This is a genomic window from Streptomyces sp. NPDC005483, from assembly GCF_040606035.1.
Classification (GTDB): Bacteria; Actinomycetota; Actinomycetes; order Streptomycetales; family Streptomycetaceae; genus Streptomyces.
The window spans coordinates 403,701-460,286 of the sequence record NZ_JBEXEA010000002.1 but is presented as its reverse complement, the minus strand read 5'-3'; the positions used below and the strand labels follow the sequence as shown (position 1 = coordinate 460,286).

The 56,586-nt window shown below is 71.2% G+C and carries 51 protein-coding genes and 3 pseudogenes (2 of these 54 running past the window's edge); 26 read left to right on the top strand and 28 right to left on the bottom strand.

Annotation, left to right across the window (positions count from 1 at the left end; all coding sequences use genetic code 11):
• Together ABZT06_RS05305 and ABZT06_RS05300 are read right to left on the bottom strand one after the other, a co-directional pair.
• Positions 1-455, bottom strand: the beginning of a protein-coding gene (locus tag ABZT06_RS05305) for an aminopeptidase P family protein (protein ID WP_355735076.1). The gene continues 670 nt to the left of window position 1, outside the view; 455 of the gene's 1,125 nt are visible here — the first part of the coding sequence; it begins with the start codon at positions 453-455; its stop codon lies beyond the left edge, outside the window.
• Positions 456-572: 117 nt separating this feature from the next.
• Positions 573-1,227 (bottom strand): annotated as a pseudogene (locus tag ABZT06_RS05300) (LysE family translocator).
• Between the two features lie 127 nt (positions 1,228-1,354).
• On the opposite strand from ABZT06_RS05300, the gene ABZT06_RS05295 reads away from it, so the two are divergent.
• A complete protein-coding gene (locus ABZT06_RS05295) occupies positions 1,355-2,110 on the top strand; it encodes a metallophosphoesterase (protein WP_355735073.1) in 756 nt (251 codons plus the stop codon).
• Positions 2,111-2,131: 21 nt separating this feature from the next.
• Here the strand turns inward: ABZT06_RS05295 and ABZT06_RS05290 are convergent, their stop codons facing one another.
• The 7 genes from ABZT06_RS05290 to ABZT06_RS05260 form a co-directional block, all read right to left on the bottom strand.
• Positions 2,132-2,722, bottom strand: coding sequence for a PDZ domain-containing protein (locus ABZT06_RS05290; protein WP_355735070.1), 591 nt, complete (start codon positions 2,720-2,722; stop codon positions 2,132-2,134).
• A gap of 634 nt (positions 2,723-3,356) precedes the next feature.
• Complete coding sequence (gene cyc2, locus ABZT06_RS05285; protein ID WP_355735067.1) at positions 3,357-5,516, bottom strand: germacradienol/geosmin synthase Cyc2; 2,160 nt, start codon at positions 5,514-5,516, stop codon at positions 3,357-3,359.
• 133 nt (positions 5,517-5,649) lie between these two features.
• A complete protein-coding gene (locus ABZT06_RS05280; RefSeq protein ID WP_355735549.1) occupies positions 5,650-6,414 on the bottom strand; it encodes an ABC transporter ATP-binding protein in 765 nt (254 codons plus the stop codon).
• A 62-nt stretch (positions 6,415-6,476) separates the two neighbouring features.
• Positions 6,477-7,235, bottom strand: coding sequence for an ABC transporter permease subunit (locus ABZT06_RS05275; protein ID WP_355735547.1), 759 nt, complete (start codon positions 7,233-7,235; stop codon positions 6,477-6,479).
• A 491-nt stretch (positions 7,236-7,726) separates the two neighbouring features.
• The gene (locus ABZT06_RS05270) at positions 7,727-8,533 is read right to left on the bottom strand and encodes an ABC transporter permease subunit (RefSeq protein ID WP_355735064.1); all 807 of its coding nucleotides are present in this window, start codon (positions 8,531-8,533) and stop codon (positions 7,727-7,729) included.
• Between the two features lie 37 nt (positions 8,534-8,570).
• Complete coding sequence (locus ABZT06_RS05265) at positions 8,571-9,494, bottom strand: ABC transporter substrate-binding protein (protein ID WP_355735061.1); 924 nt, start codon at positions 9,492-9,494, stop codon at positions 8,571-8,573.
• A 116-nt stretch (positions 9,495-9,610) separates the two neighbouring features.
• On the bottom strand, positions 9,611-10,480 hold the full coding sequence (locus tag ABZT06_RS05260) for a TIGR03619 family F420-dependent LLM class oxidoreductase (RefSeq protein ID WP_355735058.1): 870 nt from the start codon (positions 10,478-10,480) through the stop codon (positions 9,611-9,613).
• A 126-nt stretch (positions 10,481-10,606) separates the two neighbouring features.
• On the opposite strand from ABZT06_RS05260, the gene ABZT06_RS05255 reads away from it, so the two are divergent.
• From ABZT06_RS05255 to ABZT06_RS05245, 3 genes and pseudogenes are all read left to right on the top strand, one after another.
• Entirely contained in the window at positions 10,607-10,858 is a 252-nt protein-coding gene (locus tag ABZT06_RS05255; RefSeq protein ID WP_355735055.1) for a hypothetical protein, read from the top strand.
• 139 nt (positions 10,859-10,997) lie between these two features.
• Positions 10,998-11,261, top strand: a pseudogene (locus ABZT06_RS05250) (transposase); the annotation flags it as partial.
• 58 nt (positions 11,262-11,319) lie between these two features.
• On the top strand, positions 11,320-11,796 hold the full coding sequence (locus ABZT06_RS05245) for a hypothetical protein (protein WP_355735052.1): 477 nt from the start codon (positions 11,320-11,322) through the stop codon (positions 11,794-11,796).
• A gap of 58 nt (positions 11,797-11,854) precedes the next feature.
• On the opposite strand, the gene ABZT06_RS05240 is transcribed toward ABZT06_RS05245, so the two are convergent.
• On the bottom strand, positions 11,855-13,051 hold the full coding sequence (locus tag ABZT06_RS05240) for an IS110 family transposase (protein ID WP_355735049.1): 1,197 nt from the start codon (positions 13,049-13,051) through the stop codon (positions 11,855-11,857).
• A gap of 278 nt (positions 13,052-13,329) precedes the next feature.
• On the opposite strand from ABZT06_RS05240, the gene ABZT06_RS05235 reads away from it, so the two are divergent.
• Positions 13,330-14,112: a phosphotransferase gene (locus ABZT06_RS05235; protein WP_355735047.1), complete on the top strand. Its 783-nt coding sequence runs from the start codon at positions 13,330-13,332 to the stop codon at positions 14,110-14,112.
• A gap of 520 nt (positions 14,113-14,632) precedes the next feature.
• Here ABZT06_RS05235 and ABZT06_RS05230 read toward each other — a convergent pair.
• Positions 14,633-15,046 (bottom strand): peptidase inhibitor family I36 protein, encoded by a 414-nt coding sequence (locus ABZT06_RS05230; RefSeq protein ID WP_355735044.1) that lies wholly within the window; start codon positions 15,044-15,046, stop codon positions 14,633-14,635.
• Between the two features lie 409 nt (positions 15,047-15,455).
• Here ABZT06_RS05230 and fxsT point away from each other — a divergent pair, with 409 nt between their 5' ends.
• Positions 15,456-18,722: an FxSxx-COOH system tetratricopeptide repeat protein gene (fxsT, locus tag ABZT06_RS05225; protein ID WP_355735041.1), complete on the top strand. Its 3,267-nt coding sequence runs from the start codon at positions 15,456-15,458 to the stop codon at positions 18,720-18,722.
• Here the strand turns inward: fxsT and ABZT06_RS05220 are convergent.
• The 4 genes from ABZT06_RS05220 to ABZT06_RS05205 all read right to left on the bottom strand — a co-directional run bounded on the left by ABZT06_RS05220 (position 18,680) and on the right by ABZT06_RS05205 (position 22,327).
• Positions 18,680-19,432, bottom strand: a complete 753-nt coding sequence (locus ABZT06_RS05220) for a class I SAM-dependent methyltransferase (RefSeq protein WP_355735038.1) — start codon at positions 19,430-19,432, stop codon at positions 18,680-18,682. The two genes, fxsT and ABZT06_RS05220, sit on opposite strands and share 43 nt — an antisense overlap.
• 73 nt (positions 19,433-19,505) lie before the next feature.
• A complete protein-coding gene (locus tag ABZT06_RS05215; protein ID WP_355735035.1) occupies positions 19,506-20,657 on the bottom strand; it encodes a damage-control phosphatase ARMT1 family protein in 1,152 nt (383 codons plus the stop codon).
• A gap of 25 nt (positions 20,658-20,682) precedes the next feature.
• On the bottom strand, positions 20,683-21,333 hold the full coding sequence (locus ABZT06_RS05210) for a ScbR family autoregulator-binding transcription factor (RefSeq protein ID WP_355735032.1): 651 nt from the start codon (positions 21,331-21,333) through the stop codon (positions 20,683-20,685).
• A gap of 67 nt (positions 21,334-21,400) precedes the next feature.
• Positions 21,401-22,327: a ScbA/BarX family gamma-butyrolactone biosynthesis protein gene (locus ABZT06_RS05205; protein WP_355735029.1), complete on the bottom strand. Its 927-nt coding sequence runs from the start codon at positions 22,325-22,327 to the stop codon at positions 21,401-21,403.
• Positions 22,328-22,473: 146 nt separating this feature from the next.
• Between ABZT06_RS05205 and ABZT06_RS05200 the strand changes: the two genes are divergently transcribed.
• Positions 22,474-23,136 (top strand): ScbR family autoregulator-binding transcription factor, encoded by a 663-nt coding sequence (locus ABZT06_RS05200; RefSeq protein WP_355735026.1) that lies wholly within the window; start codon positions 22,474-22,476, stop codon positions 23,134-23,136.
• Between the two features lie 91 nt (positions 23,137-23,227).
• Here ABZT06_RS05200 and ABZT06_RS05195 read toward each other — a convergent pair whose 3' ends face one another.
• A complete protein-coding gene (locus ABZT06_RS05195) occupies positions 23,228-25,012 on the bottom strand; it encodes a S8 family serine peptidase (RefSeq protein WP_355735023.1) in 1,785 nt (594 codons plus the stop codon).
• A gap of 379 nt (positions 25,013-25,391) precedes the next feature.
• Here ABZT06_RS05195 and ABZT06_RS05190 point away from each other — a divergent pair, with 379 nt between their 5' ends.
• The gene (locus ABZT06_RS05190; RefSeq protein WP_355735020.1) at positions 25,392-26,327 is read left to right on the top strand and encodes a lytic polysaccharide monooxygenase; all 936 of its coding nucleotides are present in this window, start codon (positions 25,392-25,394) and stop codon (positions 26,325-26,327) included.
• 18 nt (positions 26,328-26,345) lie between these two features.
• Here the strand turns inward: ABZT06_RS05190 and ABZT06_RS05185 are convergent, their stop codons facing one another.
• Positions 26,346-27,008, bottom strand: coding sequence for a Tat pathway signal sequence domain protein (locus ABZT06_RS05185; protein ID WP_355735017.1), 663 nt, complete (start codon positions 27,006-27,008; stop codon positions 26,346-26,348).
• A 665-nt stretch (positions 27,009-27,673) separates the two neighbouring features.
• On the opposite strand from ABZT06_RS05185, the gene ABZT06_RS05180 reads away from it, so the two are divergent.
• The gene (locus tag ABZT06_RS05180; RefSeq protein ID WP_355735014.1) at positions 27,674-28,339 is read left to right on the top strand and encodes a DUF6230 family protein; all 666 of its coding nucleotides are present in this window, start codon (positions 27,674-27,676) and stop codon (positions 28,337-28,339) included.
• The gene (locus tag ABZT06_RS05175; RefSeq protein WP_355735011.1) at positions 28,339-28,884 is read left to right on the top strand and encodes a DUF6114 domain-containing protein; all 546 of its coding nucleotides are present in this window, start codon (positions 28,339-28,341) and stop codon (positions 28,882-28,884) included. The genes ABZT06_RS05180 and ABZT06_RS05175 overlap by 1 nt, the downstream gene beginning before the upstream one ends.
• A 346-nt stretch (positions 28,885-29,230) precedes the next feature.
• Here ABZT06_RS05175 and ABZT06_RS05170 read toward each other — a convergent pair whose 3' ends face one another.
• A complete protein-coding gene (locus ABZT06_RS05170) occupies positions 29,231-29,656 on the bottom strand; it encodes a DUF4267 domain-containing protein (protein ID WP_355735008.1) in 426 nt (141 codons plus the stop codon).
• Between the two features lie 17 nt (positions 29,657-29,673).
• Positions 29,674-30,120, bottom strand: coding sequence for a DUF1772 domain-containing protein (locus tag ABZT06_RS05165; protein WP_355735005.1), 447 nt, complete (start codon positions 30,118-30,120; stop codon positions 29,674-29,676).
• Positions 30,121-30,211: 91 nt separating this feature from the next.
• On the opposite strand from ABZT06_RS05165, the gene ABZT06_RS05160 reads away from it, so the two are divergent.
• The 7 genes and pseudogenes from ABZT06_RS05160 to ABZT06_RS05130 form a co-directional block, all read left to right on the top strand.
• Entirely contained in the window at positions 30,212-30,790 is a 579-nt protein-coding gene (locus ABZT06_RS05160) for a TetR/AcrR family transcriptional regulator (RefSeq protein ID WP_355735003.1), read from the top strand.
• Between the two features lie 663 nt (positions 30,791-31,453).
• Entirely contained in the window at positions 31,454-32,470 is a 1,017-nt protein-coding gene (locus ABZT06_RS05155) for a substrate-binding domain-containing protein (RefSeq protein WP_355735000.1), read from the top strand.
• A gap of 69 nt (positions 32,471-32,539) precedes the next feature.
• Positions 32,540-35,383, top strand: a complete 2,844-nt coding sequence (locus ABZT06_RS05150) for a nitrate- and nitrite sensing domain-containing protein (protein ID WP_355734997.1) — start codon at positions 32,540-32,542, stop codon at positions 35,381-35,383.
• A 10-nt stretch (positions 35,384-35,393) separates the two neighbouring features.
• Positions 35,394-35,816, top strand: coding sequence for a roadblock/LC7 domain-containing protein (locus ABZT06_RS05145; RefSeq protein WP_030313681.1), 423 nt, complete (start codon positions 35,394-35,396; stop codon positions 35,814-35,816).
• A 1-nt stretch (position 35,817) separates the two neighbouring features.
• A complete protein-coding gene (locus ABZT06_RS05140; RefSeq protein WP_355734993.1) occupies positions 35,818-36,177 on the top strand; it encodes a DUF742 domain-containing protein in 360 nt (119 codons plus the stop codon).
• Positions 36,164-36,757 carry an ATP/GTP-binding protein gene (locus ABZT06_RS05135; RefSeq protein ID WP_355734991.1) on the top strand — a complete coding sequence of 198 codons (594 nt, stop codon included), beginning with the start codon at positions 36,164-36,166 and terminating at the stop codon, positions 36,755-36,757. Before ABZT06_RS05140 ends, ABZT06_RS05135 begins: the two co-directional genes overlap by 14 nt.
• Positions 36,758-36,889: 132 nt before the next feature.
• Positions 36,890-37,558 (top strand): annotated as a pseudogene (locus ABZT06_RS05130) (ROK family protein); the annotation flags it as partial.
• Between the two features lie 76 nt (positions 37,559-37,634).
• Here ABZT06_RS05130 and ABZT06_RS05125 read toward each other — a convergent pair.
• Positions 37,635-38,600: an ABC transporter substrate-binding protein gene (locus ABZT06_RS05125; protein WP_355734988.1), complete on the bottom strand. Its 966-nt coding sequence runs from the start codon at positions 38,598-38,600 to the stop codon at positions 37,635-37,637.
• Positions 38,601-38,968: 368 nt separating this feature from the next.
• Between ABZT06_RS05125 and ABZT06_RS05120 the strand changes: the two genes are divergently transcribed.
• The 4 genes from ABZT06_RS05120 to ABZT06_RS05105 are packed head-to-tail and all read left to right on the top strand — an operon-like array spanning position 38,969 to position 43,127.
• Complete coding sequence (locus ABZT06_RS05120) at positions 38,969-41,629, top strand: ATP-binding protein (RefSeq protein ID WP_355734985.1); 2,661 nt, start codon at positions 38,969-38,971, stop codon at positions 41,627-41,629.
• Positions 41,626-42,102: a roadblock/LC7 domain-containing protein gene (locus ABZT06_RS05115; protein ID WP_123992249.1), complete on the top strand. Its 477-nt coding sequence runs from the start codon at positions 41,626-41,628 to the stop codon at positions 42,100-42,102. Before ABZT06_RS05120 ends, ABZT06_RS05115 begins: the two co-directional genes overlap by 4 nt.
• A gap of 19 nt (positions 42,103-42,121) precedes the next feature.
• Entirely contained in the window at positions 42,122-42,538 is a 417-nt protein-coding gene (locus ABZT06_RS05110) for a DUF742 domain-containing protein (RefSeq protein WP_355734981.1), read from the top strand.
• Complete coding sequence (locus tag ABZT06_RS05105) at positions 42,525-43,127, top strand: ATP/GTP-binding protein (RefSeq protein WP_355734978.1); 603 nt, start codon at positions 42,525-42,527, stop codon at positions 43,125-43,127. Before ABZT06_RS05110 ends, ABZT06_RS05105 begins: the two co-directional genes overlap by 14 nt.
• Before the next feature lie 35 nt (positions 43,128-43,162).
• Here ABZT06_RS05105 and ABZT06_RS05100 read toward each other — a convergent pair whose 3' ends face one another.
• From ABZT06_RS05100 to ABZT06_RS05090, 3 genes are read right to left on the bottom strand one after another with little or no spacing between them, the layout of a single operon-like run.
• Positions 43,163-43,831, bottom strand: a complete 669-nt coding sequence (locus ABZT06_RS05100) for an ABC transporter permease (protein WP_355734975.1) — start codon at positions 43,829-43,831, stop codon at positions 43,163-43,165.
• The gene (locus ABZT06_RS05095; protein ID WP_355734972.1) at positions 43,828-44,517 is read right to left on the bottom strand and encodes an ABC transporter permease subunit; all 690 of its coding nucleotides are present in this window, start codon (positions 44,515-44,517) and stop codon (positions 43,828-43,830) included. The genes ABZT06_RS05100 and ABZT06_RS05095 overlap by 4 nt, the downstream gene beginning before the upstream one ends.
• Entirely contained in the window at positions 44,514-45,644 is a 1,131-nt protein-coding gene (locus tag ABZT06_RS05090) for an ABC transporter ATP-binding protein (RefSeq protein ID WP_355734969.1), read from the bottom strand. The genes ABZT06_RS05095 and ABZT06_RS05090 overlap by 4 nt, the downstream gene beginning before the upstream one ends.
• 262 nt (positions 45,645-45,906) lie before the next feature.
• Between ABZT06_RS05090 and ABZT06_RS05085 the strand changes: the two genes are divergently transcribed.
• On the top strand, positions 45,907-47,940 hold the full coding sequence (locus ABZT06_RS05085) for a glycosyltransferase family 39 protein (protein WP_355734966.1): 2,034 nt from the start codon (positions 45,907-45,909) through the stop codon (positions 47,938-47,940).
• A 66-nt stretch (positions 47,941-48,006) separates the two neighbouring features.
• Here the strand turns inward: ABZT06_RS05085 and ABZT06_RS05080 are convergent, their stop codons facing one another.
• The 3 genes from ABZT06_RS05080 to ABZT06_RS05070 are packed head-to-tail and all read right to left on the bottom strand — an operon-like array spanning position 48,007 to position 50,798.
• Complete coding sequence (locus ABZT06_RS05080) at positions 48,007-48,729, bottom strand: FAD:protein FMN transferase (protein WP_355734963.1); 723 nt, start codon at positions 48,727-48,729, stop codon at positions 48,007-48,009.
• Positions 48,730-48,736: 7 nt separating this feature from the next.
• Positions 48,737-49,447 (bottom strand): FMN-binding protein, encoded by a 711-nt coding sequence (locus ABZT06_RS05075; protein ID WP_355734960.1) that lies wholly within the window; start codon positions 49,445-49,447, stop codon positions 48,737-48,739.
• 10 nt (positions 49,448-49,457) lie between these two features.
• Entirely contained in the window at positions 49,458-50,798 is a 1,341-nt protein-coding gene (locus ABZT06_RS05070; RefSeq protein WP_355734958.1) for a ferredoxin reductase family protein, read from the bottom strand.
• A 165-nt stretch (positions 50,799-50,963) separates the two neighbouring features.
• Here ABZT06_RS05070 and ABZT06_RS05065 point away from each other — a divergent pair, with 165 nt between their 5' ends.
• From ABZT06_RS05065 to ABZT06_RS05055, 3 genes are read left to right on the top strand one after another with little or no spacing between them, the layout of a single operon-like run.
• A complete protein-coding gene (locus ABZT06_RS05065; RefSeq protein WP_355734955.1) occupies positions 50,964-51,653 on the top strand; it encodes a response regulator transcription factor in 690 nt (229 codons plus the stop codon).
• Positions 51,650-53,107 (top strand): HAMP domain-containing sensor histidine kinase, encoded by a 1,458-nt coding sequence (locus ABZT06_RS05060; protein WP_355734952.1) that lies wholly within the window; start codon positions 51,650-51,652, stop codon positions 53,105-53,107. Before ABZT06_RS05065 ends, ABZT06_RS05060 begins: the two co-directional genes overlap by 4 nt.
• Positions 53,108-53,159: 52 nt before the next feature.
• Positions 53,160-54,161 (top strand): NAD-dependent epimerase/dehydratase family protein, encoded by a 1,002-nt coding sequence (locus tag ABZT06_RS05055; RefSeq protein WP_355734949.1) that lies wholly within the window; start codon positions 53,160-53,162, stop codon positions 54,159-54,161.
• Positions 54,162-54,239: 78 nt separating this feature from the next.
• Here ABZT06_RS05055 and ABZT06_RS05050 read toward each other — a convergent pair whose 3' ends face one another.
• Together ABZT06_RS05050 and ABZT06_RS05045 are read right to left on the bottom strand one after the other, a co-directional pair.
• On the bottom strand, positions 54,240-55,352 hold the full coding sequence (locus ABZT06_RS05050; RefSeq protein WP_355734946.1) for a HAMP domain-containing sensor histidine kinase: 1,113 nt from the start codon (positions 55,350-55,352) through the stop codon (positions 54,240-54,242).
• A gap of 3 nt (positions 55,353-55,355) precedes the next feature.
• Positions 55,356-56,069 (bottom strand): response regulator transcription factor, encoded by a 714-nt coding sequence (locus ABZT06_RS05045; RefSeq protein WP_355734943.1) that lies wholly within the window; start codon positions 56,067-56,069, stop codon positions 55,356-55,358.
• A gap of 103 nt (positions 56,070-56,172) precedes the next feature.
• Here ABZT06_RS05045 and ABZT06_RS05040 point away from each other — a divergent pair, with 103 nt between their 5' ends.
• Positions 56,173-56,586: the 5' portion of a glycosyltransferase family 2 protein gene (locus ABZT06_RS05040; protein WP_355734940.1), read on the top strand. It continues 291 nt past the right edge of the window; only the first 414 of its 705 coding nucleotides appear in the window; it begins with the start codon at positions 56,173-56,175; the stop codon falls past the right edge of the window.

The window sequence follows — 56,586 nt, the reverse complement described above, 5'->3', positions numbered from 1 at the left end:
GCCGCGTCCTTGACGGCGCGGAGCATCGGCAGGGCCTCGGTGAGGGAGGCGTACGACGTGCCGGGCAGGGCCCTCTGCAGGCCCAGGAGGTGCATGGCCCAGGTGTTGTCGCTGATGCCGAACCGGCCGTCGGCGTCCAGGAGGGCGGCGGTGGCGACGTAGGGGTCCTTGCCGTCGGTCCAGTCCCGCAGGGACAGGGCGCTCGCGCCGGTGGCCTTGGCGGCGTCCGGGGCCTCCAGGGCGGGCACGACGAGGACGGGGTCCTGTCCGGGGGCGAGGACCAGCAGGGTGAGCCGTTCGGTGACGGCGGTGGGCGCGTAGCCGGTGAGCCACACCAGGTCAGGGCCCGGGGACACGAGGAGTCCGGCGAGCCCGGCCTCGGCGGCCGACCGTGCCGCGCGCTCCATGCGGGCCCTGTAGTCGTCGGCGGCGAAGGGTGCTGCGGTGCCGGTCATTCCGGGCCTCCCTGGGCGGGTGATGGTCTTTGGGCAGCATCCTGCCCGGACGGCGAGGGGCGCGCGAGCCGGTCGACACGCTTTTCGGTCGGCCCGGACGCGGCGCCGGGCGGTACGTCAGCTCTCCAGGGCCATGCGGGCCCCGAGGAGCAGCAGGACGCCCCCAGAGACCTGTTCCAGCCGTCGGCGCACTCCCGCGCGGGACAGCACGGCCCGCAACCGGCCGACGAACCACACATAGAGGCCGTAGTAGCCGATCTCGTAGACCGCCCAGAGCGCGGCGAGCCCGGTCTCCCCCACTGCCTCAAGGGCGTGGGAGGTGCCCCCAGGGCAGGTGCGGGGCGCCCTCGGGCACGAACTGCGGCAGGAAGGACATGGCGAAGACGGCCGCCTTGGGGTTGGCGAGGTTGAGGAACAGTCCCGCACGGTAGGCGGCCCAGCCGGTCCTGCCGGTGCTCTCCCAGCCGCCCTCGCCGGCGGTCGCCTTGGTGCGGCGCGCCTGCCGCAGCGCCTGGACACCGAGGGCGACGAGCACGACGGCACCGACGATCCGCGTCACGTCGTAGGCGATCTCGGAGGCCGTCAGCAGTGCGGTCAGGCCGAGCGCGGCGACGACGCCCCAGAGGAACACGCCGGTCTCGTTGCCGAGCACGGTCAGGAAGCCGGAGCGTCTGCTGTGCAGCGACTGCTTGATGATCAGCACGGTGCTCGGGCCGGGGGACGCGGCGATGAGGGTGCAGGCCCCCAGGAAGGCGAGGAGCGTGGTCGGCATGGGCTCATCGTGACGCCGGTGGCCGGATCCGGACCAGCGGTTTTCCACCCTGGCCGACGGGAGTGACTTGATCGAGGTCTCCTCTAATGCTTGGATCAATTCAAACCATTAGAGGAGGGGGTACGCCGTGCTTGTGCTCGCACACATCAGCGATCTGCATCTCGACGGGACCGCGCGGGCGATGGAGCGTGCCGAGCGGGTGCGTGACCGCCTGTGGCAGTTGCCGGGACGGGTGGACGCCCTGCTGGTGACCGGCGACATAGCGGATCACGGCGCCGAGGCGGAGTACGAGGAGGCCGCACGGATCCTGGGACTGCACGAGGGCGAACCGCCGTTCCCGGTGCTCACCTGCCCCGGCAACCACGACAGCCGCGCCCCGTACCGCAAGGCCCTGCTGCGCCGGCCGGCGGCCGACGGGCCGGTGAACGGCGTGCGGGTCTTCGGCGGCGGTGCGGTACTGATGTGCGACTCCAGCATCCCCGGCAGCGACGAGGGAGCCCTGGACGACGAGACGTACGACTGGATCGAGGCGACGCTCGACGAACTGGGCGGAAGTGTTCCGGCGCTGCTGGCCTTCCATCACCCGCCGGTGGCACTGCACCACCCGCTGCCCGACAGCTACCAGCTGGACGGGCCCGGACGGCTTGCCGCGCTGCTGGAACGGCGGCCCCAGATCGCCGGCCTGATCACCGGTCACGCGCACACGCCCGCCGCGACCGTGTTCGCCGGGCGGCCCCTGGTCGTCGGGCCCGGGGTGACCTGGACGCTGCGGCTGCCCTGGGAGGGCGAACAGATCGCGGACCGGGACGCGCCGGTCGGTCTGGCCTTTCATGTGCTGGACGACGAGGGGCGGCTCACCACGCACTTCCGGGTGGTCACCTGAGCACGCGCACGCGCCGACGGTTCAGGTGACGACTCCCGGTACGGCCGTCAGCTGCTGGTAACCGCCGCTGCGATGGCGAACCGTCAGCACCACCTCGCGGCCGGCTCGCGTCTTTGCGACGGCGCGCGCGAGGTCGTCGGCCGTGTCGATGCGGGTCCGGCCGAAGGCGAGCAGTACGTCGCCGCGCACCAGGCCCGCGCTGTACCCCGGGCCGGGGACGTGGACCCCGACCACCAGCGCGCCCGCCTTCTCGGCGTCCACGGCCTCCAGGCCGAGGGTCGCGACGGCGGGCGCGGGCGAGGGGGCGGCCGTCGGTGCCGTGGACGACGCGGAGTGGCCCTGATGCGCCGAGGCGGACGGGTCGCCCTGGTGAGGCCCTGCCTGCCGCTGGAGTTCGGCCAGTCTGCTCATGCCGATCACCGTGGCGCCGACCGTCCCGAGACCCACCCCCGACAGCACCAGGACGGCCGCGGCGAACAGGCCGAACAGCAGGGTCGTGAACCGGCGTCCACGCCGGCGCGCGGCGTGCGGGCGCCGGGCGGGCCCGGGTCTCCTGCCACCACCGGGCTCCTGACCGGGCATCGGCTTGGGGCGCAACGCAGTCTGTTCCATGGATCGCCTCCGGCTGGATCACCACCGGCTGGTGTCTACCCGGCGCACGGGCGCGCGACGAGCCACGAACGAGTGAGACTGACGGGAGGTCAGGAGCGGAAGTCGGCTGTGGAGCACGCGGACGCGGGGCGCGAGCGCCTTCGGGGGCATGACCACGCCCCGCCGAACCTGCCCATGATGCGCAGCATCTGGTTCCCCGGAACCCGGTGAACGTCTTTGTAGCCGGGCTCGTTGGGCGCCAGCGGGATCGTCCCCCGTTGTCAGTGGGGGCTGTTACGTTCTGTGACATGACCGATCACGCCCTGGGACTGCTCCGACAGGGCCCGCGAGCGGACCGGGCACCGGCGGGCTATCGCGCACGGTCGCCCAGAACGGACCGCCCTGCAGGGACGAGCGCGCGGCCACGCACAGCCGACCACCACCGCAGAACCAACCGTGGCCGCATATCAGCGCACCCGCCCCGCCTGGCCACCGGACGGTCGCGCAGAACAGACCGCCCTACGCGGGCGCACAGAGCCAACCGCCCTGCGCAAGTACCCCGCAGCCGCGAAGGCGCGCGCCCACCCCGGTACCCGGCGGAGCGGACGCGCAGAACGCGTCCGCTCCGCCGGGTACCGCTTCCGTGGTCGTCGGGTCAGATGGCCAGGGGGATCGCCGGTGGCCGGTCCGGGAGGAAGTTGTGGGCGCGGCCGGCCAGGTGCTCGGCCTTGTAGCGGTCGACCGTGCGGTGCCAGTGCAGGATGCCCGCCATCCAGTGCTCGAGGTCGCTCACATAGCCCCGCATGACCTCGCGCGCCTCCTCGGAGAGCTCGAAGTCGTCGTAGACGACGGGTAGTTCGTGCGCGGCGACATGCTGGAACTGCTGCATGCGCTGGGTCATCAGGTCGTGGACGACTCGCAGCGCGGTCGGGTAGTCGATGCCGAAGAAGTTCTGCACGACAAGGATCGCGTTGTGGACCTCGCCCTCGTACTCGATCTCCTTCTGGTAGGAGAAGACGTCGTTGAGCAGGCACGCGTAGTCGACGGCGGCGTTCTCCAGGGAGCGCACGGGTCCGCTGCGGTAGACCTCCGGCGGGACGGCGGGGCCGTGGCCCATCCGGCACATGCTCATGGTGAGGTCGGAGCCGAAGGTGGCGCGCCGCATCTCCAGGTAGTCGACCGGGTCGGGGACGCGGTGCTGGATCTGGTTGGCCAGCTCCCAGATCCAGCTCTCCGTCATCACGTTCACGGCGTCCTTGAGAGTGCGCCGCTGGTCGGGGGTCATCTCGGCGGTGGTGCGGGCCCAGAGGTCGATCAGGCCGCGTTCCATGGCGTTGACGGGGACGAGGGTCTGTTCGCCGTCCAGGGGCATGCAGTCCGACAGACGCTGTGTGGTGAGCCGGGCGGCGGCCAGGTCCCGGCGGCCGCCGTAGACGAGGGGGTAGTAGTCGTCGCCGTATGTCCCCCACGCCAGCCAGTCCGAGCTCAGGTCCAGCGCCTCGGGGCTCGCGTCCGGGTCGATGCCCGCCGAGCACAGGGGCAGGTCGGCCGCGGCGAGCTTGTCCTCGTCCCAGACGCCCTCCTGGAGCATGCCCATGCGGTGCGCCCACTCGGCGAGGCGGGGGCGGGCGCCGGGCAGGTGCGGGCTGTGCTCGACCTGGAACGGCATGTAGAAGTCGGGCAGCAGGGACGGGCCGACCTTCTGGAACGGCACGTGTGTGTGGGCGCGCAGCCGCTCGGCGCCGGCCGCGGCGAGCAGGGCGCCGACGTCGGCGGCCGAGGTGCCGGGGCCGGTCAGGGCCTGCCAGGGCGAGGTGGTGTCCGCGCGGGCGTTCATATAGCGGCTTGAGCGCATGTGCCATTCGTGGCCGCCCGACTGCCAGTCCTGCAGGCCCTGCGTGTACCGGGCGACGGCGGTCACCTCGGCCGGGGAGAGGCCGTTCTCCAGGGCGACCGCGGGGACCTCGGTGAGGGCGGTGTGCTCGAACTGGTGGAGGCGGGAGGTGAGGACGTCGTTGACGGTGTCGGCGGCCTCCTGGGTGGTGCAGCCGAAGAAGGTCTCCAGGACGAGGACGCCGTTGCTGAGTTCGCCCTCGTCCTCGACCTCGCGCTGGTAGGAGAACAGGTCGTTGCGCAGGTGGACCGCGTCGGAGAAGGTCTCCATCAGCACCCGCAGGGGTCGCGTTCCGGCGACGGACGCCGGCACTTCGGCCGTCGCGTACTCCACCAGACCGGCCGACCAGGGGGCGCCGCCGACCTTGCGGCGCATCTCGATGTACTCGACGGGGTTGGCGATCCGCCCCTCGTTGATGTTCGACAGCTCCCACAGTGACTCGTTGAGCAGGTGCTCGGTGGCGACGGCGAAGCGGCGGCGCCAGTCGGCGGACATCGACGGCACGGTCCGCGTCCACAGGTCGGCCAGGCCCGCCTCGACCGGGTTCTGCGGCTCGGGCATCGGGGTCGACACATCCATCGGCATGAACAGGGGCAGCCGGTCGAGGTAGGCCTTGCCGCCGGCGCGGTCCTGGGTGCGCTTGAAGGTCTCCAGGAAGTGGTCGTCGAAGAAGAACACCCACACGTACCAGTCGGTGATGAGCGAAAGGGCGGGGCCGTCGCAGTCGGGGTGTGTGTAGGCGCAGAGCAGGCCGTAGTCGTGCGCGTCGAGGTCGGACTGCTCCCAGATCCCGGACCCCTCCAGCATGCCCATCTCGCGCGCCCACACGGTCGAGTGGGCGCGGGCCTCGTCGACGTGCGGGTTCAGCCGCGCGGGGTACGGCATGTAGAAGTGCGGGAGTTCGAAGGGCTGCTGCGTCATGAGCCGGGCCCTACCCAAGGCCCTCCGCGTGCATCCGTCCGGGCACACATGATCACACCATCGCGTGAATCCGGACAGAACTCGGGAGTTCCCGGCGGCACTTGTGGCGTCCGGAGGGTGTGGGGGGGGGCGTTCAGGTGCCCTGAACGCCCTGGTTGCGGACCGCCCGTCCGACCTCCGCCCTCAGTGCGACGAACTCCGGCAGTCCCCGGGTGGCGATCTGCTCCCGCAGTCCGGGGAGCCGGACCGGCAGGTCCAGGATGATCCTGGAGCCGGGTCCCGGGGAGAGGACTACGACGCGGTCGCCGACGTAGACGCTTTCGTCGATGTCGTGGGTGACGAACACGATGGTCGTGCCGTCGGTGCGGTGGACCTCCAGGAGCAGGTCCTCCAGGTCTTCGCGGGTCTGGGCGTCGAGGGAGCCGAAGGGTTCGTCCATGAGGAGGAGGGTGGGACGGCAGACCAGGGCGCGGGCGATGGCGACGCGCTGCTGCATACCGCCGGAGAGCTGCCAGGGGTGACGGCGGGCGGCACCGGACAGACCGACGCGGTCGAGGATGCGGTCGGCCTCGGCACGCCGTTCGGTGCGGGCGAGGCCGCGGCGGCGCAGTGGCAGGGCGACGTTGTCGCGGACCGTGAGCCAAGGGAAGAGGGAGCGGCCGTAGTCCTGGAAGACGACGGCCATGCTGTCGGGGACGCCGGTGACGGGGGCGCCGTCGACGGTGATCGTGCCCTCGCGGGCGGGAAGCAGACCGGCGATGGTGCGCAGCAGGGTGGACTTGCCGCAGCCGGACGGGCCGACGACGCACAGGAGTTGGCCCGCGGGGACGGTGAGGGTCACGTCGTGCAGGACCTGGTGGTCGCCGTAGCGCTGGCCGACAGCGGAGAGCTGGAGCATGCGGTCGGTCCCCTGTTCCTGGGTGCGGGTCGCGTGGTTCAGGTGGCTGGGGCTCATGTCACTTACGTGGCCCTCCCCCTGCCGATCAGCCGTTTCTCGACTGCCAGCAGGCCGGTGTTGAGCAGGTGGCCGAGGACGCCGAGAAGGACCAGCGCCGCCCATACGGTGAGCAGGTCGGACCGGGTCTGGGCCTCGGTGAGCGTGAAACCGATGCCGTTCGCGGTGCCCGGCAGCAGTTCCGAGAACACCATGAGGATGAGGGAGAGCGAGAGGCTCAGACGCAGCCCGGCGAAGATGCGGGGCAGGGCGGAGGGCAGGACGAGGAACCACAGGCGTTCGGCGGTGTTCAGGCGCAGGACGGCGGCGACGTCGAGGCGCAGCGGGTCGGTGTTGCGGACGCCCGCCGCGGTGTTGATCAGCACCGGCCAGACGGCGCTGAAGGCGATCGAGGCGATCTGCATCGGGGTGCCGAAGGCGAAGATCACGACGAAGACGGGGACGAGCGCCGGGGGCGGGACGGCCCGGGCGAACTGCAGGACAGGGTTGGCCAGCGCGTACGCCCGCCGCGACCGGCCCACCGCGACACCGAGCACGATCCCGGCGACTGCCGCCAGCGCGAACCCGGCGGCCATCCGGCCGAGGCTGGGCAGGATGTCGTCCACGGCGGCCGGGCTGAGGAAGAGATGGCGGGCGGACCCGTCGAACCACAGGTCGTGGACCTGGCGCGCGATGCGGCCCGGGGGCGGGAAGTAGACGCTGCCGCGGGCCCGGGCACCCACCTCCCATACACCGACGGCGAGAACGAGAACGAGCCGGCGCAGGAGGACGGGGTGGGCGGCGACGGTACGGAACCGGGGCGCGGTTGCCTTCGGCGATGGGGGCGGGTGAGGGCGGGGGGATTGATCCGTCAACTGCGAGAGCGGGTGCGGGCTGGCCGCGGGCGCTTTCGGCGAAGGAGGTGGCTGAGGGCCAGGTGACTGGTCCGCCGGCGGCGAAGGCGGAAGGGCACTGGACGCGGGCACCTTCGGCGAAGGAGGTTCCTGAGGACCAGGTGACGGGTCCGCCGACGGCGAAGGCGGCAGGGAACCGGACGCGGACACCTTCGGCGACGGAGGTGGCTGAGGGCCAGGTGACTGGTGTGTGCGCGACGTGGGCGGCCGGGATCGAGACGCCTGCCCCTCCGACGGCGACGGCAGGCACGTCCCAGACGCCTCCCCCTCCGACTCCGACGGCGAGCACACTCGGGGCATCTCCCCCTCCGACGACGAAGGCGGGCACGCCCCCACCTCGCCCCCGGCGTCGTCCGTCGCGCTCATCGGGTCGCCCCTCGCCCGGCGGCGGCCTCCCGGTGTTCCGGTGTCCAGGGAAACAGCCGTCGCTCTCCCCACACCAGCACCGTATTGATGACGAGCCCCAGGGCCCCCGCCCACACCACGCCCGCCAGGACGTCCCTCGTTCCGTCCGTCGCCAGACCCGCCTGGGCGATGAAGATGCCGAGGCCCTCGCCGAAGCCGGAGAGGATCTCCGTGGCGACGGCGAGGACGAGTGCGACGGCGGCGGAGATGCGGACGCCCGCGGCGATGAACGGGGCGGTGGCGGGGAGCTCGGCGCGCAGCAGGACCGTGAGGCGGCCGAAGCCGAAGGCGCGCAGGGTGTCCTTGGTGAGGGGGTCGGTCTCGCCCAGGCCGTAGACGGTGTTGAAGAGGATCGGCCACACCGAGGCGTAGGTGATCAGCGCGACCTCGGTCGCGGCGCCGGAGCCGAGGAGCAGCGAGACCAGGGGGATCAGGGCGACGGACGGCAGGGGCCGCAGCAGCTCCACGATCGCCCGGGCGGCCGCGTCGACGAGCGGCACGCTGCCGAGCAGCAGCCCGAGCGGTACGGCCATCGCGCAGGCGAGGCCGAGGCCCAGCGCCCAGGCGCGCAGGGTGACGCCGAGGCCGTCGAGGAAGACGGGGTCGCCTGCCAACTCGACTGCACGGGCGAGGACTTCGGACGCGGGCGGCAGATAGCTGCGACGGACCAGCCCGGCCCGGCTCACCGCCTCGCACACGCCGAACGCGAGCAGCACACCGAAGATCCCGAGCCACAGTTCCTGACGCACCCTCAGCCGGTGCACGGCAACCGCCCCTTCGCCCTCGCCCCGCAGACCTCGCTCACTTCACCAGCAACCCCGGAACGTCGATCGGCTTCTTCAACATCCGCTGTTTCTCCATCAGCGCGGACAGCCGAGCGATCTGCGTCCCGTCCATCGTCGCCGGATACACCGGCAGGTCGATCTTCGCCGCCTGCTCCTTCGTGACCTTGGTGTACGACGGCAGCACGTCACGCACGAGGGACGGATCCGCGTCGGCGAGCTTTACGGCCGCCTTCAGGGCCCGTTGGAACCGGGCGAGCGCGTCGGCGTTCTTCCCGGCGAACTTCTCTGTCGTGATGTACCCGCTGAGCGGGATCGACCGGACGGGCGCGGACGACCCGTCCACCAGGATCCGCGCCCCCGACTCGTCCTGGATGGAGCTGTCGTAGGGCTCGACCGCGTGCACGGCGTCGACCTGCCCCTTGTCCAGGGCGGCGCCCATCTGCGGGAAGGGGATCTGCCGGTAGACGGGTCGGCCGAGGCCCTGTTTCGCCAGGATCTCGTTGAAGGTCAGTGACTGGACGTTGTTGAGGACGTTGACGGCGAGTTTTCTGCCCGCGAGGTCGGCGAGGGTCTTGATGTCCGAGTCCTTCGGCACCAGCACGTCCATCATGCGCGGCGCCGCCCTGATCGCCTCGGCGACGATGCGGATGTCGAGGGTGCCCTGGTCCTGGGCCTGGAAGTAGGTCACGTAGTTCGCGCTCGCGACCATGTCGATCTGCCCCTTGGACAGGGCGGGCAGCGCCTGGAGGCTCTGCTGGATCTGCTGGATGCGGACGTCGAGGCCTTCCTTCTCGAACAGTCCGCGGTTCTGCGCGATGTACAGCATGGCGGAGTCACTCAGGGGCAGCGCGGCCACCCTGACGGTCGTGCGCCCGCCGTCCGAGGACGAGGAGTCCCCGTCGCCGCCGCAGGCGGTGAGTACCAGTGCGAGGGCGGCCACCGCGGCGGCCGCCTTCCCGCTTCCCGATCGCCAAGGTCGTAACGCCAGTCCCCACGTCATCCGGGCATGATGGCCGATCGATTGACATGATCACTACACCAAGGTCAGCCGAATCGTCACGCCTTGGAGAAATGCGCGAGGATCTCCTCCGCGACCCAGCCGAGCGCGTCCGGCAGCGCCTCGGTGGCGACCGGCAGCCACAGCGAGCAGGCGGTGAGCCCGGCGTCGGCCAGTTGCCCGAGTTCCTCGCGCACCCGCTCGGCGGACGCCTCCGCGCCGCCCAACGGGCGCCGCCCGGGCAGCCGTACGGCCGCCTCGAAGCCCGGAGGTACGAGCACCTGCCCCGCCGTCAGCTCCAACGGCGTGGCCGGATCCCGACCCGACTCCTCCCCGAGCACCGCCAACCGCCCCCGCACCTCGGCGAGTCCGGCCGCGTCGAGTCCGGAGCCGTGCCACGCGTCGCCGTACCGCAGCGCCCGGCGCAGAGCCGCGTCGCTGTGGCCGCCGACCCACACGGGCGGCCCTTGAGGCGTACGCGGCCGCACCCCGAGCCGTACCTCGTCGTCCTCTCCGCGCCACAACTTCCGTACGACGTCCAGCTGTTCGTCGGCGCGGCGGCCCCGGCGGGCGAACGGCACCCCGGCCGCGTCGAACTCCGCGATGTCCCAGCCGGTGCCGACTCCGAGCGTGAACCGGCCGCCGGACAGCCGGTCGAGCGTGGCGGCCTGGTGGGCGACGACGACCGGGTTGTACAGGGGCAGGATCAAGACGCTGGTCACCAACCCGATCCGGGTGGTCGCCCCGGCCACGGCGGACAGCAGGACCAGCGGGTCCGGGGTCACGCCCACCGCCCCCGCCAGCAGATGGCTGCTCGCGATGAGGTGGTCGAAGCCCAACTCCTCGGCGGTACGGGCGGTTTCGAGGACGCCGTCGAGTTCGGCCTCGTGAGCGGGCCACAGACGGTGCGGTGCGACTCCCAGACGCATGCGGTGCGGCTCCCTTGAGGTGAGGAAACAGAGGGTGGTGCACCTGGGCCAACAAGGCGACAGCCGCCGCTCATCCCTCGCCACACGAACGAGACCGCACCCGAGCGGACGCTCAGCTATCTGCGGATGCTCCAGGACACGCCGTCACTGCGCGCCCGGCACTTCGACAAGCAGCTGCTCTGGCAGGAGCTGATGGTCCCGGAGATCGCACGGCGACTCGGTGTCAGTCCCGACTGGCCGGAGGATCCCAGGCCGAGTGCCCTGGTCGCAGCCGCCGTCGCCTGTCTCGACGTGGCTTCGACGGGGTGGGTGACCTGCGCGGGAGCAGTTCCACTGACCGTGCTGCTCGACCGCGCGATGGGCGCATTCACGGACTAGCCCCCGCGGGTACCGCAACGTTCGTCTACGGCGACTCCGCAACCTGGGACACCGAGCAGGCCGCGACGGTCGCGGACACCCGGCTCTACGGAAAGGCGACCGCGCAAGCGTGGGATCGGCTGAACCCCTGACCACCGCCCTCCGCAAGCCCTGGGAGAAGCCGACCGAGCCGAACAAACTGTCACCCGCCCGCGTCCGCAGCGGGTTCAGGAACCTGCACGCGAAGACCGGCTCTCCGGCCAGCGCACCGAAAGCATCCCGCCCCGGCCCAGGCAGGCCGCCAGGCTCGAAGAACCGCCACCCGGCCATCCGCCACGACGTGGGCAGAGTCCTCACCGCCGGCGAGGCGTATGCCCGCCCCGCCCACCACAAGGTGGGCACTAAAACGCGACGCGCAGCATGAACTGCCAGCTCAAGACCTCTGAGCACTGATATGCCTCGCACCAGGCAGAATGAGCGGCATGGTCAACGAGGGGAACGACGGCTTCACGCTGCCGCGGGGGGCGACAGGTTTCTACCGGCCGGTGGACGGCCCGTTTCCCGAGACTGAACTGAAGGCGTTCCGCGCCGCTCTGTATGCCGCTGCCCGCGTCGCTGGAGGCGAGGTAGGTGAGGTGGAGGAACGGGTGTACCCCCGGACCTTCCACACCGCAACGGTCGTTGGACGCGAAGGCGAGACCGTTGTCCTATGCCACGCTCACTACCCCTGGGTAGCCTTCGCCAACGAACGGCGGGACTGGTACGGAGAGGACTTCCTCGCGCCGCCGGCGTGGGCTCACGTCTTCGCCAACGTGGGCTTCACGGTCCTGAGCAGCGAACGGCTCGCCACACCGCTCTCCGGCGTGGACACCTCAGTGCTCACGCAGGGTGAATGGCGTGAGGTCCGCTTCTACGGCATCACCACGTTGGGCGGAGTCCTCTTCAACGCCTGGGACTGACATACCGGCAGGAGGGGCGGTTCGACGCCGACCGTTAAATGACTTCCCAATCAGGAAGTCAAGCGGCCAGCGTGACTGGTGGTGCAGCTTGGTAGCACGCTCCGTCGCGCATCATGGCCCACAAGACATTGGCTCTGCGGCGGGCGAGCGACAGCACGGCCTGCTTATGCCCTTTCCCCTCGGCGCGCTTGCGTTCGTAGTACGCCCGTGACGCGGGGCACGAGCGCAGGCTGGCCATGGAGGAGAGATAGAAGGCCCGCAGGAGTCCGCGGTGGTAGCGGCGTGGTCGGCGCATGTTGCCGCTCACGCGGCCCGAGTCGCGAGGTACCGGTGACAGGCCGGCGAACGCCGCCAGACGGTCGGCAGTGCCGAAGGCTTCCATGTCGCCGCCGGTTGCGGCGATGAAGGTGGCTCCGAGCATGGCGCCCATGCCGGGCAGGCTGCGGATCACCCTGGCGTGCGGGTGATCGTGGAACCGGGCCTCGATGAGTGCGTCCAGCTCGGCGATCTCTTCTTCGAGGGCCATCACCCCCTTCGCAAGACGGGCCACCATTGACGCGGCCAGCGTCTCGCCAGGCAGCGAAGTGTGCTGGGCCTCGGCCGCCTCGACGACGGCCTGGGCGAGCGTGGTGGCACCTTTGACCTTGCGGTTCTTCAGCCAGGTTTCTATGCGCCTGACGCCGCTGCGACGGATCGCTGCCGGCGTCTGGTAGCCGGTCAACAGCAGGACGGGCCCTTTGTTCGTCAGGCTGAGGGCCCGCTCCAAAGCCGGGCAGATCTCCAGGAGTTGCTCTCGGAGCCGGTTGATCTGGCGGGTGCGGTCGTTGACGAGGTCCGTGCGGCGGCGGACCAGAATCTTGAGGTCGACGGCTATCTCGTCGCCTGGCCGGAGCACGCCGAGGTCATTGCGCATGCGGGCCTGGTCGGCAATGACGAAGGCGTCCTTGGCGTCCGTCTTGCTCTGGCCGCGGTAAGCAGTTGATGCCTGGTGAACAGCGAGGCCGGTGAGGTAGACCATCGGCTGGTCGTGGCCCAGCAGCAAGCCGATGAGAAGTGCGGCACCGCCGTGGTTGATGTCCACCGCCCACAACGCGTCCTCGGAAAGCGCGAGGACGTCGCCGATCAGCTCCAGGAGCGCGGACTCATCGTTCAGCACCCGCCGCGACAGCAGGCGCTCACCTTGCGCGTCGATCACCACGCAGTGGTGATGTTCCTTGCCGATGTCCACGCCAGCCCAGATCTCGGGCACGGTCACCTCCGCCAGCTCGTCGTCGCAACAGGCCCGCAGACGACCTCGCCGACGTTGTCCTACACAGCGATCGAGTCGCGTATCCCAATTAGCGGTCGGGTCGTCGCGGGGCCCCGGGCGGCCAAGTCATTTGAGCCATCCAACGGCGACAAGCTCACAGCCATACCCGGAACCCCCGGGCCCGACGATCTTACGAATGACCGCCTCAGACCCACGCTTGGAAGGTAGGACAAGCTCAGCCTTAATAGGGTGATCATGATGAGCTGATCCGACAGACTGGTTCGATGCGGCACGATGATGAACAGCCTTTGTCCGGTGGCAACGTCAGTGATGGTGTCGTTCGCGTCGGAGACACCGTTCGCCGTCCGGCCGGACCATGGACTCCCGCTGTGCATGCCCTGCTTGCCCACCTGCAGGAGGTGGGATTCGGCGCGGCGCCTCGTCCACTCGGCATTGACGATCAGGGGCGCGAGGTCCTGACCTTCATGCCGGGAGATGTGGTCTGGCCCGACCGGTTCTCGCTGATGGAACCCGCTCGACAACTGGCTCGCGTGGCACGGTTGATCCGGGACTTCCACGACGCCGTGCAGGACTTCACGCCACCCTCCGACGCGCGGTGGCAGACGCTGATCCCCGCTGAGGGCAGTGACATCATCGCCCACAACGACCTGGCCCCCTCGAACCTCGTGGTCGCAGACGAGGCGCGGTGGGCCTTCATCGACTGGGACACTGCAGGTCCCGGCTCGCGCCTGTGGGATGTCGCATACGCCGTTCACGGGTTCATCCCGCTGTCCGCGCATCCGGACTGGCAGAGCCCGGACGCGGCGGACCGACTGCGAGTCTTCGCCGACGCCTACGGTCTGGCTGAGTCCGAACGCCGTCGGTTGGTCCCGCTACTGGGGCGCCGTACGCGTTCCATGCACGACTTCCTGCGCGACCAAGCAGCCCAAGGAGCCCAGCCCTGGGCAAGGCTATGGGCTGAAGGCCACGGCGACGCCTGGCGCAACGACGCCGAATACATCGAACAACGCGAAGACCAGTGGATGCAGGCCCTGCTCACTGGCTGAGGCATAAGTGCCCGTGCCTGGCTCCTGGCATCGCACCCCTCGATGATGGGCAACGGCCTGTCGTGGTCTAGCCATGCGGCCCGGCGGGCCAGCCGCGGGTGCAGCAGATCCCACGCCTGCGCGGTCGCCTTCCCACAGAGCCGGGTGTCCATGACCGTCGCGGCCTGCTCGGTGGCCCAGCTTGCGGAGTAGCCGTAGACGAACTCGCCGCCGTGCTTGGGCGGCCGGCCGCCCTCGGGGTTCGACCGGCAGGTCATCCAACAGGTAGGCGATGCGCGGGGCGAACGCATCCCGCAGGGCGCCCTGATGCACCAAACTCACGACTACGGCCTTCGCAACTGATCCACTCTGTGACAGAGCACAGGATCAGACGAAGGCCGCCTACACGTCCGCCCAACTGCGAAAACGCTGATCAAGTTCGAGCCGCGTTCGACACCGGACGTTGAAACTCATGATGGCCACGGGCACCCTGCCGACGGTGGGGCCGCTCCCCCTCGGCGGCCCCACCCGGTGTCCGGACTCAGCAGCTGGCGAGCCACTTGTGGGACAGCACCTTGAGGCCGGGGCCGCCGCTGACGCCAGGGCCCTTCACGCCCTGTCCTATGCAGCCGAGATACCCCGAGTAGCCCGCTCCGGAATAGAGGCCGACTCCCTCGTACGAGGAAGAAGTCCCGTGGTTGTAGACCGACTTGACGTTGCGGTCGTCAGCCCATGAACACTTCACGGTCCCGCTGGTCCAGTCGCTGTCGGCATTGCTCCAAGTGCAGCGGTTTCCCGTGTAGTTGATCTGGTCCCAGACGCACAGGCTGCCGGAAGGGCAGTCACTCGCGGCGGCTTCGGCCGTACTCGGTGCCAGCAGGCCAAGAGCCGCCACCGTGGTGGCGACGACGGTCGCGCTCAGAGTCCTGCGGACTGTGCGTGTTGTGACGTTCATTCATGGTCCTTTCCCGTGTGTGATCCTTCCGGCGGAGAACACGTCTCGGGCCGGCCCCCTCGGCGGTGCGTGCACCGAATGTGGAATGCCGACCTTGTCGCGACCTTGTCGAAACCTTGTCCGACCGGACTTTCGACCGCTGGGCCCGCCGGAGTCGCGCGTGGCCGGACGCTCCGTGGAACCCGGTTGGCCTCCCCCGGAGGACCCCCATCGCACGGCTCCAGCTGCGGATCCCGCACCGGGCGGCACGGCGTGTGCTGCCCGCGCCGCGGATCGCCGAGCCGCCCGGACGTCTCGTTTCGGACCTCATCGGCGGGATCAATTCCCTTCGCCACCACATGACATGAGAACCTGGCGGGAGAGGGGTTCGGACGTAGCCGTCGAGGTGTGTGCCGACAGGGGGTCCTCGATGTTCGGGGCAGAGTTGTTCACCCAGACCGCCGCTGCCGCCGCGGGCACGATGGTCGGGCTGATGACCACGGATGCCTGGCAGGCGGCCCGGCAGCGGATGGCGAGGTTCCTGCGGCGGGAGGACGTCGAGCGGCTGGACCGGGTCCGGGCGGCGCTCGACGCGGCGCCGCCGGCCCGGCAGGAGATCATGCTGCGGGAGCAACGGCAGGAGTGGGACACCACCCTGCGCGGTCTGCTGGCCCACAATCCCGATCTGTCCGGTCTGCTGGCCGAGTTCGTGCAGGAGTTCTCCGGTTTCGCGCGCCCGGTGTTCATCCAGGTCCAGCAGGCCCAGGTCCCGCTGGAGCCCGTCCGCGCCCCCGGCGCGCTGACCGTGGCCCCTCCCCTGGGCCGGCTGGACCGCCGGGTGCGTGGCCGTGAGCCGCTCCTGGACACGCTCAAACAGCTGGTGGGCAAGCCGACTTCGGGTGTGCAGGTGCTGCACGGCATGGGCGGGAGCGGGAAGACGACGGTCGCGCTGGAGATCGCCGCCTACGCCGCCGCGCTGAACGTCGACGTGTGGTGGGTGACGGCGAAGAATCCCGCCACGCTGAGCGCCGGGATGCGCGAGGTGGTGGCCGCCCTCGGCACGCCCGCGGATCTCATCGACCGTGCCTGGTCTGGGCGTTCGAGCGCGACCGACCTGCTGTGGCGGCGGCTGTGCGACACCGCGAGCCCGTGGCTGCTGGTGGTGGACAACGCCGACGAGCCCGAACACCTGGCGCCCTACGGCCGGTTGGCGGAGGGCACGGGCTGGGTCCGGCCCGCCGCGGAGCTGCCCGGCCTGGTGCTGATCACCAGCCGGGACAGCAGCCCGAGGACCTGGGGGCCCTGGGCCACACTGCACTCGGTCGACGCCCTGGAGGAGGACGACGCCACCGAGGTGCTGTGGGACCTCGCCGGGGAGCGGGCCGGTTCACGTGAGGACGCCCGGCTGCTGACCCGGCGCCTCGGCGGGCTGCCGCTGGCGCTGCGCATCGCGGGCTCGCATCTCGCGGCGGCCTCGGCGTTCCCCGCCTGGCCGGGCACGACGACCGTGCGGACGTACGCCGACTACCGCGTGGCCCTCGACGAGCGCTTCACCGAACTCCTCGACGAGCGCCCGCCCGGGAGACAGGGCAGCAACTACTCCGTCCCGGTGACCGGTACCTGGGAGCTGTCGCTGGACCTCCTGGAGCGGCGGGGCATCGCCCAGGCCCGGCCGCTGATGCGGCTGCTGTGCTGTCTGGGCGAGGCACCGGTGCCGCTGGTCGGCCTGCTGCGCCCCGACCGGCTCGCGGACTCGTCGCTGCTGCCCGGTGTCACACCCCAGGAGCTGTACACCGCGCTCACCTCGCTGGCCGACTTCGGTCTGATCGAGCTGCACACCCCGCCCGGCGGCGACGACCACACGCGCACCCTGCTGATGCACCCGCTCGTCCGGGACGCTGGCCGGCTCCAGCGGGACCTCGCCGAGCACATGAGGGAGTACGCGGCCGTCGTCGCCGACCTGGTGGTGTGCGCCACCGCCGAGCTCAGCGAGGACGACCCGCGCGACTGGCCGCGCTGGCGGCTGCTGCTCCCGCACTGCGACGCCCCGCTGCCCCTGATCGGCGACCCGTACGAGGCGGACGACCAGCTGGTCTCGAAGGCGCTGCGCGCGGCGGCGGCCGGGGCCAGGCATCTGATCCGGCGGGGCTGGCTGGACCGGGCGGAGGAGGTGCTCGGGGCGTGTGAGCCGGTGGTGCTCGCCTGCGGTCCGCGCGACCCCGACGCGCTCGAAGTACGGTCCGCGGCAGCCCACTTGCTGCACCTGCGGGGCCGGCTGCCGGCGGCGGAGTCGCTGCTCCGGACGGTGCTGGAGGACACCCGGGCCCTGTTCGGAGACTCGGCCGGCGAGACCGCGGACGTCCGGTACGCACTCGCGAACCTGCTGGGCGGCCGGGGCCGGCCGGTGGAGGCGGAGACCGAGTACCGCGCGGTCCACGCCACCCGCCGGGCTCTGCTGGGCGAGCGCGACTCCCGGACCCTCGCGGCCCGCAAGGGCGTGGCCTGGATGGCCCGGTACCGGGGGTTGCTCGCGGAGGCCGAGGAGGAGTACCGCCTGCTGTTGGACGCCTACCGGGAGACACTCGGCCCGAACCACCCCGACACCCTGGTCACCCGGCACGAGATGGCGCAGGTGCTGCACGAACGCGGCATGTTCCGGCAGGCCGAGCAGGAGCTGCGGGAGACGCTGCAGGTGTGCGCGGACGTACTGGGCGAACGCCACCCGAGCACCCTCGCCGTGCGCCACGACCTCGCGGACGTCCTGCGCGACCGCGGCCTGCTGGTGGAAGCGGAGCACGAGTTCCGTGCGGTGCTCGGGCTGCGCGCGGACGCGTACGGCGAGGACCACCCGGAGACCGTGGCCGCCCGGCACGGCCTGGCCACCGTGCTGCGCGACCGGGGCTGGCCCACCGACGCGGAGAGCGAGTTCCGGGAGGTCTTCGAGGTCCAGCGCAGACTGCTCGGCGACATGCATCCGCACACCCTGGTGGTCCGCCACAACCTGGCCGACCTGCTGATGGAGCGGGGTCAACTGGAGGCGGCGGAAGCGGAGTTCAGGGAGGTGTACGCGGCACGCCGGGTGGTTCTCGGCGAGCAGCACCTGCTCACCCTCTCGGTACGGCACGGCGCCGCGCACGTCCTGCACCTGCGGGGCCGTACCGAGCGGGCCGAGACCGAGTACCGCACGGTCCTCGCGGACTGCGTGGAGACCCTGGGCCCTCGTCACCCGGGCACGCTCGCGGTCCGCCACAACCTCGCCGACCTGCTCAAGGACCAGGGCCGACTCGCCGCTGCGGAACAGGAGTTCAGGGAGGTCTACGAGGCCCGTCGGACCGTACTGGGCGAACAGCACCTGCTCACCCTCTCGGTACGGCACGGCGCCGCGCACGTCCTGCATCTGCGCGGGCATGTCGAGCAGGCGGAGGCGGAGTACCGGACGGTGCTCGCGGACTGTGTGGAGACGCTGGGGCCTCGGCACCCGGGGACTCTGTCGGTACGGTACAACCTGGCGGGGCTGCTGTGCCTCAAGGGTGAACTCGCCGCCGCTGAGGCGGAGTTCACGGAGGTGCGGGAGGCCTGCGAGGAGGTGCTGGGGTCACGGCATCCACGGACCCTGGCCGCTCAGGAGGCCCTCGCCCGCCTGCGGTCCGAGGATCAGGCGCCCAGGGACCCGGACTCGGCGACGGCGGGCTCGTAGCCCGGGAAGCGTGCCGGGATCTGCGCGAGGTCCCACAGGGCGAGGATCTTGTCGTCGTAGAAGTCGTCGGACTCGTCGTCGCCGATGACCTGGAGCGGTTCGGGCAGTCCGAAGGGGGCCAGCCGGAGGTTGATCGGCCGCCACCAGCCCGTGACGATGTCGGTGTTGGCGGCCGTCCGGGAGAAGGTCGTGGTGAGCAGATAGCGCGAGCCGCTCTCCCGGAAACGGGTCAGCGCCTCCACCACATGCTGATAGGAGAAGTGCACGAGGGCGTCCCGGCAGACGATGAGATCGACGCGCGGCACGGGCTGGGCGGTGAAGTCCAGGAGCTGGAAATCCCGCCCCGGGCCGGGGTGGTGGGCTCGGTTGGCCGCGACGAGTTCCGCGACGACGTCCCCGCCGAGGTAGGAGGCCCCGTGCAGTTCCACGTGCTGCATCCAGTTCAGGTCGCCGCACGGCGCGTCCAGCACCGAGCGGACCCCCAAGTCCCCGATGAGGGCGCCGAGTCGGGCGACGACCCGCTTCATGCGCTGCAGCTCGGAGCCCGGTCCGGAGCGGGTCTCGTCGGAGCCCCAGCGGTTGGTGCGGTAGATGTCCGTGAACACGTCGTGCAGGTCGGCCTCGTCACGGGCGTCCGTGGCGTCGAGGTAGCGCCTGGCCTCCACGTCGTAGACGGGCTCCCCAGGATTGCTCAGGTACCGCGGGGTCAATGACGTCCTCTTTCGCTGCCCGTCGGCGGGACGTACGGCAGCCCACCGGTACAACTCGGCAGCATAACGCTCCTCAGGGCCGGACCTGGATGAGCGCATGCGTCCCGCCGGTCCGCCAGCGCCGCCCCTCCGCCTCGGTCAGCGCGGCCTCCGTACGCCCGTCGAGCCCGGTGATCACATCGGACTTCAGGGTGCGCAGGGCGGCGACCGGTCCCGGGAAGTACGCGGTCACGTCGGCGAAGGGAGTGGTCGGCGTCCACCACCGGTCGCCCACCAGACGCCGGTAGTTGAGGTCTCCCTTCAGGACGGTGAGCGCGGCCCCGCCGATCTCCGTACGAAGGTCGTCCGGCATGTCCGCGTAGGGCAGCGGAGCGCAGGAGTACGCGTGCGCGCGCACGTCGAGCCGGCCGTCGGCCATGGCGTCCCACAGTCGGCGCCCGTACGCCGCGGCCTCGCCCGGCGCCCGGGTGAGCCGGCGCAGTGCGTCGACCACGTCGGCGGTGGTCGCGTCGGAGACGTAGTAGGGGTACGGCTTCACGTGCAGCACGGCCCGTTCGATTCGCCCGTGTTCGAGGAGGTGGGCGAGGAGGAGCAGATCGGGGATGAGTTCACGCCCGGCGTTGTCGGCGATGAGGCAGAGGGTGCCGGCGCCGCTCAGCAGCGACCAGAACCGCTCGCTGTCGTCGGCGACCAGTTCGGGCACGGCGTCCCGCCCTTCGGCGTCCCCGTCGGAGAGCCGGAATCCGAGGTCGGCCCGGTTCCCCCACAACGACCCGTGCAGCAGGGCCGTCCCCCGCTCCTCGACCGACAGGCCGGCGAGCCCGTCGAGCGCCGCCAGCTCTTCGTCGGTCTCGCGGGAGTCGAGCTCGGCGAGCTTGGAGGGCCGGAACGGGTCGATGCCGCGCCAGGGCCCGTCCCCGAAGTACCCCACGGCGTCGAGAAGCCGCCGGTAGAAGTAGCTCTCGGACCAGAGCCACGGCACGTCGAACCAGGACTGCCCCACGTGGGCGTCGATGCCCCACTCGCCCCACGCCCCGCCCGGAAGCGGCTCGATCACCCCCTTGGTGCAGCTGTCGAGCAGCGCGTCGAGCGCGCGGTGCTGCGGGGGACCGTAAGGAGAGGCCTCCCGCACCTGCCCGATGATCGCGGGATGCCGCTCGGCGAGCACGCCGTACGGAAAGGAACCGGGTTCATTGCCGAGGATGACGGCGGCACCGATGGACATGCACCGACTGTAGCCACGAACCGGCTCACCCGGCGCTCCGAGCCTCCTGCTCCAGCTGACTCACCAGCGCCAGATACCGCGCCCGCCTCGGCACTGGCACCAGCCCCCGGATCATCACGTGCCACATCTCCGCGAGCCGCCGCGGCTGCCGCCCGACGGGCTCCAGATGCCGCCCCACCACCCGCGTCCCGACGAAGAAGCAGACGAGCGAGTGGGCCATCGCGTCCACATCGGTGTCCGGATGGAGGTCGGATTCCTTGACCGCCCCCATCAGCTTCCCCGTGGCCAGCTCCAGCCACTCCGTGAACGGGTGCCGCAGCGGCGGCCGCACCTCGACTCCCCCGGTGGCGAGCCGGAGCCCGGCCCGGAGCACCGGCCCCTCGACCGACAAGCGCGCTATCCCGAAGGTGATGCGGACCAGCGCTTCCAGCGCGGTGCACCCCCGGGCGTCCACGTCCCCCGCCAGCTGCCGCGAGGCCCGCGACTGGATCTCCAGGATCGCGTGCGCGAGATCGTCCTTGGCCGCGAAGTGGAAGTACAGGGCGCCTTTGGTGACTTGGGCGTGCGCGACGATGTCGCTGAGACTGGTCGATTCATAGCCTCGACGGTCGAACAGATCGGCGGCGGCGCTGATGATCGTCGCTCGGGTCTGTTCAGCGCGTAACTGCCTCGGCATCGACTGCACACTCCTACGGAAAAGAACGGGTCATGCCGTTTGTTTCTTACTCCCTGTACACGATAACTCACCCTGCGGCGACACCCACCCGGCACTCGAAGACCACCGACTCCCCTTGCAACGCGACGACTTGTACGTCGGCGCCGGCCTCCTCGCTCACTTCCATCCAGACCGGCCGGTCGAGCTCCGCGTACTGGTGGAACGCGGTGCGGAACGACACGGCCGCCCGGCGCTCCTCCCCTCCGTGTGCCTGAACGGCCTGGCGGGCGGCCTCCAGGAGGAGCATGCCGGGGATGTGGTCCAGGGGGTGGTCGAAGAAAACAGGATGTGCGGTATCGACCCGGAGGCGCCAGCGGCCGGGGCGGGCACCGGGCGAGAGGAGGACGTCGGCGCGCAGGGCCCGCCCCACCGTTCCGGCGGCCAGTGGCGGTGGCAGCGGCCGCGGCAGCCGCAGGGCGCCGACGTCCGCGGTACGCCCTCCGCGCAGTCGGCGGTAGACGGACTCGTTCGTCCAGGTCACAGCGATACCGCCGGTCGCGACCCGCTCACCGCCCAGACGTACGACGGCCTCGTAGCGGAGTGCGGCCGGGCGGCCGGCGCGGCGGCGGAGCTCCGCGACGGTGATGTCGATGACGGGTTCGGCGGGGGCGGTGCCCACGGCCAGGTGCTCCGGATGCGTGTCGACCTGCAGTTCCTGGAGGACGAACTGATGGCCGAGGGGGACCTCGTACGCCGCATGAGCGAGCAGCGCACCGCACTGGCGGACCGTTTCTGCAACCAACAGCGGCTCGTACGCCGAGCGGTCCGGGGACACGTGTAACTGATGGGCGCGCGGCCACTGCGCGGTGATGGTGAACCGGTCGGCGTCCGTCCTGGTCCAGCCCGTGAGGAGGATCTCCGCGACGGCCACGCGGTGCACGAACTCACGGGGTACGGTCGCCGTCAGGAGCCCGGACCCGGGCCGGGCCTGCGTGAACTGCCGTAACTCTGGCATGTCTCCCCCTCGTTCCTCCGAAGCGATGACGGACGGTGAGGTGCCCGTGCCGGTGAGCGATAGAGTACGAGGGATTCCGGTCTGTTTTCAATGTGACCTGATCGAGACCGGACAAGATCCGAACTCGGCGCATGGGAGGGGTTCTTATGGCGAGACAGGAGCGCGCCATCAGGACACGCAGGACGATCGTGGAGGCCGCGGGCGCCGTCTTCGACGAGCACGGGTACGCCGCGAGCACCATCGCGATGGTGCTGGAGCGGGCCGAAGTCACCAAAGGCGCCCTGTACTTCCACTTCTCCTCCAAGGAGTCGCTGGCCCAGGCGGTGCTCGACGAGCAGCTGTCGCTGGGGGCCGTACCGCCGCATCCGTGCAAGGTGCAGGAGATCGTCGACATGACGTTCGTCTTCGGACAGCGGCTGCGGACCAACTCCCTGCTGAGGGGAAGTGTGCGGCTGACGGTGGACCAGTGCGCACCGCCCGGCGTCGATCACACGGGGCCGTTCCGGCAGTGGAGCGAGAATCTGGCGGCGATGCTGCAACAGGCCCGGGAACAGGGCGAGTTGCTGCCGACCGTAGAGACGCGGGACACAGCGGACCTGCTGGTCGGGGCGTTCGCCGGGGTGCAGTTGATGTCTCGGGCGCTGCACGGGCGGGAGGATCTCGGGCACCGGATCTCCGTGATGTGGGCCCATCTGCTGCCGAGTATCGCGGTGCCGGGGCTGCTGATCGGCCTCGACAGCCGGCCCGACCGCGGGGCCCGGGTGCTGGCGTCCGTCGCGAGCGGTGAACTGGTGGGCGCCGAGGCGTGATCGGGCGTGGCCGTTTCAGGGGCCGCTCACGAGAGGGGCCGGCCAGTGCCCCATCCACACCGGCCGGCCCACCCGTTCGGGGGACGTTCGCTCAGAAGGTGAGCTTCCAGCCGTTGAGCGTGCCCGTGTCCTGCGCGGCCGTGTCCTGGACGCGGAGCTTCCAGGTGCCGTTGGCCGTCTCGGAGGAGGCGTTCACGGTGTAGGTGGTGTTGACGTTGTCGGCGGAGTCCGAGGAACTCGCCGCCTTCAGGCTGTACACCGTGCCGTCCGGGGCGACGAGGCCGATCACCAGGTCTCCGCGGTAGGTGTGGGTGATGTCCACGCCGACCTGGAGGGCCGAGGGGGCGTTGCCGCTACGGCCGCTGACGGCGATGGGGGACTCGATCGCGGAGCCGTTGTCCGGGATGGCGACGGCGGTGGTGCTGGAGAAGGTCGTCCCCGTCGTCGTACCGCCGCCGCTCACGGCCGCCACCGTCTTCGCCGCGTCCGCGAGGCCCGCGCCGCAACCGCCGGAGCAGGCGCCCGGCAGCGGACGGGCGTTGTTCTTGATGGCGGTCTCGATCTGCGCCGGGGTCAGCGCGGGGTTCGCCGACTTGACCAGCGCGACCAGGCCCGCGATGTGCGGGGTGGCCATGCTGGTGCCCTGGTAGTAGGCGTACGACTCCGAAGACGGCGTCGAGGCACCGGAGTTGAGCGTGGAGAGGATGCCGTTGGCGGTGCCGGTGCTGGTCTGGCCGCCGGGCGCCGAGATGTCCACGAGGGAACCGTAGTTGGAGTAGGAGGCCTTGGCGCCGGAGCGGTTGGTCGCGGCGACCGAGATGATGTTGTTGCAGTTGCCCGGCGAGTGGCCGGAGACGTTCTCGTTGTCGTTGCCGGCGGCCACGACGACGGTCGTACCGCGGCCGACGGCGTTGTTGATGGCGGTCTGGGTCGCCGAGGTGCAGGCGCCGTCGCCGCCGAGGCTCATGTTGATGACCTTGGCGACGTTGGTGTTGGCGGGCACGCCGGAGACGGTGCCGCCGGACGCCCAGGTGATGGCGTCGATGATGTCGGAGTCGTAGCCGCCGCACTTGCCGAGGACGCGCACCGGGGAGATCTTCGCGCCGTACGCGATGCCCGCGACCCCCTTGCCGTTGTTCGTGACCGCGGCGATCGTGCCGGCGACGTGCGTGCCGTGCCACGAGGAGCTGGAGGCCGGGATGCCGGAGCCGCACTCGTTGGCCGCGTAGTAGTCGCCGGGGTCGGCGGGGTTGCTGTCGCGGCCGTCGCCGTCGACGGAGACCGCGGTGTCGGAGATGAAGTCGTAGCCGCCGACGATGTTCGCGGCGAGGTCGGAGTGGGTGACGTACCCGGTGTCGATGACGGCGACGGTGACGCCACTGCCGGTCGAGGTCGCCCAGGCGCCCGGCACGTTCATGCCGGCGGTGGACTCGAACAGGTCCCACTGCTTGGCGTACTCGGTGTCGTTCGGGTCGGCCTGCGGCTTGTTGAGGCGGTCCGGTACGACGTAGGCGACCTGCGGGTCGGCCTTGAACTCGGCGACGGCGTCGGCGACTTCGGCCTTGCTGGGGTCCGCGCCCAGGTCGACGAGGGCGGCTCCGGTGCCGAGTCTGCGCTGGAAGTCGGCGTCCTTGGCGGCGGCGTCGGCCTCGGCGGCCTTGTTCGACGTGGCCTCGGCGGCGCCGGACCTGTAGCCGACGATGAGGCGCTCGGCCTGGACGCCGGGGGCGGCCTCGGTGAGCGCGGCCGGGACGGCGGCCCGCTGGGCGGGGGTGTCCTGGGCGGCGGCGACGGAGGCCGTACCTACGGAGAGCAGGGCCGCGGAGACGGCGGCGGCGGATATCAGCTTCCGCCGGAGGGAAGGGGAGGTACGCAAGGGCTTGCCTTTCGTGGCCGTGCTCCGGGCAGCGCGGAGCAGCAGTCGAAGCGCTTCGTCGATGAAGCGGCGGGGGGTGAAGCCAAGAGCGCGGGGGGGCCGGCTGGCCGGAAGTGGGGGGGGAAGCGTGGCCCGTTCGGGGTTGCCTGTGGGTCAGCTGTGGTCGAACGATAGGCAAAGAGCAGGTCATGCGGATACAGGGGAAACCCTTGATCAGGCCAGGAACACACCCTCTACGGTGGCCGGTTGACCGGGGATGGCCGCTTTGCCCGCGTCTGCTCGGAGGCGGACGAGCCGTGCGCCGGTGAACGCGGGAGGCCCGCGCCCCGTACTGCACGGAAGCCCGTTCGTTCCCGCGCCGCCCGAGGAGGCGTTCCGGATGGCCCGGATGCCCTGGACAACCGCCCGTCGTACAAGTGCCGCGCTCGCCGCCCTGACCCCGTTCCTGCTGACCGTGTTCGCCGCGGCGCCCGCGCAGGCCCACGGCGCTCCCACCGATCCGGTCAGCCGGGTCTTCGCCTGCTCCCCCGACGGCGACTCCTCGGGCACGGCCGCGTGCCGGGCCGCCGTGTCGGCGAACGGCTCGCCGTTCACGGCGTGGGACAACCTGAGGGTCGCCAACGTGAACGGCCGGGACCGGCAGACGATCCCCGACGGCAAGCTGTGCAGCGGCGGGCTGCCCGCCTACAAGGGGCTCGACCTGGCCCGCTCCGACTGGCCGGCCACACGCCTGTCCCCCGGTGCGACGCTGACCATGAAGTACGCCTCGACGATCCCGCACACCGGCACGTTCCGCATGTACCTCACCGAGCCCGGTTACGACCCGTCGAAGCCGCTGAAGTGGTCCGACCTGCCGGAGCAGCCGTTCGCCGAGGTGAAGGACCCGGCGCTGACGGGCGGCGCGTACCGGATCGGGATGACGCTGCCGAAGGACCGGACCGGTCGGCAGGTGCTGTACACGATCTGGCAGAACAGCAGTACGGCGGACACGTACTACTCGTGCTCGGACGTGGTGTTCCCGGCGGCGGCCGGGGACAGCGGTGCCGGGGCGGGTGCCGCCGCTTCCCCGACACCGTCGAAGACCGCGAAGAAGGAGCCCGCGAGGAGTCCGGCGCCGACCACCGCGGCCGCGGTCGCCTCGCCGACCCCTTCCGTGGCGCGTTCGGCGGCCGGTGCCGTCCCCGACTCCACTCCGGTGGCCGCCGACGCCGATCCCGGCTCCGGTCCTTCCGCGCCCATGCTGGCGGGCGGCGCCGCCGGGGTACTGGTGCTCACCGGTGGCGCCGCCCTGGCGCTTCGTCTGCGCCGACGCTGAACTACGTGGTTACGGAGTTCAGTTGACGTAGACCGGCTGGCCGTCGGCGGTCACCGGGCTGTACTTCGCGGTCCAGAAACCGCTGGCGGGGCAGAGCGAGGAGCCGGACGTCCGGGTGAACTGCTGGTTGGCGAACTTGATGCTGTTGTCGCTGTTGTCGGCCGTGCCGGACAGGCCGGCCGCCGCCTGGTAGACACAGCTGACGCTGCCCAGCAGGGTGCGCAGCACGACGGTGGTCTGGATGGCGGAACCGCTCGCCGGGGTCACGGTGACGGAACCGCCGGAGGACACATCGGTGGTGTACGCCAGGTTGTTCACCGTGATGCTGGTGACGCCGAGGACACCGACCACGTTGGAGGAGCAGCCGCTGAAGGTCTGCCCGGTCAGGGACTCGGTGGCGGTGCCCGGCGCGGTGGGGTTGCTGCCGACCGTGGCGTTGAAGGTGGACGCCGTGCAGGTGATCCCGCTGGTGCCGGTCGAGCTGGAGTAGAGGGTCGCGGTGGTGCCACTGGCCAGGGACGCGCTGATGGCCGTGCCCTCGGCGACGGGGGCGCCGCCGACCGACCCGGTGGTGAGGACCGCGACGTCGTCCGCCGCGGCGGGGGCGGAGGCGGCCACGGCCACGGGGAGCGCGAAGGCGGCGGCAGCGGCGGTGAGGGAGAGCAGAGAACGCATACGCATGCGGGGGTGCCTCTTTCGTGAGGTGAGGGTGGGTGTGGGGGGGCGCGGACGCGCGGCGGCGTCCGCCGTTGCCGACCCGTCACGCCTTCTCCGTACGTGACGGACCGGCAACGGCATCAGGCCGGTGACCGGCCGGACGCCCAATGGGGGAGGGCTCCGGCCGGACCGGGCGAGAGATGGCGAGCCCGATACGGCCCAGGGGGGAAACGGCCGGTTCGGGTGCCGTGGTGGGTCGGACTCGGGCGGTGAAGAGCCCGTGATGGACAACTCGTCCGGGAACGCGGGCAGATGCCGCCCGACGGCTTGGATCCGGCGCCACGGATCTGGGGAAGCCAGGGAGAGTTGTAGACCTGATCATCCGTCAACGTCAAGGTGCCGTAAGCGAGTTGATCATCAATCGACGGGTTTTTATCACCGCTGGAGGCGTTGTCGATCACGGGTGGCACATAATCGACACCCTTTACTCACAACTTGCTTGACCCACGGCCGTAACCGCCGGTAACTTCCGTGGCATTACTGCGGAGTACGGGAAAGCCCTTCCAGCCGCCGGGGGTTGAAAGGAGAGGTACGCCGCAGCCACCGTCCGCGCCAGGACAACAAGCCACTGAAGCCGCACATCCGCACGTGAGCATCACTTGCGTTGACTATGCCCCTGGGAGCAGCACATGGCCTCGTCCGTCGGCACCACCTCCGAGACCCCCGAAAGCGGTTCCACCCCCGAAGCCCCCGACAGCCCCGCAAGACGCGGGCGGGTCCGGGGCCGCCGGGCCGCGATCATGGCCGTGCCGGCCGTCGCGATCACCGCGGGTCTCGCGATCATGACCGCCGAGGGCGCGCTCGGAGTCCAGTTCGCCATCTCCGGCATGCCGTTCGTGGTCACCGCGACGCAGATGGACGGCACCGGGTTCGAGCAGTTCGGCGGACTCGACAACATGGCGGACAACAGCCCGAACGCCGGCGACACCGGCGGCCAGGTCCTGGTCGTCACCTCCGTCATCAAGAACGCGACGATCACCAAGCTGTGCCAGAGCGTCGACCTGGGCGGCACCAACCTGCTCATCAAGGCGGGCGCCGGTGACAAGAAGGTCGAGGCGACCGACCTGACCCTGGACTCGACCGATCTCACCGGTGACGCGTCCTTCAACAACATCGAGATCGGCAACGACGCCAGCACCCTCACCAAGGGCGGCGTGAAGGGCCCCCTCGGCGTCTTCAGCCAGCAGGCCGACACGGTGCACATCGCCAACCTGCGCCAGACCAACTACGCCACCACGGCGGCCGTGTTCAAGCTGCCCGGCCTCAAGCTCAGCTTCAGCGGCACGGGCTGCTGATGGAGGGCCAGGAGCCCGTGAGCGGGCATGAGGCTCCGCGCGTACAGCAGCCTGTGGCCGACCAGGACGCGTTCACTCGCTGGGTGTATGGACGGCCGTTCTTCGGCGGGCTGTGGCTCACCCTCGGCGGGGCATGGATCCTGCTCACGATGAAGGTCTCGCTGAAGGTCGTCCTGCACGTCGGGATGCAGGGTCTGGCGGGTTACCTCCTGCCGTCCCTGATGGTGCTGCTGGGGTTGCTGATCCTCTTCAACCCCGCTCAGCGCCTGTTCTACTCGATCACCGGCGTCCTGATCTCCTTGGGCACCTGGGTCACCTCGAACATGGGTGGCTTCATGGTCGGCCTCCTGCTGGGTGTCGTCGGAAGCGTCCTGACCTTCGGCTGGCTGCCCGACCAGGAGCCGCGGGTGAGCCGCCGCGAGCGGCGCGGGCAGGCACGGCAGGTACCGCAGGACGGGCCGGCGACCGACACGGGACAGGCCGGTACCGACCCCTACACGGCTCAGGCCGTGACAGCCGCCGGCACACCGAGGGCCGCCCAGTAACCCGGACGTGCGGTCCGCTCCCGCAGCAGGCGCACGCATCCACCTTCCCCTCCAGGGGCCCGGACCGCGCAGGCACGCCCGTCACACACCGGGCGGCCTGCGCGGTTCGACGCGCTCCTCGACCGCCGTGCCGCCGTCGCGCATGACGACGCAGGCACTCTGTCGGGCAACTCGGTCACTGACACGGGTGCCGCAGCGCGATCCGTCCCGCCGCTGTCCTGCGCCCGGTGGCACCGGTCTCCCCTCCGGCGGGACAGGGCGGCGGGGACGACCTGGCGGGGCGTCTTTGCCCGGCACCGTCGGCCGCCCGCCACGGCCGCGGCCTCACCGCCCTGGAGCGATGGCGTCAGGCGGGCTGTGGGGCGGGCGTCGCCGGAGCGGCCGCGGCTGTGCGGGTCTCACGCATCATCAGCAGGCCGTTGACCACCATCACTGTCGCGGTCAGGCAGTGGACGCCGAGTGCGGTGGCCACGGAGCCGTGGTGGGCCAGCACTGTGGTCATGTCGCCGTAGGCGGCGAAAGACTCCACCAGCAGCACCCAGCCCAGGGCCCGGCGGTGGCCCGTCACCAGCAGGACGCCCAGGACCAGGGCCAGGGTGACGTCGCGGATTCCCTTGATGATCAGGAAGCCGCCGCCGTCGCCGGACGGCCAGTTCGGCAGGCCGAAGCCCGGCGCCGTCGTCTGCGGGCTCAGGATGAACTCGCCGCCGAACCAGAGGATGAAGAGGACGAGGGCGGCGACCAGGACGGTGTTGATCTTCTTCAGGGACATCGTTCTTCTCCTTGGGCTCAGGCGAGGGCGGTGACCAGCAGGGCGAAGGCGGCGATGATGACGGCGACGCGGACGTAGTGGAAGCGCTCCCAGCGATTGAGCTGCTGCTTCCAGTCGGCGGGCCGGTTGTCGGGGGTCCACGTCTTGTTCCGGTTGTTGATCGGCACGAGCAGCAGGATCGACATGACCACGCTGAGGGTCAGCAGCGCGCCGGCGGTGACGACGAGGCCGGCGCCGTCGTGGTCCCACCCGGCGCCGGCCCAGATGCCGACGAGGACGAGTGAACCGATGTACCAGACCGGCATCACGGCGCCGAGCATCCGGCCCCCGTGGGCATGGCCGAGTTGGCTGCTGTCCTCCGGGAGGGCGTCGAGGATCCGGTTCATGACGAAGGCGACGGAGAACTCCACCCCCACCATCAGGCCGACGACCACGGTGGTGACGACCTCGAGTGCGTTGAGCATGAGAATCCCTCCCGGAATCTAGTGTTGCTAGCCGATGAGGCAACGCTAGACCTTCTGCCGCTCCCTTGTCTAGCGGTGCTAGGATCGAAACATGTCGGTACAGGAACGCAAGCAGCGGGAACGGGCGGAGCGCGAGCGCCTCATCGTGGCGACGGCCCGTGAACTCGCTGAGCAGCAGGGCTGGGACGCGGTCACCACCCGCCGCCTCGCCGAGAGCATCGAATACAGCCAGCCCGTCCTCTACAGCCATTTCCGCGGCAAGCGCGAGATCATCGGTGCCGTCGCCCTCCAAGGCGCCACAGAACTGGCCGCGACGGTGCGGACCGCGACCGCCGCCGTGGACGGGCCGCGCGAGCGGGTCGCCGCCCTCGCCCGCGCCTACCTCGACTTCGCCGAACGCAACCCGGCGGTCTACGACGCCATCTTCCAGCTCGACGGCGGTCTGGCGTACGCGCAGGAGGACACCCCGGAACCCCTCAAGGACGCCTTCGCCGCGCTGCTGGAGTGCCTCGGCGAGGTCGCCGGGGACGGTGTCGACCCGGGGCTGTTCACCGAGGTGTTCTGGGCGTCCCTGCACGGGGTGGCGACTCTGACCCGGTCGGGACGGCTGCCGCGGGAGCACACCGAGTCGAGGGTGGAGCTGCTGGTGGACCGGCTCGCCATGGTCTGACCGCAATCCCGGCGAACACGCAGCCGGGGCCTCGGCCCCGCCGCCGGTCACCTGCGGCGTCGGTCCCGGTCACTCGCTCCCAGACGGCGCGGCCGCGGATCGCCGGGCGGCCATAGCCCTGACGGGGCGCCCCCGCGCCGCAGCCGACGACGGTCAGCGTGAGGGGCAGGGCCCAGGTGATACGCGCCCGGTGCCGCCGAGTGACAGACGGCCACGGACGCGCACAGGCCGGACAGCGGCACACCCAGCCCCCGTACATCCCGCGGCGCCTCCATCGTCGTACGCGGTACGCCCCCGCCGCCCACGAGGCCACCGCCGGCCTGAGCGGCCACCGGACGAGGGCGAGGTCCGACTGAACCCATCGATGCCCAAGCCCAGTTGCGGCGGGAACACCACGACGGTCATGACACCGTTCGTCACCGCGAAGAACACTGTGGGAGGCCACCGGCGCGGCCGGGAAGTCCCGGTGGGCGCACACCGGGGCGCGTGAAGATCATTACGATGCGGAACCGAGAAGTCACTACAAGGGGCTGATCACTTGACTACCGGCCGTCACACGCGGTTGGCTCCTGGCCAGTGAAAGTTCAATCGGCCGCCGCGCCCGCGTTCCGGCCGCACTTTCGCGTTCCGCCTGCGAGGCCGCACAGCGAGGTGCCGCAACCCATGAACACTCCTCCCCCACCTCGGACTTCCTTGAGATCCCTGCGCTTGGCCGCCCTCACCTCCGTCGTCCTCCTGCTGCTCGCCGGCTGCTCCGGCGCCGGCGACGACTCCCGGCTCGACACCGGCACGGGCGTGGCGAAGGGGGCGGGCGCGGCGGGGCTGAAGATCGCCCTGATCACCCACGGCGGTGAGGGGGACGCCTTCTGGGAGCTCGTGCGGAAGGGGGCCGAGGCAGCCGCCGCGAAGGACGGTGTCGAGTTGACGTACGCCAACGACTCCGATCCGGCAGGGCAGGCCCGCCTGGTGCGCGACGCGATCAGTGACCGGGTCGACGGCATCGCGGTGACCCTGGCCAAGCCGGCCGCGATGCGGGCCCCGGTGGCCGCGGCGCGGGCGGCGGACATCCCGGTGGTGGGCCTCAACTCCGGTATCGACGCCTGGAAGGCGCAGGGGCTCCTCGAGTACTTCGGCCAGGACGAGATCGTGGCCGGCGCGGCCGTCGGGGACAAGCTGAACGGCCTGAGGGTCAAGCACGCGCTGTGCGTCATCCACGAGCGGGGCAATGTCGCCCTGGAGGCGCGCTGCGCCGGTGTGAAGAAGACGTTCGGCGGCCAGACCGAGAACCTGTACGTGGAGGGGACCGACCCCGAGGCCGTGGACACCGTCCTCACGGCCAGGCTGCGGCAGGACCCCGGGATCGACGAGGTCGTCACGCTCGGCGCGCAGTTCGCGCTGGACGCCGTGGACTCGGTGAAGGCCGCCGGGAGCAGGGCCCAGGTGGCCACCTTCGACCTCAACAACGACCTGGCCAAGGCGATCCGCGCCGGAAGCGTGCAGTTCGCGGTGGACCAGCAGCCGTATCTGCAGGGTTACCTCGCCGTGGACTCGCTGTGGCTGTACAAAACCAACGGCAACGTCAGCGGGGGCGGCGTGGCTCCCGTGCTCACCGGACCCGCGTTCGTCACCCGGACGAACGTCGCCGCGGTCGCGAGGTTCGCCGCGGCCGGCACGCGGTGACCTCCCCTTTCGACAACCGCTCCCCCCGGAACAGCCCACCCCGCTCTCACTGACCGCCCAAGGACGACCATGCCCGACCGGAAAGGCGCCCGGCGCCGCCTCGGCTCCATACGTCTCTCCCTCATCATGCTGGCGCTGGTGCCGAGCGTCACGCTCGCCGCGATGTGGGGTGTGACCACCACGCAGTTGTTCGCGGAAGGCCTACGGCTGCGCTCGCAGACCGAGCTGAGCCGGTCGACCGGCGCGATGGGCACCGAGACCACGCTCGCGCTGCAGGGGGAACGCGCGGTGTCCGCCGCCTGGCTGGCCAAGGTGCCCGGTTCCCGGGCCGCCCTGGACGAGAAGCGGGCGGCCACGGACGCGGCGGTCGCCGAACTCGTGGGGCAGTCCGAGAAGATCCAGCAGGCGCCCGCGCGCATCACTGACCAGCTGTACTCGGTCCTCGGCTCGGTGGGCAGCCTGGAGTACTACCGCGACCAGGTGGACCACCCCACCGACATCACCGCCGAGCAGGCTCTCGACCAGTACACCTCGATCATCGACGACCAGATACACGCCTTCCAGCAGCTCTCGCAGGTCGACGACGGTGACCTCACCTCGCAGGCCGGGCCGCTCGTCGCCCTCGAACACGCGGCGGAGCTGACCTCGCAGGAGGATGTGGCGCTCACCCTGGCCTGGCCGTCCGGGCATCTCGACGAGAGGGCCTGGGAGCACTTCGTCCAGCTGGTGAACACGCGCCGGTGGCTCGTCGAGGACCAGATCGTGCCCGCGCTGAGCGGCGAGGCGAAGACGCAGACCCAGCGGATCCTGGCGAGCGGGGACTGGCGGACCCTGACGACGGTCGAGGACCAGGTCCTCGCCGCGCGGCCGGCCGGCGGCACGGGGAAGGTGGCACTGCCGGACGCGGGAAAGCGGTGGGCGGACGCGATGGAGAAGGTCTCCGTCCGCTACACCGCCCTCATCCGGCAGCAGACCTCGGGGCTGCTGACCCGGAGCGCGGACAAGGCGCACGAGCAGCTGCTGACGGCGGCCTCGCTCAGTGCGGGCGGGCTGATCGCCCTGCTGGTGTGTCTCGTCATGTCCTGGCGGATCACCCGTTCGCTGTCCCGGCGGCTGCGGGGCCTGCGGGAGGCCACGCTGGGCCTCGCCCAGGAACGGCTGCCGGACGTGGTGGCACGACTCGAGCGGGGCGAGAAGGTCGACATCGACCGGGCGGCGCCGGAGTTGGACTACGGCTCGGACGAACTGGGGCAGGTGGCCAAGGCGTTCAACGCGGCACAGCGGACGGCCGTGGTGACCGCCGTCGAACTCGCCGACACCCGGCGGGGGTTCCAGAAGGTGATCCTCGGGATCGCCCGGCAGAGCCAGAACCTGGTCAACCTCCAGCTCAGCCGGCTGGACACGCTGGAGCGCGAGCACCAGGACCCGGACGTGCTGTCGGGGCTGTACGAACTCGACTCCACGGCAAGCCAGTTGCGGCGGTACGAGGAGAACCTGGTCATCATCAGCGGCGGCCGGCCGCGGCGCAGCTGGACCGAGCCGGTCGCGCTGATCGACATCCTGCGCAGCGCGGTGGGTGAGGTCGCCGAGTACCAGCGGGTGGAGGTGCACACCGAGGAGGAGGTCTGCCTGGCCCCGCCCGCGGTGGCGGACGTGATCCACCTCCTGGCCGAACTGATCGAGAACGCCACGCTGTACTCCCCCGCGCCGAGCCCCGTCTCGGTACGGGCCGGGCTGGTCGCCAAGGGTCTGGCCGTCGAGGTCGAGGACCGGGGCCTCGGCATGTCGGAGGACGAGTACGCCGCCTTCAACTCCCACCTGTCCGAGGCCCCCAAGTTCGACGTGGTCGCGCTCGCCGACGATCTCCGCCTCGGCATGTTCGTCATCGCCCGCCTCGCCGACCGCCACGGTATCCAGGTGACCCTGCGTTCCTCGCCGTACGGCGGGACGACGGCGATCGTCCTGATCCCGCACGAGATCGTGGTACGGGAGGAGAACGAGCCGGAGGGCCGGCGTGAGGTGACGGCAGCGGTGAGCACGGGTCCGGCGGCCGACGGGCCGGATCCGACTTCGGCTCCGACGGGCGCGGGGCGCGTGGCCGGCCCGGCGGGGGCCGGAACCTCGGCCGGCAGCGAACGTACGGCGGCCTGGACGGACGCCTCACGCTCGGGGGGCCGGGGTGGCGACCCCGCGAACCCGGCGGCCGATCCTGCCGGTGTGCGGGACGCGGAGTCGCCGGTCGGTACGGGACTCACGGCGGACTCGGCCGAGGCCCCTGCGGACCCCGCGGACATCCCGGGACCCCCGGCCCCGGACGAGCCGGGCGGTGTGCCGGACCCGGAGTCGGCGGCCGGGGCGGTGTCCGGCCGGACGGGGATCCGACCGCTCCCCGCGGCGCGGGACACCCCCACCCCCCGCCCGGACGGCCTCACCCCGCTCCCCCGGCGGGTCCCGCAGACCAGTCTCGCCGTCGAACTGCGCGACGAGGCCCCGGCCACCTGCCCGGAAGAGGACGCCGACGAGTTCACCGCGGACCGGGCGGCCTCCTCGCTCGCCGGATTCCAGCGCGGCACGCTCCGCGCCCGGGACGAGGACGACCTCCTCGACACCCCCCAGGACCCGACGGCGCGGCCCACCCCCACCGCCGTACCAGAGAAAGCGACCACCGACGAGACCGACCCGCTCGACACCCCCGAAAACCTGACCACCCCCGCCAAGCCACAGGACCCACCCGTCACCGGAACACACGCCCCGCACGACCCGCCCCCCACCGCCGTACCGGAGAAAGCGACCACCGACGGGACCCGCCCGCTCGACAGCCCCGAGGACGTCACCACCGCCGACCCGCACGGCCCGCCCCGCACGCCGGAGGCCCCCGTCGCCGCCCGTACTCCCCACACCGATCGCTCATGAAGGACACGCCATGACACGCCCCACCCCCGCCACGCACACCCAGCTGGACCAGCTGCTCACCGGACTCGTGGAGCGGGTCGCCGACGTGACGCAGGCTGTCGTGCTCTCGGAGGACGGGCTGGTCGTCAGCAAGTCCACCGGGTTCCTGCGCGACGACGCCGAGCGGCTGGCGGCGACCGCGTCCGGCCTGATGAGCCTGAGCAAGGGCGTCAGCATGGACTTCCGGGGCGGCCCGGTGCGCCAGGCGCTCATCGAGATGGCCAACAGTTTCCTGATCCTCACCTCCGCGGGACCCGGCGCTCACCTCGTCGTCCTCACCGGGCCGAACGCCGACGTCGGTGTCGTGGCGTACCAGATGAACATGCTGGTGAAGAAGATCGGCGAGCACCTCAGCGCGGCGCCACGGGCCGGCATCGGCCCCACCGGCGGGTGAGGTGACCGACAGTGACGCGTCGGGCCGACTGGTGCGACCGTTCGCCCTGACCCGCGGACGGACGCGGCCCAGCCGTGCCGACTTCACCCTCATCACGACGGTGACCGCGGTGGACCCGCCACCGGAAGGGGCCCCGCGCCCGCAGGCCGAGCAGAGCCGCATCCTGCGCCGGTGCGCCCGCCCGGTCGCCGTGGCGGAGCTGGCCGCGCTGCTCGACCTCCCGGTCAGCGTGGTCGTAATCATGCTGTGCGACCTGCTGGAGGCGGGCCTGATCACCGCGCACCCGCCGCGTCCCGTCTCGCCCCGCACCCCGGACCTGGACCTGTTGCAGAAAGTGAGGGAAGGCCTTGGCCGGCTCTGACACGCTCCCCACCGAGACAGCCGGTACTCCCGCCGCACCCGACACCGTCAAGATCCTCATCGCCGGCGGCTTCGGCGTCGGCAAGACCACCATGGTCGGCTCGGTCAGCGAGATCACCCCGCTGCGCACGGAGGAACCCCTCACCGTCGCGGGCCTGGGCGTCGACGACCTCGCCGGGATCGAGGAGAAGCGGGCCACCACCGTGGCCATGGACTTCGGCCGCATCACCATCAGCGACGAACTCGTGCTCTACCTCTTCGGCACCCCGGGCCAGCAGCGGTTCTGGTTCATGTGGAACGACCTCGCCGTCGGCGCCCTGGGCGCGGTCGTCCTCATCGACGTCCGCCGCCCGGAGTCGAGCTTCGCCGCCGTCGACTTCTTCGAACGCCGGCGCATCCCCTTCGTCGTCGCCGTGAACGGCTTCGACGGGCAACACCCTTACCCGGCCGAGGACATCAGGGAGTCCCTGGCCCTCCCGCGGGACGTCCCGGTGGTGCTGTGCGACGCACGGCGACGCGAGTCGTCCCGGGACGTGCTGATCGCCCTCCTGGACCTGCTGATCGCCGCCGCCGTCGATTAGCGGGGCTCACTCGTCCGGTCCGGTCAACTCCTGGTCGGGCGGACCGACCAGTCGGGCCGTCAGGTCCGGTTCGGGCAGCTCGCGGTCGAAGGGGAACATCGGCCGGCGGATACGGTGGTGCCCGAGGCGCGGCAGATCCTGGTCGCCAGCGACTCCTTCCGGAACTGGGCCGGGTTCGCGGTGACGTCCGCGTTCGAGGAGGCGCTCGGGGTGCCCGCGTTCCTGGACAACGACGTCCACGCGTTCCTGCGCGGCGAGGCGTCGGCGGGGGCGGTCGCGGGCGAGCCGCACGTGCTCGGGATGACGCTCGGGACCGGGGTCGGCGGGGCGCTGTGGCTGGACGGCCCGCTGTACGACGGCCCGCACGGCGCGGCGGGCGAGATCGGGCACGTGCCGGGGTTCGGCGACCTGCCGTGCACGTGCGGCGGACGCGGTCATCTGGAGACGCTGGCGTCGGGACGGGCGATCGCGGCCAGGTACGCCGAGCGGACGGGACGTTCCGTGAGCGCCCGCGCGACGGCGGAGGCCGCCGACCCGGACGCGCTCGCCGTGTACGAGGAGGCAGGGGCCGCCGTCGCCCGCGCGCTCCTCGTCACGGCGGGGCTCCTGGACGTCACCACCGTCGTGATCGGCGGGGGCGTCAGCCGCGCCTGGACGCTCCTCGAACCGTCGATCCGGCGCGCCCTGGCCGCCGAACCACCGGTCAGCGGGCACCCGGTGCGGGTAGTCCCCTCGCGGCTCGGCGAGGACGCGGTGGCGGTGGGAGCGGCGGCCCGGGCACGGGCGGAACTCGGGACGTGACCTTCGCGTCCGGGGGCGTGTCCCGGGGAGACTCCCGGGACACGCCCCCGACTCGGTCCGTCCGACGAGAGACGCGTCAGCCGAGCCCGTTCGACTTCAGCCACGCCTTCGCCACGTCCAGCGGGTCCTTGTTCTCCAGCTGGACTTGGGTGTCCATGTCGAGCAGCGCCTTGGTGTCCAGCTTGGCCGAGACCGCGTTCAGCGCGGCCACGCCCTCCTGGGCGAGACCGGACTTGTAGACCAGCGGGGTCACGTTCGCGAAGCCGAAGAGGTTCTTCGGGTCCTGGAGGACGACGAACTTCTCCTTGGTGATGGTCGGGTCGGTCGTGAAGATGTCCGCGGCCTGCACGGTGTTCTTCTTCAGCGCCGCCTGGGTCAGCGGGCCGCCCGCGTCGAGGGCCTTGAAGGACTTGAACTTCAGGCCGTACTGCGACTCGAGACCGAGCAGACCCTGCTGCCGGGTCTGGAACTCCGGCGAACCGCCGATGACCAGGTTCGGGGCGACGGCCTTGAGGTCGGCGAGGGTGGACTCGGTGGTCAGGCTGTACTTCTTCGCGGTGTCCGCGTTGATCGTGACCGAGTCCTTGTTCTCCGCCGGCGCCGAGTCGAGCAGCGTCAGCTTGGAGTCGAGCTTGGCCTTGGTCGCCGCGTCCACGGCCTCCACCGACTCCTGCTTCGCGTCCTTGTCCAGGTAGGCGAGGAGCGAGCCGTTGTACTCGGGCAGGACGGTGATGGAGCCGTTCTTCAGCAGGCCGTAGGTGGTCTCGCGGCTGCCGATGTTGGGCTTGTAGGTGACCTTGACGCCCTTGGCCTTCAGGGCCTCGCCGTAGATGTCGGCGAGCAGGATGCTCTCGGCGAAGTTGTTCGAGCCGACGACGACGGTGTCGCCGCTCGCGGCGGCTCCCGAGTCCTCGTTCAGCGGGTCGGAGTTGTCGTCGGAGGACCCGCATCCCGCCAGCAGGACCGTGGCGGCGGCGAGCGCGACGGCGGCCACGCCGGGGTTCTTCCTGATGGACCTGCGGTGTGCGGCGGTAGAAGTCACGATTCCCGTTCCGGAACTCAGGGGGTGCAAGGTGGGCCGGGGCTTTCGAGAAGGGAAGCCCTTGCACTGATCCAATCCAGCCTGTTCTCGCTCAGTCAAGACCGGCCTGGTCACAATTGGCGTCAACCTGTGGCCGGTTGTGAAGGAAGCGCGAAACCGGCACGCGGGGCTCGGTACGGGTTGTAACGGATTCTTGACTCAGGGCGGCAACAAGCGCTGTCCGAAGAGGCTGTAGTCTCGCCGGAGTTGGCGCCGGTCACACAGGCGTGCAGGAGCCACCCAGGTGTCCCTACGCACCGTCCCGTAGCGATCAGAATCGGTCAGGAGCGCTCTCGCGCGTCGGCCGAGACACCCATGAAGGAGGGCTGGTGTCCACGAACGAGGTGGACGCGTCCACCCGGTCGGCACCGCCGCCGTACCGGGACGGTGTACGCGGCAACCGGAGCCTGCGGGACTTCGCCGAGCGCTGGCCGTTCCGGCGCAAGCTGAACATCCTGGTGGGCGTGCCCCTCGCGGTGGTCGCCGTGCTGCTGGCCTATCTCTTCGCCGACCAGGTCGGCCAGTCCCAGGACGCGTCGGACGCGGCCCAGCTGGTGCGGGACAGCGCCCAGGTGGCCAAGCTGGTCGGGCAGCTGGAGGCCGAGCACCAGCAGGCCGTCCTGCTCTCCGTGCGCCACCAGTCCACCTGGGACGGCCGCACCCCCTCGCAGACCGCCTACCGCGAGGCCCAGACCCGCGTGAACAACCAGGTCGAGAAGGTCCACGCGGTCTTCGGCGACCGGCTGCCCGAGGAGGAGGCCCAGGCCCTTCGCGAGGTCGACGGGCTCGAGGACCTGCGCAACACCATCGAGCGGTCCTACCTCCCCGCCGACAACATCGACCCGGCCTACAGCGACGCCGCCAAGGGCCTGATCGACGGCCTCGGACTCGACCGCGACCCGGCCCTCGCCGCCACCTTCACCGGCAACCTGCTCGACTCGCTGCTGCGCGCCGACGCCGCGCACGGTTCCTTCGAGACCGGCGTGTTCTCCGCGACGACCGGCGACTCCAACGCCCTCATCGAGCTGATCGGCGCGATCGGCTCCTACGACGAGTACACGCACCAGGTCGAGCGCTTCGGCCGGTTCGCCACGGCGCAGCAGACCGAGGAACTCGGCGACATCGAGCACAACACCGCCCAGGCGACGATCGCCCGGCAGTACGCCGAGCTCCAGATCGACCCCGGCGCGCTCCAGGCGGAGACCCCGTCCGAGATCAAGAACGCCTTCCAGACGGCACTCGACTCCTACCCGGACTACCGCGCCCAGGCCCGGACCCGGCTGAAGACCACCACCTCGCTCATCGACCAGATCGCCGACCGCGCCGACACCGCCTCCCGCGACGCGCGCTCGAACGCGGCCTGGCTGCTCGGATCGGCGCTGCTGGGCTTCGTGCTCTGGCTCGCCTTCTCGGTCGCCGTACGACGCTCGGTGGTACGCCCGGTGCAGGCGCTCACCGGTGCCGCCAAGCAGGTCGCCGAGGTGGCGGGCCGTGAGCTCGCCCGCGTGGCCGACGACGACACCGAGGACGACGGTCCGCCGCGGCTCCAGGAGATGCCGGTCACCGCGAAGGACGAGATCGGCGACCTCGCCGACGTGTTCAACCAGGTGCAGACCACGTCGCTCGCGCTCCTCGAACGCCAGGTGCTCAGCCGCCGCAACGTCGCCGAGATGTTCGGCAACGTGGGCCGCCGGGTCAGCAACCTCACCACCCGGCAGCTGGCCCTGATCGACGCGGTCGAGCGCGGCGAGACCGACCCGGCGCTCCTGGAACGCCTCTACAGCATCGACCACATCGCGGTCCGGCTGCGCCGCAACGCCGACAGCCTGATGCTGCTCGCCGGCATCCGCGAGACCGGCCTCGGCTCCGGGCCGCTGGCCCTCACCAACGTCGTCCGCGCCGCGCTCGGCCAGATCGAGGGCTTCCAGCGGGTCTCCCTCCAGGTCGGCACGGAGGTGATGGTCGAGCCGGACATCATCGGCGACCTCACCCTGATGGTGGCCGAACTCGTCGAGAACGCCGTGTCCTTCTCACCCGCCGGCAGCCCCGTCGAGGTGATCGTCAAGGACGGCCGCGAGGGTGCGCTGATCGTGATCTCCGACCACGGTCTCGGCATGAGTGCCGAGCGCCTGGAGGAGGAGAACGCCCGCCTCATCCGCCGCGAACGCCTCGACCTCGTCCCGACGAAGGTGCTCGGCCTGTTCGTGGTCGGCACGCTGGCGCGCCGCTGGGAGGTGAGCGTGGTCCTCTCCCGCACACCGGGGGGCGGTGTGACGGCCGAGGTGACCATCCCCTCCTCCCTCCTGCTGACGATGAGCCCGATGGCGGTCGCCGCCGGCGCGGTGTCGGGTACGGCGGCGGATTCCCGTACGGTCCCGGCGACCGCCACCGCCCCGGCAACGCGCCCGGCACCGGCCTGGGCTTCGGACACCGGCCCGGACCCGGCACCGGCCCCGGATCCGGTCCGCACGACAGGTCCTACGGCCGTACGGCCCGAGTCCGGCCAGGAGGCAGCACCGGACCCGACGACCCGGAGTGCCGCAGCCACCGAGCCCGGCGTCACAGGAACGGCTTCAGGCGACGGCGCTCACGCCCCCCTCCCCCGCCGGGTCCCCCACCGCGACAGCGAACCCTCCTCCCCCACACCCCCGTTCATCCCGAAGGCGCGCACCGGCGAGGACCCCGGGGACGGCGAGGGAGGCGAGGCCGCCCGCCCGCTGCGCCGCCGCGTCCGCGGTGCCACCCTGCGGACCACCGTCGGCGCCGACGCCGTACCGAAGAAGGCACCGCTCCCGCCCGCCGACGCCGAGGCCGTACGCGACGCGCTCGACGAGTTCGAGGCGGCCGTGGAGCGCGCCCACCGGGACAGCGAGACCGGCAGCCACACCAGACCGGCGTTCGCCGACGACAAGGCCGGCGTGGAAACCCGCCAGACCGCATCCAACCCCCCGCACGACCAGAACCACTCCCCGGAAGGAGCGGAGCAGTGAGCACGTCCACAGGTGACACGCCTACGGAAGGCACCACGCCCGCCGACCTGCAGGCCGCCGCAGCCGACTTCACCTGGCTGCTGAACCGTTTCGCGACGGAGACGGCGGGCGTCGTCGACGCCATCGCCGTGTCCTCGGACGGGCTGCTCATCGCCGTGTCGGAGCTGCGCGAGCACGCGGACTCCGAGCGCCTCGCCGCGATCGTCTCCGGCATCACGAGCCTGGCCGCCGGAGCCTCCGGCAACTACGGCCTCGGCGGCCTCAACAAGGTCATCATCGACCTGGAGGGCGGCCATGTGCTGGTCTCCGCGATCGGCAGCGGCGCCGTGCTCGGCGTCGTCACCGACAAGGAGGCCAAGCTCGGCAACATCGCGTACGAGATGACGCTGTTCGCGAACCGCGCCGGTGCCGCGCTCAGCCCCCAGCTCGTACTCGAACTGAAGAACAGCGTCGGCGCCACGTCGAAGCGCTGACCGAGGAGGAAGCGCAGTCATGGCGGACGGCAGCACGCCTCCGAACCCGGAGCCGGGCGGTCCCGCGCCCGCCGTACGGCCGTTCCTCGTCACCGCCGGCCGGGTGGCACCCGATCCGTCCGGCCGGACGATGCCCGTCGAGACCCAGGTGGTGGCCACCGCCGAGGGACTCGCCGTGCTCGACCGGCTCGCCTTCGAACAGCACGACATCGTCGCCGCGTGCCGGATCCCGCAGTCCATCGCGGAGATCGCGGCCCGGCTGCGGCTGCACCTGAACGTGGTCAGGATCCTCGCCGAGGACCTGCGCACGGCCGGTCAGCTGACGGTGCACGTGCCTGACACCGACGTCACCCACGACGCCTCCGTCCTGCGCAGGCTCATCGACGGCCTGCGCGCCATCCCCGACTCCCGAGGGGTACTCCGTGACACCGACTGAACCGGCCACCCGGCCCTCGGCCGCGCCCTCCGCCGCCGTACGACCGCCGCTGCCGGTCAAAATGGTGATCGCGGGCGGCTTCGGGGTGGGCAAGACCACCGCCGTCGGCTCCATCTCCGAGATAGAGCCGCTGACCACCGAGGCCGCCATCACCGAGGTCGCCGCGGGCGTGGACGACCTCAGCCACACCCCGCGCAAGACCACGACGACGGTCGCGATGGACTTCGGCTGCATCACCGTCGACCCGACCCTGAAGCTGTACCTGTTCGGCACGCCGGGCCAGGAGCGGTTCGGGTTCATGTGGGACGACATCGTCGAGGGGGCGCTCGGCGGTCTGGTCATCGTCGACACCCGCCGCCTCGACGACTGCTATGCCGCGGTCGACTATTTCGAGCACAAGCAGATCCCGTTCGCCGTCGCCGTCAACGCCTTCGACGGCAGGGTCGAGCACACCCTGGACGAGGTCCGGTGGGCCCTCGACGTCAACGAGCGGGTTCCGGTGATCGTCTTCGACGCGAGGGAGCGCGGTTCGGTACGGGACGCGCTGCTGGTCGTACTGGAGCAGGCGCTGGCCCGCACCCAGGCGTGACGAGGGCCGGGGGGTGAACTCCCCCGGCCCTGCGCCTAGTTGCTCCTGAGCACCCCGCGCGACACCGTGAGCCGGGTGATCCCCCAGAACACCGCCAGCGTGACGAGCGCCATCAACGCCACCAGCGCGGCCCCGCCCACCACCTTCTCGTAGTTGCGCTGGTAGAGGCCGTCCACGATGTACCGGCCGAGCCCGCCCAGAGAGACGTACGCGGCGATCGTGGCCGTCGACACGATCTGGATGGCCGCCGACCGCAGCCCACCGAGGATCAGCGGAAGGGCGACCGGGAGCTCGACCCGGAAGAGCACCTCCACCTCGTGCATGCCCATGCCCCGGGCCGCGTCCACCGGGGCCGGGTCCACCGACCGCATCGCCTCGTAGGTGGTGACCAGGATCGGCGGTACGGCGAGCACGACCAGCGGAATCATCACGTTGATCAGGCCGAACCCGAGCGAGAGGGTCATCAGCACCAGCAGACCGAAGGTGGGCACGGCCCGCCCGGCGACGGCGATGAAGGCCAGCGCGTTGCCGCCCCGCCCGTAGTGCCCGGTGACGAGCCCCACGGGCAGTCCGATCGCCGCGGCGATGGCGAGCGCCTGCAGCGTGTACTGGACGTGCTCCCCCAGCCTCGTGGGAATGCCGTCGTAGCCCTGCCAGTGCGCGCTGTCGCTGAAGAAGGCGTTGATGAAGTTGAGGATGCTCACCGGGCGGCGACCTCCGGTTCGGGCCGCTGCGCGCGCCGCGCACGCGCGCCGCTCGGCATCCACGGCGTCAGAAGCAGTCGTACGACGACCAGCAGCCCGTCGGCGAGGATCGCGAGGACCGCCATGGTCACCACGGCGTTCACGGCGAGTTCGGGCCGGTTGTAGATGTTGGCGTCGTTGATGAGGTTGCCGAGCGCCCCCTGGTTGCCGATGAGCGCGCCGACGCTGACGAGGGAGATGCTCGACACGGTCGCCACCCGCAGCCCCGCGATGATGGCGGGCACGGCGATCGGCAACTGGACCTGGAGGTAACGGCGTACGGGGCCGAAGCCCATCGCCGTCGCGGCCGCCAGGGTCTCCTGCGGCACCGAGCGGACGCCGTCGACGATCGCCGGGACCAGGATGACGAGCGTGTAGACGGTGAGCGGGATCATCACCGTGAGTTCGGTCTGGCCGGTGTAGTCGATGAGGACCACGAAGAAGGCCAGCGAGGGGATCGCGTACAGCACGGTCGTCACCCACAGCACGGGCGGGTACAGCCACCGGAAGCGCACGCACAGCTGGGACAGCGGCAGGGCGATCAGCAGCCCGGCGAGGACCGGCAGCAGGGCTTCCCTCAGGTGCAGCCCGATCAGCCCGAGCCAGCTGTGCTGGAGGTCGCTCGGAATGTCGAAGAAGCCGTTCATGGACTGACCTTGGAGTCCGTACGGCCCTCGGCGTGTGCCCCGCGGATCGCCTCGCCGATGGCCTGCTGGGAGACCACCCCGGCCACCCGCCCCTCGGCGTCGACGCCGACGGCCCACCCGGTGGGCGAGAGCACGGCACAGTCCAGCGCGGCCCGCAGCGAGTCGGTGCCGGCGACGAACGGCCGCCCGTACGGCAGCAGTCGGGCCGTGTCCACGCTTTTGGCGGTCAGGTCCCGCGGCTCGCTCCAGCCGAGGGGCCTGCCGTCCACGTCCGTGACGAGGAGGTAGGGCGCGTCGGCCGTGCCGCGGGCGGCGATCTGCTCGGCGGTGGCGTCGACGGCGACGACCGGGCCGGTGAGCAGCCGGAGTCCGGCGGAGGTGAAGAAGGAGAGCCGCCTGATGCCGCGGTCGGTGCCGAGGAAGTCCTCGACGAACGCGTCGGCGGGGCTGGAGAGCAGTTCGGCGGGCGGCGCGTACTGGGCGAGTTTGCCGCCGGTGCGCAGCACGGCGACCATCGTGCCGATCTTGACGGCCTCGTCGATGTCATGGGTGACGAAGACGATGGTCTTGCCCAACTCGTCCTGGATGCGCAGGAGTTCTTCCTGGAGCCCCTTGCGGACGATGGGGTCGACGGCCGAGAAGGGCTCGTCCATCAGCAGCACGGGCGGATCGGCGGCGAGCGCCCGCGCCACACCGACGCGCTGCTGTTGTCCGCCGGACAGCTGGTAGGGGTACCGCTTGGCGAGCGAGCCGTCGAGCCCGACCCGCTCCATCAGCTCCCGGGCCCTGGCCCGCGCCTTGTCCTTGCCCCAGCCCAGCATCCGGGGCACGGTGGCGATGTTGTCGACGATCGTGCGGTGCTGGAAGAGCCCGGCGTTCTGGATGACGTACCCCATGGACCGGCGGAGCGTGTTGACCGGCTGCTGCCGGCTGTCCTTGCCGTCGATCAGGATGGTCCCCTCGCTGGGCTCGACCATCCGGTTGATCATGCGCAGGGTCGTCGTCTTGCCGCAGCCCGAGGGACCGACGAGGACCGTGATCGAGCGGTCGGGGATCTCCAGGGAGAGCCGGTCGACCGCCACCGTCCCGTCCGGGTACCGCTTGGTGACTGAATCTATCCGTATCAAAGCGCCGAATACCCTTCGGGTCTGGCAGAAGTCGTCCGTATTCGGCCGGTCCAGCAGGCCGTCCGGCAGAGTCTAGACCGCTTGTGTTGCAGACATTCGAACGGAGTCCAGACCTCCGGTCCTTGGCATGACGGGCGAAACGGCTGTGGGCATCCTGTGAGTTCCCTGATTCTCATCCTTCGTTCAGCGAAGTCACAGGAGTCGCCCAGCACCGGGCTCGACGGTCGTCACAACCACCGCTCGGAGACCTGGAGTACGTGCCATGACGACCCTCGCCCCACCGCCCGCGCCGACCACCCAGGACGGCCGGCACCGGGCCGCGCCGCCCGCCGCGGGCAGCCGGCTGCGCAGACTGTTCACCGGTGCCCCGGAGGACCCACGCTGGGCCCGCCCCGCTCTCTGGGCGGTCCTGGTGCTGGCCACGGTGCTGTACGCCTGGAACCTGTCGTCCCTGACCGGCAACACCTTCTACGACGCGGCCGTCTACTCCGGCACCAAGAGCTGGAAGGCGTTCTTCTTCGGCGCCCTGGACTCCGGCAGCTTCATCACGGTCGACAAACCGCCGTTCGCCCTCTGGGTGATGGGCCTGTCCGCCCGGGCCTTCGGGTACGGCACCTGGCAGTTGACGCTGCCGATGGTCGCGGTCGGCACCGGCTCGGTGGCGCTGCTGTACCGCATGGTCAAGCGGGACTTCGGCGCCGTCGCCGCCACGATCGCGGCGCTCGCGCTCACCCTGACGCCCATCACGGTCGCCATCACCCGGGACACCAACCCCGACCCGGTCCTGGTCTTCCTGATGCTGCTCGGCGCGGCCGCGCTGATGAAGGCCGTGCGCACCGGACGGCTGATGCCGCTGGTGTGGTCCGGGGTCGCGATCGGCTTCGCGTTCAACACCAAGATGATGCAGGCGTACGTCGTCCTTCCCGTCTTCTTCCTCGTCCACCTGTGGGCCGCGCAGGGCTCCCTCGGCCGCCGGGTCCGCAACCTCGCCGTCGGCACGGTGGCTCTGGTCGTCTCCAGCGCCTGGTGGATGGTGGTCGTCGACCTCATCCCGGCGTCCTCCCGGCCGTACATCGGCGGCTCCACCGACAACACCGTGTGGGACCTCGTCATCGGCTACAACGGCTTCGGCCGGATCTTCGGGGCCAGTTCCTCGGTGGGCTCGCAGGGCAACGGCGCGAGCTTCGGCGGCGAGGCGGGGCTGTACCGGCTGTTCAACAGCATCATGGGCGGCCAGATCTCCTGGCTGATCCCCTTCGCGCTGATCGCCCTGGTCGGCGGTCTGGTGCTGCGCGGCCGGGCTCCCCGTACGGACGCCAAGCGGGCGGCGCTGCTGCTGTGGGGCGGCTGGTTCGTCCTGCACTACCTGACCTTCGCGCTCGCCGAGGGCACCTTCCACCCGTACTACGTCACCGCCATGGCACCCGGCGTCGCGGCCCTGGCCGGTATCGGCGGCGTGATGCTCTACAAGGCCTTCCGTGAGGGTGCGGCGGCGAAGTGGAGCTGGGTGCTGCCGGCGGCCCTCGCGGTCAGCACGGTGTGGGCGGTCGTCCTGTTCCAGCGGGTCTCCGGCTCCGGGACGCTGTACACGGTCGCCGAGGTGGTGGCCGGTGCCGCGGGTGCGGTCGCGGTGATCGGGCTGCTGCTCGGCCGGTTCACCGCGCGGCAGCGGCTGACGGGCGTCGCCGCACTGGCCGCGGTCGTCGCTCTGCTCGCCGGTCCCGCCGCGTACTCGGTGTCGGCGGCCACGTCCAGCACCAACGGCACCAACCCGACGGCCGGTCCGAGCACGGGTGGCATGAGCGGCGGCCAGCGCCCCGGTGGGAGCGGCGGCCCGGGCGGCGGCTCCACCGGCTCCGGCGACCAGTCCATGGACCGGCCCCCGACCGGCACGGGAAGCACGGGCACGGGAAGCACCAGCCAGTCCCCGTCCGGTCGTACCGCCGGAGGTATGGGCGACACCCAGGTCTCCTCCGCGATGATCTCGTACCTGAAGAAGAACCAGGACGGCGCCACCTGGCTGGTCGCGGTCGCCACCGACCAGACCGCCTCCTCGCTCATCCTGGACTCCGGTGAGCCGGTGATCTCCATGGGCGGCTGGTCCGGCTCCGACAATGCCATGACCCTCGCCAAGCTCAAGAGCCTCGTGAAGTCCGGCGAGCTGCACTACATCGTCATCAGCAGCGGCGGCGGCCAGTCCACGAACTCCGAGATCTCCACCTGGGTCAAGAAGAACGGCACGGCGGTGAGCGCCTACAGCGGGCTGTACCGCCTGGACGCCTCCGACGTCGGCTGACGCCCACGCAGCACAGAGGGCGGGCCGCCGGTGAACAACCGGCGGCCCGCCCTCGTCGGTGTCCGTTCAGGCGGCCGCGGGAAAGTCGGGCGTACGCAGCACCCGTCGCTCCGCGTCCACCGCGAAGACCTCGCAGCGCTCCAGGGAGGCCGCCCAGTCGACGCCCTCGGGACCCATGGCGAAGGCCGCCGTGGCGACCGAGTCGGCCTCGGTGAGCGTCGGCGCCACGACGGTCAGGCTCAGCAGCCCGGTCGCCGCGAGCCCGGTCCGGCCGTCGATGATGTGGTCGCCCCGCTCATAACGCGCGGACGTCGCGACCGCCCCGCTGTCCAGCGAGAGAACCGTGCACAGCTTGTCGGCGTGTTCGGGGTGGCGTACGCCCACCCGCCAGGGGCCGCCCGCGGCGACCACGTCACCGCCGGCGTTGAGGACGAACCGGGTCGCGCCGGCCGCTGTCAGCAGCTCCGCCGCCCGCTGCACCGACCAGCCCTTGACCACCGCGCAGGGGTCGAGACGGCGGCCGGGCAGGCGTACGTCGAAGGCGCCCCCGGTGGCGACCCGGTAGTGCTCGCACAGGTCGAGGATCTCGCGCAGGTCCGCGCTGAGGTCGGCCGCGGACAGCTCGCCGCGGTCGTACCGTGACACCTCGCTGTCCTCCTTGAACGGGCTGAACCGGGCGTCCACCTCGCGCAGCCACGCGAAGACCGCGTCCGTCGCGGAGTCGGGGACGTGCTCGTCGTCGACCCGGAGCGAGACCGGGAAGCCCATGACGTGTTCGACGCGGTGCATCAGACCATCATGCCTTCGCGTCTATCGCGGCCTGGAGGGACTCCTTGTAGCCCCCGCTGGTGATGGTGGCGCCGGACACGGTGTCGATGTCCGCGCTCTGGGCCTCAAGCGTCTCCGCGACCAGCTTCGGTACGGCCGCGGTGGTCTGCGGGTGATCGGGCTGCTGGAGCATCTTCACGGCGCTGATCTTGTCGCCCTCGAAGGTCACCTGGACCTGGACGGTGCCCTTCTCGGTGTCGACCGCGGTGCCGTCCACGGTCTGCGAGGAAGCCGGGGACTGGGAGGGGGACGACGAGGCCGCCGACGCCGTCTTCGCGTTGTCGTCGATCGTGGCCTGGAGGGACTTCTTGTAGGCCTCGCTGGTGATGGTCGCGCCGGACACGGTGTCGATGTCCGCGCTCTGCGCCTCCAGTGTCTCCGCTATCAGTTTCGGCACGGCCGCGGTGGTCTGCGGGTGGTCCGGCTGCTGGAGCATCTTCACGGCGGTGATCTTCGTGCCGTCGAAGGTGACCTGGAGCTGGACCGGGCCCTTCTCGGTGCTGATCGTCGAGCTCGTCACGACGTTCGTACCGGAGGAACCCGAGGACGAGGAAGAGGAAGAGGAAGAGGGCGCCGGCGTGGTGGCCTGGACGGAGGAGGAGCCGGCCGAGGGCTGGTACAGCCACACGGGGACCAGGCCCGCGATGCTCAGGACGACGACAGGGATGGCTCGTTTCACGGTCAGTTCCTCATCCCGCCAGGCTGAAGCGCTCGAAGTGGATCTGCGGCTTGGGCACGTCCAGTTCGCGCAGGCTGCCCAGGACCGCGTTCATCATCGGGGGCGGTCCGCACAGGAAGACGTCCCGGTGGGCTATGTCGGGCACCAGACGCGCCAGCTCGCTCGCCGCCAGCTTGTCGGGCACCGGCGGTCCGGTGACCAGGTGGAGTTCGGCACCCTTGGCGTCCGCGAGGTCGCGCAGCTCGTCGTAGAGGACGGCGTCGCGGTCGGAGCCGACCCGGTAGATGACGACGGCGTGGCCCTGCACCTCCTCCAGGAGGGCCCGGATGGGGGTGACGCCGACGCCGCCGGCGATGAGCACGGACTCGGGCCGGGTGCGGTGCAGGGCGGTGAAGGCGCCGTAGGGGCCCTCGGCGAAGACGCGGGTGCCGACCTTGACGTGCCGGAGGGCGGCGCTGCCCTCGCCGGCGGCCTTGGCGGTCAGGCGCAGCGTCCTGCCGTCGGGGGCGGCGGAGAGGGAGAAGGGGTTGGCCTGCCACCAGCGGTCGGCGGTCAGGAAGCGCCACAGGAAGAACTGACCGGCGCGGGCGGGCAGTTGGTCGAGGTCCTTGCCGCTGATGTAGATCGAGACGACGTTGTCGTTCTCGGGCACGACGGCCGTGACCCGGAACTGGTGGCGCCAGTTCCGCCACAGCGGGAGCACCGCGCGGCCCAGGACGACCGAGCCGAGGGCCACGCCCCAGACGCCGTACCAGTACGCGGTGGCGGCGGACGAGGACGTGAAGGTGGTGCCGACGGAGACCTGGTGGGTGAAGGCCAGCACCACGGCGACGTACGTGTACAGGTGGATGAAGTGCCAGGTCTCGTAGGCGAGGCGGCGCCGGGCGTAGCGGGCCGAGACCGCGCCGACCGTGAGGATCAGGAAGAACGCGACGACCGCGCGGAGCACGCCCTCGGTGGTCTCGGCGAGGTCGACGACCTCACCGACGGGGCCGACGTCCGTCCCCTGGGCGTAGCCGAAGGAGATGAAGACGACGTGCGCGAGGAGCGTCCACAGGATGCCGAAGCCGGTCCAGCGGTGCCAGGAGGTCAGCCGGTCCATGCCGATGCGGCGGTCGAGCCAGGGCAGGCGGGCCACCAGGACCAGCTGGAAGGCCATGATGAGCGCGGCGTACAGGCCGGTGAGGCGGCCGAGCACGATGAGCGCGTTGGAGGCGAAGCCCGCCTGGGCGAAGAAGAAGGCGACCACGGCCGCGTTGGCGGCCAGCACGGCGTAGAGCCCGGTGCGGGCCACCACCCTGGGGCGTTTGATCGCCGTGGGGGGCGCAGGGGGCGATTGGACGGTCGTCACGGGTCGTAGCTCCTTGGTCGGGGCCTCTGGATAACCGGGTGGACAACCGAGCTTCTCCGGCGGGAGCTGTCGATCAGCTGTCGTACAACTTTCAAGAGCTTATCGATGTGCCCGCGGGCCCCACCCCGCTCTGGCTTTCCGGCCGCTGTGAAGCACTATGAGCGGGTGGAAAAAGTACGACTCCTCGTCGTGGACGACGACCCGCCGATCGCCGATCTCGTGGCGACGGTCGCCCGCTACGAGGGCTGGGAGGCGGTCACCGCCAACTCCGGTGAGGAGGCGCTCAGCCGCGCCGTGGAGTTCCGGCCGGACATCGTGGTGCTCGACCTGATGCTGCCCGACCTCGACGGCTTCGGTGTCCTGGACCGGCTGCGGCGCTCGGGCACGATGGTGCCCGTGGTGTTCCTCACCGCCCGGGACGCGGTCGCCGACCGGGTGGCGGGGCTGACCCGGGGCGGGGACGACTACCTGGTCAAGCCGTTCGCGGTGGAGGAGCTGATGGCCCGGCTGCGGACCGTGCTGCGGCGCAGCACCGGGCCCGGTTTCCAGCGCTCGGTGCTCCGGGTCGCGGACCTCACGATGGACGAGGACACCCGCGAGGTGCGGCGCGGCGACAAGCTGCTCACGCTCACCCCGACCGAGTACGAGGTCCTCCGGTACCTGATGCGCAAGTCGCCGACCGTGCTCACCAAGGCGCAGATCCTCGACCACGTGTGGGAGTACGGCTTCGGCGGCCGCTCCAACGTCGTCGAGCTGGTCGTCAGCCGGCTGCGCCGCAAGCTGGACGACACGGGCGAGCCGCTGATCCACACCGTGCGGGGCTTCGGGTACGTGGTCCGGCAGGCGGCCGAATGAGGTCGTTCTTCGCCCGGGTGCGGTCGGCGTACCGGAGGATGCGGCTCGGTACCCGTCTCGCGCTGGGCCTCGGGGCGCTGGCCCTGGTGGTGTTCGCGGTCGTGGGCACCGCGCTGACCACGTACATGCGGGACTATCTGTCGGCCCAGCTGGACACGCAGCTGGCGCAGGCCCAGATCGCCCAGTCCAAGAGCATCGCCGACTACGGCACGCTCTCCGGCAAGAAGTACTACAGCTGGTTCTACGCCGTGTACGACGTCTCCGACGGCACCCCCCGGCTCCGCAAGCCCGAGGATCCCGGCGACCTGCCGGCGGACGTCGGTGACTTCACCGCTCTCGCCGGGGCGCAGAGCGCCGCGCACACCGAGATCCTGAGCACCGCGCACCTCGGCGGCGCCGGCGACTACCGGCTGCGCGCGTGCGAGGTCGAGCCGGGGGTGGTCCTGGTCAGCGCCGCGCCGCTGGCGGACATCGACGACACCGTGCGGCGGCTGATAACCGTCCAGGTGATCGCGTTCGGGCTGGCCCTGCTGGCGCTCGTCGTGGTCGGCCGCAAGCTGCTGCGGCGCGGTCTGAAGCCGCTGAGCGACATGGCGCACACCGCGCACGGCATCGCCCTGCACGACCTCAGCGAGACGGCGTCCCGGCTGCCGCTGCGCGCCGACAAACGGGGCGGCGGTCCGGAGGTCGAGGAGCTGCGGACGGCTTTCAACACCATGCTGGAGCACATCGACGACTCGCTCGCGGTCCGCGCGGAGGCCGAGCAGCGGCTGCGCCGGTTCGTCGCGGACGCCTCGCACGAGCTGCGCACGCCCCTGATGTCGGTACGGGGCTACGCGGACCTCTTCCAGTACGCGGCCGCCAACGCCCCCGAGGAGCGCGACAAGCACCTCGCCCGGCTGCGCGCCGAGGCCGCCCGGATGGGCTTCCTCCTGGACGACCTGCTGCTGCTCGCCCGACTGGACGCGGCGGAGGTGGAGACCCCGCTCCGGCCCGCCGAGGTGGATCTGGTGGAGCTGGTGGAGCACGCGGCCGACGCCTTTCGCGCGAGCCACCCGGACCATCCGCTGTCGTTCGAGGAGGGCCCACAGGCACTGAAGCTGCGCCTCGACCCGCAGCGCGTGCGCCAGGTCCTCGACAACCTCCTCACCAACGCGGCCGTGCACACCCCGGCGGGCACCGAGGTGTCGGTCGGGGTGCGGGTCCGGGACGGACACGCCCAGGTGCGGATCGCGGACGCGGGCCCCGGTGTCCCAGCCGCCGACCAGGAGCGGGTCTTCGACCGCTTCTACCGCGTCGACAAGGCCCGCAGCCGGGACCGGGGCGGCAGCGGCCTGGGCCTCGCGGTGGCGAGCTCCCTGGTCCGGGCGCACGGCGGCACGATCGGGCTTTCCAGCGAGCCCGGCTCGACGGTCTTCACGGTGTCGCTGCCGCTGAGTCTTACGAAGCCGTGACGTGCGGGCGCGCTCCGGTCGTCCGGGCCGGTCACGGCCCTAGCGTGAGGGCATGCGCGTACTGGTCACCGGCGGTGCCGGTTTCATCGGGTCCCGGATCGTCGAGGCACTCGCGGCCCACGGCCACGAACCCCTCCTGTACGACGTCCGGGCCGACCCGGCGTCCGACGTACGGGATCCCGGTGCCGTCCGCCACGCCCTGACCGGAGTGGACGCGGTGTGCCACCAGGCCGCGATGGTCGGCCTGGGCGTGGACTTCGCGGACGCCCCGGACTACGTCTCCCACAACGACCTCGGTACGGCGGTCCTGCTCGCCGCGATGGCAGAACTCGGGGTCCGGCGCCTGGTGCTCGCGGGGTCGATGGTGGTGTACGGCGAGGGCCGGTACACCTGCGCCCGGCACGGGACGGTACGGCCGGGCCCGCGCGCCGTCGCCGACCTGGACGCGGGGCGCTTCGAGCCGCCGTGCCCGCGGTGCGGCGCGGACCTCGCCCCCGGTCTGGTCGGCGAGGACGCCCCGGTCGACCCTCGGAACGTGTACGCGACGACCAAGCTCGCCCAGGAGCACCTGGCGGCGTCCTGGGCGCGGGCCACGGGCGGTTCTGCGGTGGCGCTGCGCTACCACAACGTGTACGGGCCGGGCATGCCCCGCGACACCCCCTATGCCGGGGTCGCCTCCTTCTTCCGCTCCGCGCTCGCCCGCGGCGAGGCCCCGCGCGTCTTCGAGGACGGCGGTCAGCGCCGGGACTTCGTGCACGTACGGGACGTGGCGGCGGCCAACGTGGCGGCGCTGGAGGCGAGTTCGAGGGGCGGCGCGCTCACCTCGTACAACACCGGGAGCGGTGAGCCGCACACGGTGGGCGAGATGGCGCGCGCGCTGGCCGAGGCGTACGGCGGTCCCGAGCCGGTGGTCACCGGGGAGTACCGCCTCGGGGACGTACGGCACATCACGGCGGACTCGGCGCGGCTGCGGGCGGAGCTGGGGTGGAAGGCGGAGGTCGGATTCGCCGAGGGGATGCGGGAGTTCGCGGGCGCCGGGATGCGGGACGGGTAGCCCGCGGTGGACCGGTGGTGCCGCCCGTGAAAGAAAGCGGCCGCGGGCGGCATCACCTCTTTTTCGCGGGCGGCCTGTTCAGGAGGCCGCCGTCGGCAGTATCACCTCGAAGCGGCAGCCGCCCGGTACGTTGCGTACGGTGGCCCGGCCCTCGTGGGCCTCCACGATGCCCCGGACGATCGCGAGGCCGAGTCCCGCCCCGGCAGGGGGAGTTCGCGCGTGCGTGCCGCGCCAGCCGGTGTCGAAGACACGGGGCAGGTCCTCCTCGGGGATGCCTCCGCAGCCGTCCGTGACGGACACGACGACACCCTCGGCACGATGCTCGGCGGCCACCGCGACCGTGCCGTCGGCGGGGGTGCGGCGGATGGCGTTGACGAGGAGGTTGCCCAGCACGCGGCTCATCTCCTTGCCGTCCACCTCCACCGGTACGGCCGCCACGCGGTCGCCGACCAGCCGTACGCCGTGCTCGCGGGCCAGTGGGTCGGCGCCCGCGAGCGCGTCCGAGACGAGGTCGTACAGGGAGATCCGGCTCGGGCTCAGCGCCAGCGCCCCGGCGTGGATGCGGGAGAGCTCGAAGAGGTCACCGACCATGTCGTTGAGGCGTTCGACCTCGGTGCGGATCTGCCTCAGGTAGCGGTCGGGGTCGGCGGCGACGCCGTCCTCCAGGGCCTCGGACATCGCACGCAGGCCGGCGAGCGGGGTGCGCAGGTCGTGGGAGATCCAGGCGACGAGTTCACGCCGGGAGGACTCCAGGGCGCGCTCGCGCTCCCTGGACTCGGCGAGTTTGGCGCTGGTGGCCTCCAACTCCCGGCTGAGGTCGTTGAGTTCGGCGGTCGTGGGGCCGCCGGGCGAGGTGAAGTCGCCGCCGTCGCCGAAGGAGCGGGCGGCGAGTGCGAGGGCCCGGCTGCGGGCGCTGACCCAGCGGCCGAGCAGCAGGGCGGTGGCCAGGGAGACCACGGCGGCCATCAGGACGACGGTCGTGACGACCCGCAGGTCGTGCCCGGACAGGAACATGGCCTGGGCGACCGCGAGGGTGCCGGCCAGCATCGCGGTGACGCCGACGGCGGCGACCACGGTGAGGTGCAGGGAGAGCGAGCGCCGTCGGATCAGCAGCAGCACCCATGCGCCGAGAAGTCCGGCGGCGACGGCCCCGAGGAAGGCGTAGAGGGCGATGAGGAGGGTGTCGCGCACGGGTCACACCTCCGTCGGTGAGCCGTCGAAGCGGTAGCCGACGCCCCACACGGTCTGGATGAGGCGGGGCCTGGCCGGGTCGTCCTCGACCTTGCCCCTGAGCCGGCGCACATGGACGGTGACGGTCGACAGGTCGCCAAAGTCCCAGCCCCACACCTCGCGCATCAGGTCCTCGCGGCTGAAGACCCGCCCTGGATGGCGCAGGAAGAAGGCGAGGAGGTCGAACTCCCGGATGGTGAGGGCGAGTTCGGTGCCGTCCTTGAGGGCGCGGCGGGCCGCCGGGTCCAGCGAGAGACCTGCGGCGCCCAGGTGGCCGTCCTGCTGGGCGGGCCGGGAGCGGCGCAGCACGGACTCGACGCGCAGGACCAGTTCGCGCGGGCTGAAGGGCTTGGTGACGTAGTCGTCGGCGCCGACCTCCAGGCCCAGGATGCGGTCGTCCTCGTCGCCGCGGGCGGTGAGCATGATGACCGGGACGGGCCCACGCCCCCGCATCCGGCGGCACACCTCCAGGCCGTCCATGCCGGGCAGCATCAGGTCGAGGACGACGAGGTCCGGGCGGTGCGCGGCGGCGCGGGCGAGCGCGTCGGGGCCGTCGGCGGCCCGGTCCACGAGGTATCCGGCCCGGTCCAGGTAGCCGGAGACCACCTCGGCGACGGTGGGGTCGTCGTCGACGACGAGGACCCGGGGCCGGGTCTGTGCGTACTGCTGCTGCTCCATGCCGCCAGCCTCGCACCGCGCGCCCGAATGTGCCGCCGACGGTCGCCGACGTCCTTGTTTCGTAAGGAGCCGGAGTCCGGTTTGCCCGGTTCGCGTTCGTAGGGTGAAAGCCGTGACGACCCCTTCAGTGAACGAACCGGCGGCGTCCGTGGACGTCGTGCTGCCCTGTCTGGACGAGGCCGGGGCCCTGCCGTGGGTGCTGGAACGCATCCCGCCCGGCTGGCGCGCGCTCGTCGTCGACAACGGCTCCACGGACGGCTCCGCCCGCATCGCCCACGCCCTTGGCGCGACCGTGGTCCGCGAGGAGCGGCGCGGTTTCGGCGCCGCCTGCCACGCGGGGCTGACCGCGGCCACGGCCGACATCGTGTGCTTCTGCGACTGCGACGCCTCGCTGGACCCCTCGGACCTGGTGCCCTTCGTGGCCGAGGTGCTGGCCGGCGAGGCGGACCTCGTGCTCGGCCGGCGCCGCCCGCAGGCCCGGGGCGCCTGGCCCCCGCACGCCCGGGCGGGCAACCTC

Bases quoted from the DNA above. Each gene is read 5' to 3' on its own strand.
- ABZT06_RS05290 (WP_355735070.1), bottom strand. From the start codon at position 2,722: ATGGAACAGACTGCGTTGCGCCCCAAGCCGATGCCCGGTCAGGAGCCC.
- cyc2 (WP_355735067.1), bottom strand. From the start codon at position 5,516: ATGACGCAGCAGCCCTTCGAACTCCCGCACTTCTACATGCCGTACCCC.
- ABZT06_RS05280 (WP_355735549.1), bottom strand. From the start codon at position 6,414: ATGCTCCAGCTCTCCGCTGTCGGCCAGCGCTACGGCGACCACCAGGTC.
- ABZT06_RS05260 (WP_355735058.1), bottom strand. From the start codon at position 10,480: ATGCGTCTGGGAGTCGCACCGCACCGTCTGTGGCCCGCTCACGAGGCC.
- ABZT06_RS05255 (WP_355735055.1), top strand. From the start codon at position 10,607: ATGCTCCAGGACACGCCGTCACTGCGCGCCCGGCACTTCGACAAGCAG.
- ABZT06_RS05245 (WP_355735052.1), top strand. From the start codon at position 11,320: ATGGTCAACGAGGGGAACGACGGCTTCACGCTGCCGCGGGGGGCGACA.
- ABZT06_RS05235 (WP_355735047.1), top strand. From the start codon at position 13,330: ATGCGGCACGATGATGAACAGCCTTTGTCCGGTGGCAACGTCAGTGAT.
- ABZT06_RS05230 (WP_355735044.1), bottom strand. From the start codon at position 15,046: ATGAACGTCACAACACGCACAGTCCGCAGGACTCTGAGCGCGACCGTC.
- fxsT (WP_355735041.1), top strand. From the start codon at position 15,456: ATGTTCGGGGCAGAGTTGTTCACCCAGACCGCCGCTGCCGCCGCGGGC.
- ABZT06_RS05215 (WP_355735035.1), bottom strand. From the start codon at position 20,657: ATGTCCATCGGTGCCGCCGTCATCCTCGGCAATGAACCCGGTTCCTTT.
- ABZT06_RS05210 (WP_355735032.1), bottom strand. From the start codon at position 21,333: ATGCCGAGGCAGTTACGCGCTGAACAGACCCGAGCGACGATCATCAGC.
- ABZT06_RS05205 (WP_355735029.1), bottom strand. From the start codon at position 22,327: ATGCCAGAGTTACGGCAGTTCACGCAGGCCCGGCCCGGGTCCGGGCTC.
- ABZT06_RS05200 (WP_355735026.1), top strand. From the start codon at position 22,474: ATGGCGAGACAGGAGCGCGCCATCAGGACACGCAGGACGATCGTGGAG.
- ABZT06_RS05190 (WP_355735020.1), top strand. From the start codon at position 25,392: ATGGCCCGGATGCCCTGGACAACCGCCCGTCGTACAAGTGCCGCGCTC.
- ABZT06_RS05185 (WP_355735017.1), bottom strand. From the start codon at position 27,008: ATGCGTATGCGTTCTCTGCTCTCCCTCACCGCCGCTGCCGCCGCCTTC.
- ABZT06_RS05180 (WP_355735014.1), top strand. From the start codon at position 27,674: ATGGCCTCGTCCGTCGGCACCACCTCCGAGACCCCCGAAAGCGGTTCC.
- ABZT06_RS05175 (WP_355735011.1), top strand. From the start codon at position 28,339: ATGGAGGGCCAGGAGCCCGTGAGCGGGCATGAGGCTCCGCGCGTACAG.
- ABZT06_RS05170 (WP_355735008.1), bottom strand. From the start codon at position 29,656: ATGTCCCTGAAGAAGATCAACACCGTCCTGGTCGCCGCCCTCGTCCTC.
- ABZT06_RS05165 (WP_355735005.1), bottom strand. From the start codon at position 30,120: ATGCTCAACGCACTCGAGGTCGTCACCACCGTGGTCGTCGGCCTGATG.
- ABZT06_RS05160 (WP_355735003.1), top strand. From the start codon at position 30,212: ATGTCGGTACAGGAACGCAAGCAGCGGGAACGGGCGGAGCGCGAGCGC.
- ABZT06_RS05155 (WP_355735000.1), top strand. From the start codon at position 31,454: ATGAACACTCCTCCCCCACCTCGGACTTCCTTGAGATCCCTGCGCTTG.
- ABZT06_RS05150 (WP_355734997.1), top strand. From the start codon at position 32,540: ATGCCCGACCGGAAAGGCGCCCGGCGCCGCCTCGGCTCCATACGTCTC.
- ABZT06_RS05145 (WP_030313681.1), top strand. From the start codon at position 35,394: ATGACACGCCCCACCCCCGCCACGCACACCCAGCTGGACCAGCTGCTC.
- ABZT06_RS05110 (WP_355734981.1), top strand. From the start codon at position 42,122: ATGGCGGACGGCAGCACGCCTCCGAACCCGGAGCCGGGCGGTCCCGCG.
- ABZT06_RS05095 (WP_355734972.1), bottom strand. From the start codon at position 44,517: ATGAACGGCTTCTTCGACATTCCGAGCGACCTCCAGCACAGCTGGCTC.
- ABZT06_RS05085 (WP_355734966.1), top strand. From the start codon at position 45,907: ATGACGACCCTCGCCCCACCGCCCGCGCCGACCACCCAGGACGGCCGG.
- ABZT06_RS05080 (WP_355734963.1), bottom strand. From the start codon at position 48,729: ATGCACCGCGTCGAACACGTCATGGGCTTCCCGGTCTCGCTCCGGGTC.
- ABZT06_RS05060 (WP_355734952.1), top strand. From the start codon at position 51,650: ATGAGGTCGTTCTTCGCCCGGGTGCGGTCGGCGTACCGGAGGATGCGG.
- ABZT06_RS05055 (WP_355734949.1), top strand. From the start codon at position 53,160: ATGCGCGTACTGGTCACCGGCGGTGCCGGTTTCATCGGGTCCCGGATC.
- ABZT06_RS05045 (WP_355734943.1), bottom strand. From the start codon at position 56,069: ATGGAGCAGCAGCAGTACGCACAGACCCGGCCCCGGGTCCTCGTCGTC.